This window comes from Telluria sp. ZT3P39 (genome assembly GCF_059685935.1).
In genome coordinates this window covers 1-54,123 of sequence record NZ_JCASIH010000028.1, presented here as the reverse complement: position 1 = coordinate 54,123, position 54,123 = coordinate 1, and the positions used below count along the sequence as shown (strand labels likewise).

Sequence of the window (54,123 nt, the reverse complement as noted above, 5' to 3'; positions counted from 1 at the left end):
CTCGAAGGCATCAATAACCGCATCAAAGTGATGAAGCGAATGGCCTACGGCTACCGGGATAGCGACTTCTTTTTCCTGAAGATCAAAGCCGCGTTTCCCGGAAATCCGTGATGAACCATTTTTAAGCACCCCGCATGATCGGGGAGGAACCTGCCCAAAAGGCCGGTTTTTCCCTGTGTGGACCGGTGTTTTGACTGCGGCAGTGGTGCTATAGTCGGCGCATCTTTCACCGGGAAGCCGCCATGTCATCACTCACCGTCCGCAAGCTCGACCTCGACCTGGGCAAGGGCTTCGGCCGCCGCTGGCTCGGTGGCGACGCCTACCGCAGCCAGTGGTTCAATGCGCTGTCGATGACCTTCCCGATCGGCGAGCAGATGTTCATCGACAGCCTGCGCGCCGTGCCCGAAGAGTGCATCGAGGATCCCGTGCTGCGCGCCGAGGTGAAGGACTTCGTCGGCCAGGAAGCCACCCACCGCCACGTGCACATCCAGTACAACGCCGAACTGGCGCGCCAGAACCTGGCCTTCGTCACCGAGAAGTGCATCCTGTGGCGGGTAAGGCGGGTCGCGCGCCTGGACGTGCGCAGCCAGGTCGCGGTCACCTGCGCCTTCGAGCACTACACCGCCATGCTGGCCGACGGCATCCTGCGCCACCCCGAATGGATCGCGGATGCCGAGCCGGCGCTGCGCCGCCTGTGGGAGTGGCATGCGGTCGAGGAACTCGAGCACAAGGGCGTGGCCTTCGATGTTTACCGCGCCGCGGGCGGCGGCTATTGGCGCCGGGTGCTGTGGTTCGTGCACGTGAGCCTGGTGTTCTGGTTCGATAACTTCATCCAGACCTTGCATAACCTGCACCGCGACGGTGCCCTGTGGCAACCGGGTACCTGGCTGAGCGCCGCGCGCATGTGGTTCGGGCGGCGCGGCCTGGCCTGGCACATGGCCGGGCCGGTGCTGCAGTATTTCTCGCCGACCTTCCACCCTTGGCGGCATGACAACCGGGCCCTCGTCAAAACGTGGCTCGACCGCAACAGCGACGCCTACCGCGCGATCCGCAGCAGCGCGCCGTGAGCGGTCCTGGCCCTGCCGGGTGGCAGGAGCGGGCCGGGCGATGTCATAATGGGGCCATGCAAGGAGAATTCCCGTGATCCGCTATATGGGCACCCGCACGAACGGCGAGGGGGCGGCCGTCTACGTCTTCATCGTCAATGGCATGCAGAAGAAAGTGCGCGAGCACGCGCTCAAGCAGCATCCTGGCTGCTTCGAAGCCCTGCCTGCGTCGGTCAAGGCCAGGATCGCGGCCAACCGCGCCTGGCTGTCCAGGCTCTGATTCCTTCATGGCCACCTGGCGCCGGGCGCTTGCCGGCTCAATCCTGCTCGCCTCTACCTGCGGGGCGGCGCAGGCCATGCCCTCGACCTTCGGGCCGGTCATCGGCAATGCGCTGCTGTGCCGCAGCCACCTCGACAACCGCTATTTCCACGACTATCTCACCACCGCCTTCGGCCCGGCCTACAAGCGCGAGGGCGGGGCCTGGTGGTTCAAGCTTGATGCCACGTTATGGGGCGCGGAGGTGAAGGAAGTCATGGTCAGCGACGACAGCAGCGCGCTGGTATTCATCGCGGCAATTACCGACGCCACCCCGGAAGAGCTGGAACAGGGCATCCGGGCTGCCCATGGCATCGTCCATAAGCCGCTTGACGCGACGCCGTTTCCCTTGCGCGTATCGAACCCGGGCAGCACGATCGCCTACATGAATGACAAAAGCAAAATATACTGCGCGAAGTTCAAATCGCCGCCGGTTCGCTAGCCACGCATGTACAACCACTATTTCCAGCTGAAGGGCGCGCCGTTTTCGATAGCGCCGGACCCGCGCTACCTGTTCATGAGCGAGCGCCATCGCGAGGCGCTGGCCCACCTGCTCTATGGAGTCGGCAGCGGCGGCGGCTTCGTGCTGCTGACCGGCGAAATCGGCGCCGGCAAGACCACGGTGTGCCGCTCCTTCATCGAGCAGATCCCCGAGAACTGCCATCTAGCCTATATCTTCAACCCGCGCCTGAGCGTCGAGGAATTGCTGCTGAGCGTGTGCGACGAGTTCCGCATCGAGCTGCCCCCCGCCGGCACGCCGATGGGCGTGGCGACGCCCGGCCTCAAGGGCTATGTCGATGCCATCAACCGCTACCTGCTCGACTCCCATGCCCAGGGCCTGAACAACGTGCTGGTGATCGACGAGGCCCAGAATTTGTCGGCCGAGGTGCTGGAACAACTGCGCCTGCTGACCAACCTGGAAACCAGCGAGCGCAAGCTGCTGCAGATCATCCTGATCGGCCAGCCGGAACTGCGCACCATGCTGGCCCGGCCCGAGCTCGAACAGCTGGCCCAGCGCGTGATCGCGCGCTACCACCTGGGGCCCTTGTCGATGCCGGAGACGGGCGCCTATGTCGCCCACCGGCTGGCGGTGGCGGGGGCCGTCGGCCAGCCGTTTCCGCCCGCGCTCACGCCCGCCATCCACGCGCTGACCCACGGGGTGCCGCGCCGTATCAACCTGCTGTGCGACCGCGCGCTGCTCGGCGCCTATGTCGAGAACAGCCCGCAGGTGACACGCCCCATCCTGGACAAGGCAGCGAGCGAAGTGTTTGCCGGCGAACCCGGCCCGCGCCGCCTGCGCCTGCCGCTGGTCGTGGGCGGGGTGCTGGCGGCGGTAGCGATCAGCGCCGCCGCGTGGCAGGCCATGCCGGCGCGCGAGGCGGCGCCCGTCGTCGCGGCGCAGCCGACAAGGCCGGCGGGTGCGGCCGTGCCGCCGGTGCAGGCCATCGAGGCCGACGCGCTGCGCGAGCTGGCGGCGCTGTGGGGCCAGCCGCTGGCGGCCGGCAATCCTTGCGAGGCCGCGCTGCGCCAGAACCTGCGCTGCCACGAGGGCCGCGGCGGGCTGTACGAACTGCGTCTGCTCGACCGCCCGGCGGTGGTCACCCTGCACGACGGCCCGCGTACGGGCTACGCCGTGCTGTCGGCAATGGACGCGCATGGCGTGACCCTGAGCGCCGGTGCGCGCCGCGAACGCATCGACCTGGCCACCTTCGTCGCCCGTTTCGGCGGCGAGTTCACGACCTTCTGGCGCATGCCGCGCGGTTTTCGCGAGCAGGTGTCCGAAGGAGACCATGGTCCCGACGCCGACTGGCTGGCCGCGCGCCTGGCGCAGCTGAACCGGGCCCCGGCCCCGCAGGCCGGGCGCGCGCTGGACGCCAATGCACGCGAAGGGCTGCGGCGCTTCCAGGCCGCGCAAAACCTGAAGGCGGACGGCGTGGCCGGCCCGCGCACCTACATGCGCCTGAACCAGCTCACCGGCGTGCCCGAGCCGCGCCTGCTGGCCCGCACCGGAAACTAGTCATGTCCTATATCCTCGAAGCCCTCAAGAAGGCACAGGCGGAGCGCCAGCTCGGCAACGCCCCGACCATCCACGCGCCCAGCCCTTCGTATGCGCCACCCGCATCGAACGGCAACCGCAAGCCGCTGCTGATCGGGCTGGGCGCCGGCGCGCTGGTCGTGGCGGCGGGGGCGGTTTTCCTGCTGCGCCAGCCGCCGCCGGCCGCGCCGGTGCAGGTGGCCGGCGCGCCGGCGCCCGCACTGGTCGTGCCGGCTCAGGTGCCGGCTCCGGTTCCGGCTCCCGTTCCCGTGCCGGCCGAACCGGTTGAGCAGCCCGCGCCTGCCAGACCGAAGCAAGCGCCGGCCCGCATCAAACCTGAACCAGTTGCCCCGGCCGTCGAGCCGGAGCCGCGCCGCGCGGAAACCGTCGAGCCGGTGTTTGAGGCCCCGCGCGCAGCCGTGCTGCCCGCGGCCCCGCCGAGCGCCGACGACAGCGTCGGACCGGTGCAGTCGCTGCCCGAAGCGCTGCAGCGCGAGCTGCCGAAACTGGCCTTCGGCGGCTATATCTATTCGCCCAATCCGGCCGAGCGCCTGCTCCTGGTCGACAAGATGCTGCGCCGCGAAGGCGAAGAAGTCGCGCCCGGGCTGGTGCTCGAACGCCTGCTGCCGAAGGCGGCCATCATGAATTTCCGTGGCTATCGCTACCGTGTCGCCTACTGAAGTCCGGGGCCCGGTGCTGGGCGTGGTCGGCTGGTCGGGCAGCGGCAAGACCTCGCTGCTGGAACACCTGGTGGGCCGGCTCGCGGGCCAGGGCCTGCGCGTGAACATCGTCAAGCACAGCCACCACGACATCGAGCTCGAGCCGCCGCGCAAGGACAGCGCGCGCCTGCGCATGGCCGGCGCGGCCGAGGTGATGATCGCGTCTCCCTATCGCGTGGCCATCCTGCGCGAGCTGCGCGGCGAGGCCGAGCCCACGCTGGCCGAGCACCTGGCGAGGCTGGCGCCAGGCGACCTGACCCTGGTGGAGGGCTATAAATGGGAACGCTTTCCCAAGCTCGAGGTGTACCGCCCGCTGCTGGGCAAGGCGGCGCTCTACCCGACTGATCCCGACATCGTCGCGGTGGTGTCGGACGCGGCGCGTCCCGAGGGGCTGGAAGGGCGGGCCTGGCTGGACTTGAATGATCCAGATCAAGTGCTGGAGTGGCTGGCCGGCTGGATGCGCGATTGCCCTAAAGTTCCGGTTGGGACCGCCGATAACGGTGGATACGCCTCAATGGGAGATTGATATGGATGTGTCGAGCATTGCCAAGCTGTCCACCAGCATCGCCGAAACCGGCACCCGTCAGGAAGTGAGCCTGGCCGTCTTCAAGAAGGCGCAGCAGATCGAGGCGGCGACCGCCACCCAGCTGCTCGAGGCGCTGCCCGCGGTGCAGTCGGCGAAGTTGCCGTCGCATTTGGGGAACAAGATCGATACGACGGCTTGAGCGGACGCGAGCTCACAACCTCCGCCTTGCATCTTTCCCCCACCTGATAAATACTGTCGGCTTCCAACCAGCACTGGAGCATTCGCATGACCCACCGCCACGCCCTGATCGCCGCCGCCCTTGCCAGCGTGTGCGCCACCCAAGCCGCCGCGCAGGACATGGCGCCGAAAGCTGACCAGGAAGCCTGCTACGGCGTCGCCAAGGCCGGCCAGAACGATTGCGGCACCTCCACCCACGGCTGCTCGGCTGCCGCCAGGACCGACAACGACCCGAACGAGTGGAAGTACGTTGCCAAGGGAAGCTGCACCAAGCTCGGCGGTTCGCTCGAGGCGGGCCGGGTCGCGCAAGACAAGGCCGCGCCAGCCAAAGCCGAACCGAAGAATTAATCCCATGCGCGCCCCGGACGCGGCTGTGAAGGCCGGCGTGGGGCTGCGCACGCCGCATTGCCGCGCCTTCCTCGACGGGCGCCCGGCGGTCGGCTTCATCGAAGTCCACAGCGAAAACTACCTGGCCCGCGCCGGCTGGGACTGGCACGTCCTCAAGGAACTGCGCCAGGATTACCCGATCAGCCTGCATGGCGTCGGGCTCGGCCTCGGCTCGGCGCGCGGCTTTTCCCTCGCCCACCTGGAACGCGTGCGCGCACTGGTCGAGGCCGTCGATCCTTTCCTCGTTTCCGAACACCTGAGCTGGGGCGCGCTGGCCGACCGCCAGCTCAACGACCTGCTGCCCGTCACGCTCGACCATGCCGCGCTGGCCCTGGTGAGCGAGCGCATCAATCGGGTGCAGGATGCGATCAAGCGCCGGCTGCTGGTCGAAAACGTCTCGACCTATGTGCGCTTTCGCGCCGATGCGATGAGCGAAGCGGCATTCCTGGCCGAGCTGGCGCGCCGCACCGGCTGCGCCATCCTGCTGGATGTGAACAATCTCTACGTCAACCAGCACAACCATGGCGAAGACGCGCTGGCCGCCATCGCCGCGCTCCCAAGGGGGAGTGTCGGCGAAATCCACCTGGCCGGCCACCTGGAAACGCCGCTGGCGCTGGTCGACCACCATGGCGCGGCGGTCAGCGACGCCGTCTGGGAACTGTACCGCGCCGCCTTGCAGCGCTTCGGCCGCGTGCCGACCCTGGTCGAGTGGGATGCCGATATCCCGCCGCTCGAGGTCCTCCTGGGCGAGGCTGCGCAGGCCGACCGGATTGCAGGCAACTACCCGCTGGCGGTCTTGACACCCTTCCAGCCGCGGGAGGCAGGCCAGGCCGGCACGGCGGACGAGGCGCTTGCCGGCGTCCAGCAGCAGTTCGGCAACGCGCTGTTCGACCACCGGCAGGAAGCCAGCCTTGCGCCGTTCCTGATCGAGGGTGGAGCAGGGCGCCTGGCGCTCTACCGCGGCAACCTGGGCGCCGGCTGGGAGCGCGCGCTGGCGGATGCCTACCCGGTTGTGCGCCAGCTCGTCGGCGAGGAATTTTTCGGGGGCCTCGCGCGCGCCTACGGCAAGGCCGTTCCTTCGCTCGATCCGGACCTGGCAGGCTTCGGCCACAGGTTCGCGGATTTCCTTGAAGGTTTTGCCCCGGCCGCGTCCTTGCCCTACATGCCGGACATGGCGCGCCTGGAATGGGCCGTCCACCGCGCCTACCTGGCGCCGGACGTGGAACCGCCCGGGATCGATGCGCTAGCCCGGCTCGCGCCGGAAGCGCTCGAGGCGGCCCGCTTCATCCTGCATCCGTCCGTGGCGCTGCTGCGCAGCCCCTGGGCGACCGCTGCGCTCTGGCAGGCGCACCAGCCGGATGGGCCGGCCCTGCCATCGAGCGTGCATGCGCCATCGGTGGCGCTGGTCGTGCGGCCGCGCTGGAAGGTGGACGTGGTGGAATTGTGCGTGCCGGAAGCTGCCGCCCTGGAGCGGCTGGCGGCGGGCGCCAGCTTCGGCGCGGCGATCGACGCCATGCTGGCATGCGGGGAGGGCAGCGGCGCAGCGGATATCGGCGCCATGCTGCAAGCCTGGTTCAGGCGCGGCGTGGTGGCCGCCATCGTCCTGGACTGAGGACGGCTTGCCGGAAGATAAAGCTTAGTGGAAAGCGCGCAGGATGCGCTGCTCGCCGGAATAGTCCTGGTAGCGCTCGTTGGCGGCGCGGGTGGCGGCCATCATGCGCTCGAGCTGGGCGTCTTCGAAACGCGCCAGTTCTTCGTTCGCCGCTTCCAGGGCCAGCGCCAGCTTGGCGCGCGCAGTCTGGTAGAGCACGCTCGTGTAGTGATCGGTGTTCTTGAGCAATTCTTCCGCGTTTTCGATCACCAGACGCAAGTCTCCGATGAGCTGATCCTGCGACTGCGACTGCGCGCAGCGGTTCGGGGTTTCCATCGCTTCACCTTTAGCCGTTGATATTTGTCGATACCTGATGGCTAAAATATAAACAAGGAAGCCCCGTTCTGTTTGTTAGCGCGCAAACATAAGCCCGCCATTCATGCGCAGTTATTGAACGCGGATCTGTACGTCGCCCAGGGTCACGGTCTGGCCGGCGCGGATCTTGGCGGTCTTGCGCAACTCTTTCTTGCCGTCGACCTTCACGCCGCCGCCGGCAACCAGGTGCTTGCCGGCGCCGCCGCTGTCGACCAGGCCGACCAGCTTGAGCAGTTGGTTGACCTCGACGAATTCCTCGGTCAAATCGAACACTATTTTTTGCATACTTTCCTCAGGGTGGGGGCTTATTCGACCGCATCCGGCCGGGTCATGTCGATCGGCACGATCCAATGGTCGAATTGCTGCTCGTCCACAAAACCAGACTGCAAGGCGGCCTGGCGCAGGGTCAGGCCCTCGTGGGACGCGGTCTTGGCGATTTGCGCGGCGCGATCATACCCGATGTGCGGCGCCAGTGCGGTCACCAGCATCAGCGATTTTTCCATCAGCTCGCCGATGCGCGCGTGATTCGGCTCGATGCCCTGGGCGCAATGGGTGTCGAAGGAACGCATGCCGTCGGCCAGCATGCGCGCGCTCTGCAGGAAGTTGTGCGCGATCATCGGCTTGAACACATTCAGCTCGAAATTGCCCTGCGAGCCGCCGACCGTGATCGCCACGTCGTTGCCGAATACCTGGCAGCACAGCATGGTCAGCGCCTCGCACTGGGTCGGATTGACCTTGCCCGGCATGATCGAGCTGCCCGGCTCATTCTCGGGAATCGTGATTTCACCCAGGCCCGAGCGCGGCCCCGAAGCCATCCAGCGCACGTCGTTGGCGATTTTCATCAGGGCCGTGGCCAGGGTTTTCAGGGCGCCGTGGCTCGACACCAGCGCGTCGTGCCCGGCCAGCGCCATGAACTTGTTCGGCGCGGTCTTGAACGACAGCCCCGTGAGCGAAGCCAGCTCGGCGGCGATGCGCGGGGCGAAGTCCGGATGGGCGTTCAGGCCGGTGCCCACCGCCGTGCCGCCGGCAGCCAGCGACAGCAGGCCGGGGAGGGTGGAGCGGATCGCGCTTTCGGCGAACTCGAGCTGGGCGACATAACCGGAAAATTCCTGGCCCAGCGTCAGGGGCGTGGCGTCTTGCAGGTGGGTGCGGCCGATCTTGACGATGTCCTCGAAGTCGCGCGACTTGCGCAGCAGGGTCGAGCGCAGCTGCAACAATGCCGGCAACAGGTTTTTCGCCACCGCCAGCGCCGCCGCCACGTGCATGGCGGTGGGGAAGATGTCGTTCGACGATTGCCCCATGTTGACGTGGTCGTTCGGGTGCAGCAGGCGCTTCTCGCCGCGCTCGCCGCCAATGAGCTCGGAGCCGCGGTTGGCCAGCACCTCGTTCATGTTCATGTTGCTCTGGGTGCCGGAGCCGGTCTGCCAGACGGCCAGCGGGAATTCCTCGGGGTGCCGGCCGGCCAGGACTTCGTCGGCGGCGCGAATGATGGCGTCGGCCTTGTCGGCGGGGAGCTTGCCCAGCGAGCGGTTGACGGCGGCGGCGGCGCGCTTGACCTGGGCCAGGGCGGCGACCAGTTCCGGCGCCATGCGTTCGGTCGAGATGTGGAAATGGTGCAGGGAGCGCTGGGTCTGGGCGCCCCAGAGGCGATCCGCGGGAACCTCGATCGGGCCGAAACTGTCCTTTTCAATCCTGTTGTTCATGGGCATGTCCTGTCGAATGCAAGGCTGGGATTAAAGAGTTTATCGCAATGTCCGTTAATGACGAACAGGCTTCATTCTTGCATCGACTTATGGCGCTTCGCCTTCCCTTGTTATTGTTATTCAGTTGCGCGCTGCTGGCCGGCGCCGTCCAGGCTGCCGAGCTCGGTGAGCCGCGCGTGAGCTCCTACATCAGGCAGCCGCTGGTGGCCGACATCGAGCTCACCATGCTGGAAGACGCCGCCACGCCGGTGCAGGTGCGCCTGGCCAGCCCGAACGTCTACCACGGCGCGAATATCTCGATGCCGCCGGTGCTGTCGAGCCTGACCTTCTCCGTCATGCGGCGCGACGGCCGGCAATTCCTGCACGTCACCTCCCTGAAGCCGGTCGACGAGGCCCACCTGCACCTCTACCTGGAACTCGGCGACGGCGCGCAGCGCGGCGTGCGGCTGGCTACCTTGTGGCTGACGCCGGATCCGCATCCGGCGCCGCCACCGATCCCGGTGGCGGCGGTCGTGCCTGTCGTGGTGAAGCCAGCCCCCGCCAGGATCGCGGTTGCGGAGCCGGTGCAGGTCGACAAGCCGGCTCCTGTCCCAAGGCGTCCCAAGCCGGTTCCTATTACTGCGCCGCCCAAGCCGGAGCCGGCTCCTTCGCCTGCGCCGGCCGCCTGCGCGCCGCAAGTGCAGCCCGAGCAGCACGCCTGCGTGGCCCTGGGCGCGAAGAACGCGCAACTGCACGAGCAGCTCGGCCAGCTCGAGGGCAAGGTCAAGCAGCTGCAGGTGGCGATGGGGACGGCGCCGGCTGCCAGGCCCTATAAACTGAAGAAGAAAAAGCTGGAACCGCCGCCGGAGGCCGGGTTCCCCTGGCTGCAGGTGGGCGCCGGCATTGCCGGCCTGCTGGCGCTGCTGGCGGGCGTGCTGGTGCTGATGCGCCGCAAGCGGGCGGCCAGGCGCAAGGCAGCCCCGCGCCACGTCGAGCCGACCGTCACCCTGGGGACGCGCCTGAAGGCGCGCCTGGGCACACTGGGCAAGTCCGCGAAAGCGCATGTACCAGCTGAAACAGTTGCACAAGAGTCGTCTACACAAGTTTGATTTTTGCGTTATACTAAAAATGTGGTCGTTTAGATCACAAACGGCACAGAGGCCTGGCGCAGCCACCACCGATAGCGTGGCGCGGAAACCAGGTAACGTTGAAGAAACGCCTGTGTCCGGAAGCAGTTCGTGAGCCAGCTTAGGCAGCGGACGCCGGATGCAACCGGCAAGAGGCGACGCCAGGAGATACCTGGTGTTCGCTCTCCCGAATTCCTTGCCTGGGCGCCCGCCCGGGCATGAACGAAGCGCCTGCGGGCGCTTTTCTCATTTCCGGCTTCTGAAGGCGCTACAATCTGGGCACAGGAACAGCCGCATACTATGAAAAACTGGATCAATCGTCTGATGGGCAGCGCCGACAGCCAGGTGGCCGCCGCCGCGCAGCTCGACGCCGGCGCCCCGGATGCGCCATCTGGCGCCGCCCAGGCCGACGAACTGTATTACCGCTGGCTGCTGGGCCCGGCCGGGTTCGACGCGCCCGCGGAGACCGAGCAACTGATCCTGGAGCAAGTCCGTAGTGTGGCGCAGAATCCGGCCGTGGCCGCCGAACTGGTGCCGCGCGTTCCCGAGCTGATCCCCAAGCTGCTGCGCAGCCTGCGCGACGAGAGCGTGACCACCGGCGAGCTGTCGCGCCAGGTGGCCGAAGACGTGGTGCTGGTGGCCGACGTGCTGCGCGAGGCGAACAGCGCCTATTACCGGCCGATCACTCCCATCAAGACGCTGGACGCGGCCATCATGCTGCTGGGCCAGAACGGCCTGCGCATGCTGCTGGCCCGGGTCGCTTTCCGTCCGGTGATCCGCATGCAGGAGGCCGGCTTCGCCCGGCGTGCGGCGCCGCTGGTCTGGAACCATTCCGAGAAGTGCGCGGTCGCGGCCAGCCTGATGGCGCCGGGGCTGACGGCGGACATTTTCGAATCCTGCCTGGCCGGGCTGATGCAGGACGTCGGCTTGATCGTGGCGTTCCGCCTGGCCGACCGGGTCTGCCAGAACGGCAAGGCGCCGAAATCGGCGGCCTTCGGCGCGGAACTGCTGGCGCGCAGCCGGGCCTTGTCGGCGGTGATCGCCACGCACTGGGACTTTCCGAACGACGTGGCCGACGCGATCGCGCTGGCGGGCGATCCGGGCGGATCGAGCCTGGCGCAGGCGGTGGCGCAGGGTGACCATATTGCCAAACTGCGGATCCTGATCGATGCGGGGATGCTGTCGGAGGACGATGCGCTGGTGGCGGAGGGGCTCAACAGCTTCCAGCGCAGGTGTCTGGGGAAGCTGAGTAATCTGGAAGAGTAGGGTGGGCGGGTCTTCCCGCCCGCGCGTTCAACCAGTGCGTGAGTCCCAACATCGTCCGACGAAGCGAAGGAAGTTTGAACGCGCGGGCGGCGTAGCCGCCCACCCTACGGAACCTTCAGCCAACAAAAAAGGCACCCGCAGGTGCCTTCATCCAGATCCGTACCAAATCAATGCGCGCACATCGCGCGGTCCAGCTGTCCCATCCACGGCTCGGTCACGTCGCGGATCGCGCGGTCGTTGGCCATCAGCTGCTTGATCAAATCGATCTTGCGCTGGCGCTTGGCGCCGTCCAGGGCCGGCACGCCGCAGATCGCGGCGCCTGCCGCCACGCTGGCCTGCACGTTCAGCTTGTCGAAAGCGGTCCATTCGCCTGCCTGTGCCGCGTGCTTCATCTGGCCGGTGAGGCCAGCGAGGTTTTCGTACATCGAGAGAACGTCGTTCGATTTCATGTCAGCACCGAGGCAAGGTTCGCCGGCTGGATTACCGGCTATCTAAGCCATTTACGGATGCGCTTTCGGGAACTTTAGGGTTTCGACGAAAAATAATTGAAATATTTTTCGCCAGTCATGAATGTTGTCAGTCATGCATGGTCAAGCGATCCTGCATGGGCCAGAATGCCGGTCGCCATTCCCCGTATTCAGCAGTTTGGCCGCGTTTTTTGCAGTCTGTCGCATTCCAGGCGCAGGCGGCAGCCGGCTTGCTTACCCTGCATCCTGGGTCGTTGCGCCACGGCGCGCGACCGACATCAAATAAAAACAGATTCGAGAGAGAACTCTATGAGAGACATGCTAGTGGCGCGCACCGCCGCAGCAGCCGCGTTCGCGCTGACTGCGGCCACGGCCCAGGCCGAGGCGCCGTTTTCGTTCGCGGCCACGCCCGGCAAGCTGCCGAAGGACGTGATTCCGCTGCAATATGCCGCCCATATCATGCCTGACGTCGCGGGCAACAGCTTCCGCGGGTCGCAAACGGTGGAAATCGAAGTCTTGAACGCGACCTCGACCATCATGCTCAACGCCGACCACCTGGAGATCGAGGCGGCCAGCCTGTCCGGCAAGGGCGTCGGCAAACTCGCGCTCACTCCCATCCTGGACAAGGCGCAGCAGACCCTGCGTTTCGACCTGCCCAAGCTGCTCCCGCCGGGTAGATACGAACTGGCCATGCGCTTCCGCGGCCAGATCAACCGTGAGGGACGCGGGCTGTTCTATGTCAATTACAAGGCGGGCGGGGCGGACAAGAAGCTGATCGCCACCACCATGGCCCCGAGCGACGCGCGCCGCATGCTGCCGACCTGGGACGAGCCGGCCTTCCGCGCCCGCTTCAAACTGACGGTCGACGTACCGGGCCATTTCAAGGCCTATTCCAACACCCCGATCGAGAAGCAGGAAAAGCTTCTTGGGGGCATGCAGCGCATTTCCTTCGGCAATACCCCGAAGATGCCGAGCTACCTGGTGGTGCTGGTGGCGGGCGAGCTGGAGCGTCTGGCCGGCAAGCAGGACGGCGTCGACATCGGCATCGTCACGACCGAGGGTAAGCTCGGCTCGGCCGTCTTCCCGCTGGCCGCCACGCGCGACTTGCTGCACTACTTCAATAATTACTTCGGCATCCCGTACCCGCTGCCGAAACTCGACCAGATCGCGATTCCGGGCGGTTTCAATGGCGCGATGGAAAACTGGGGTGCCGTGGTCTATAACGAGCCGACCCTGCTGTACGACCCGAAGAAGTCCCCGGAGCGGGTCAAGAAATTCACCTTCAACATCAATGCCCACGAAGTCGCCCACCAGTGGTTCGGCAACCTGGTGACCATGGCCTGGTGGGACAACCTGTGGCTCAACGAAGGCTTCGCCTCCTGGATGGCGTCCAAGGCAACCCAGCACTTCCACCCGGAATGGCGTCCCTACCTGGACGGCGTGGCCGAGCGCGAATACGTGATGAACCTGGACGCGCGCAAGACCACCCACCCGATCCAGGCCCGGATCGACAACGAGGAGCAGGCCGCGGCCGCGTTCGACGCCATCACCTACGAAAAGGGCGAGGCCTTCCTGCGCATGCTCGAGGCCTACCTGGGCGAAGAACCCTTCCGCAAGGGCATGCGCGCCTATATGGCCAGGCACCAGTATTCGAATACGACGTCCGCCGACCTGTGGGCGGCGCTGGAAAAGGCGTCCGGCAAGCCGGTGGCAAAACTGGCCTCGGACTGGACCACGCAGCCGGGCTTCCCCTTGATCAAGGTGGAGCAGGTGTGCGAGGACGGCAAGCGCAAGGTCACGCTGTCGCAGGAACAATACCGCCTGGACGAGCCGCCCGTCGAGAAACGCTTGTGGAACGTGCCGCTTCAGGTCGGCACCGTCAACGGCAAGGCCTGGTACACGCTGCTATCAGGCGCCAGCACGACGCTGGTCCAGGCCAGTTGCGAGGGCGCGCTGGTGGTGGACCCGCACAGCGTCGGTTACTTCCGCCTGCATTACGACCCGGCGAGTTTCCGTGCGCTGGCCGAGCAGGCGCCGCGCCTGCCCGACAGCACGCGCCTGCGCCTGCTGGCCGATACCTGGAGCCTGGCCTCGAACGGCCGCATGGGCCTGGACGGCTACCTGAACCTGGTGCGGCGCTATGGCGACGAGCCGCGCCTGGCCGTGTGGGAAGCCATCCTGTCGCACCTGCGCACGCTCGACTCGCTCGCACGCGGCGAGCCGGAGCGGGCGCTGATCCGGCGCTTCTTCATCGACCTGGCGCGCCCGAAGTTCGACGGGCTCGGCTGGGACGAAAAGCCGGGCGAAACCGCGGAGGACGCCCAGCTGCGCGGCATGCTCGCGACCTCGCTGGCGCGCGCCGGCGACCCGGTGGCGATCGAGCAGGGCCGCGCCCGCTTTGCGCGGCTCCTGCAAGATCCGGCCGCGGTGCCGCCCTCGATGATCGATTTCGTCACCGCCACCGCCGGCCGCTATGCCGACGCCGCCACCTACGACATCCTGGCCAGCCGCGCCGCCAACGCCGCCACCAGCGAAGAGCGCAACCGCTACGGCCGCGCACTTGCCGGCGCGCAAGATCCGGCGCTGGCCGCCCGTACCCTGCAATGGCTGCTGTCGCCGCAAACCCCGCCGGATCTGGTGCCGTATATCGTGGGCGGGATCGCCAGCGAGCATCCGGACCAGACCTGGAATTTCGCTATTGCCCATCGTGACGCGCTGCTGAACAATATGGAAGCCCTGGGCCGCAACGCCCTGTTCGCCAGCATCGTGTCCTCGTCGAGCAATCCGGCCCATGCCGAGATGATGGAAGCCTATATGCGCAAGAACTTCGGCCCCGATGCCGTGGTCGAAGCCGAGCGCGTCGGCAATGGCGTGCGCGTGCGCGCGGCCCAGAAGGCGCGCCTGCTGCCGCAGGTACGCGCCGCCTTACAATACCTGCACCACAACTAAGCCACCATTATTCATTGAAGGGAAGCTATGAAGACCAGCTGGACTCCGATCAAGACTGCAATCACCCTCGCCATGTGCGGCGCCGCCTTCGCATTTGCCCCGGCCCAGGCCGCCGGGCAGGCCGCCACGCCGGCGGCCCAGACGGCCAGGCCGGCCGCCGCCGTCATGCTGCCGGGCGACGATTTCTACGCCTGGGCCAATGGCGAGTGGATGGCCAGGACCGAGATCCCGGCCGACCGCGGCTCCTGGGGCGCGATGACCGCGCTGGCCGACGAAAGCAATGGCCGCATCGTCAAGCTGATCGAAGGAGCGGGAGCCGGCAAGTCGGCCGGCGCCGAAGCGCGCAAGGTGGCCGATTTCTACACCGCCTACATGAATGAAAGCGCGATCGAGGCCGCCGGCCTGGCTTCGCTCAAGCCGCGCCTGGCGAAGATCGACGCGATCAAGGACCGCGCCGGCCTGGCGCGGGTGCTGGGCGAATTCCTGCGTGCCGACGTCGACCCGCTCAACGCCACCAATTTCTCCACCCCGAACCTGTTCGGCGTGTGGATCAACCAGGGGCTGACCGACCCGTCGCGCAATCTGCCTTACTTCCTGCAGGGCGGCATCGGCCTGCCGGACCGCGCCTATTACCTCGACGCCAGCCCGAAGATGGCCGAGCTGCGCACCAAATACCAGCAATACATCGTGGCCATGCTCAAGCTGGCCGGCATGGACAATGCCGAGCAGCGCGCCGCCAAAATCTTCGCGCTCGAGTCCGAGCTGGCCGAAAGCCACGCCACCCGCGAAGAATCAAGCGACATCCAGAAAGCCAACAACCCCTGGACGATGAAAGACTTCGCCGCCAAGGCCCCGGGCATGGACTGGAACGCCTTCATGAAGGGTGCGCGCCTGAGCGGCCAGGACCGCTTCATCGCCTACCATCCGGGCGCGCTCAAGGGCGCGGCCGAGCAGGTGGCGGCCACCGACCTGGCCACCTGGAAGGATTACCTGGCCTTCCACAGCCTGAACCAGTACGCCGGCACGCTGCCGAAGGCCTATGCCGACCTGCGCTTCGAGTTCTACGGCAAGGGCCTGACCGGTTCGCCGCAGCAGTCGCCGCGCTGGAAGCGGGCCCTGGCGGCCACCAATGGCGCGATGGAAGAAGCCGTCGGCAAGATGTATGTCGCCAAATACTTCCCGGCCGAGAACAAGGCGCACATCCAGAAGATGGTCGCCAACATCAAGGACGCCTTTACCCGCCGCATCGACAAGCTCGACTGGATGGCGCCGTCGACCCGCGCCCAGGCCAAGGAAAAAGTGCGCACGATGTATGTCGGTGTGGGCTATCCGGATACCTGGAAATCGTATGGCGGCCTGCAGGTATCGAACAAGGATGCGCTGGGCAACGTGATGCGCGCCCAGGAATTCCATTACACCCAGCAGCTCGCGAAGCTCAGGCAAAAGCCGAGCAAGACCGAGTGGGCCATGCCGCCGCAGCTGGTCAATGCCGTCAACCTGCCGCTGCAGAACGCGCTGAACTTCCCGGCCGCGATCCTGCAGGCGCCGTTCTATGACCCGAAGGCATCCGACGCGCAGAACTACGGCGCGCTCGGTTCGGTGATCGGCCACGAGATCAGCCACAGCTTCGACGATATGGGCGCCCAGTTCGATGCCCAGGGCCGCCTGCGCGACTGGTGGACCAAGGAAGACCTGGCGCATTTCAAGACCGCATCGCAGAAGCTGGTGCAGCAGTACAACGGCTACAAGCCTTTCGACGACCTGGCCGTGAATGGCCAGCTGACGCTGAGCGAGAATTTGTCCGACCTGGCCGGCCTGGCAGCGGCCTATGACGCGTTCAAGGTCTCGCCGAGCGGCAAGGGTACCGGCGTGGAAGCCGACCGCGAATTCTTCACCGGCTTCGCGCACGCCTGGCGCAGCAAGATGCGCGAAGCATCGATGCGCCGCGTGGTGCTGACCGACGGCCACGCGCCCGGCCAGTACCGCACCTACACCGTGCGCAACCTGGATGCCTGGTACAAGGCCTTCGATGTGAAGCCGGGGCAGGCGCTGTATCTGGCGCCGGAGCAGCGGGTGCGCGTCTGGTAAAGGCGTAGCGCGGGGATGGGCGCTTGTCGTGCCGCCCATCCTTGCAGCACTTGTTGGAGATTACGCCGATAATGGCTCATTCCTTATCGGCGCCGCCATGACCCCCGACGACATCTCCCACCGCACGCTGGACCACTACAACCGCAACGCCGACGCCTTCTTCGCCGGCACGATCGACCACGACGTGCGCCAGAACATCGAGGCGTTGCTGAACGCGATCGAGGCCCCCGCGCCGTTCACGATCCTCGACCTCGGCTGCGGCCCGGGGCGCGACCTCAAGACGTTTACCGAACTCGGCCACAAGGCCATCGGCCTGGACGGCAGCGAACGTTTCGCCGCCATGGCCCGCGCCTATAGCGGCTGCGAGGTCTGGTGCCAGGACTTCCTGCACCTCGACCTGCCGCCAGCCATGTTCGACGGGGTCTATGCCAACGCTTCCCTGTTCCACGTTCCGAGCGCCGAGCTGCCCGGCGTGCTCGCGCACCTCAACACTGCGCTGAAACCTGGCGGCGTCCTGTTCAGCTCGAACCCGCGCGGCGACAACCGGGAAGGCTGGAACGGGCCGCGCTACGGCAGTTACCACGATTACGCAAGCTGGGAAGCCTACCTGGTCGCGGCAGGGTTTGTTCCCTTGCACCATTACTACCGTCCGCCAGGCTTGCCGCGCGAGCAGCAGCCCTGGCTGGCCAGCGTCTGGCGCAAACCGGTAGGTTAAATGGCGCACAGAACCCCTCGACGTTCGGGCCTAAGGTGGGGCTCCGTTTCACGAACCAGAGGTGACTGCAATGAACAAGGACCAGGTAAAAGGCAAGGCCAAGGACATCGGCGGCAAGATCCAGGAAAAGGTCGGTGAAGTCACCGGCAACCGCCAGCAGCAGCGTGAAGGCGTGTCCAACCAGGCTGAAGGCAAGGTGCAGGAAAAGGTCGGCGATGTGAAAGACATCGTCAAGGGCAACAGGTAAGTTCCTCCCTCCCCAAAAAGCCGCGCACTGCGCGGCTTTTTCATGTGCGGATGCCTGGAACGCCATCGTTATCGCGCTGCGCGAAGTAACCCGCGCCGGCAATTTGGCGTGAAATGACTATATTTTGTCATTTACGCCATATATTCCTCCACGTAAGATCCCTACCAACATAGCGCTGTCACCAAGGGGCGGCGCCACCGCCTCTCGGTACACGGGCGCAGCGCCTGTGGAAGCGACCTTGTCCTGCTCCCAGGGCAATATCCAAATGGCAATAATATAAGGATCATCGGCATGTTCACTCCACGATCCCGCCGGCTTGTTTTTCTGACCTATGACGGCATGAACTTGCTGGATCTGGCGGGGCCATTGCAAGCGTTCGCCACCGCCAATCGCATCAGTGAACGTGGTGGCGGCACGGCGCTCTATGAGACCCTCGTCGCATCCTCCTGTGGTGGAAGCGTGACGACCAGTGCCGGACTCTCCGTTGACACGCTGGCACTCGCCAGCCTGGACAGCATGGACATCGATACCCTGATCACGACAGGCGGTTGCAATGGAGAGGAATTCATCACTTGTCCGGACCTCGTTGCCTGGATCGCCAGGCGCGCCACGACCGTTAGGCGGCTGTGCTCGGTCTGCACCGGCGCTTTTCTTCTCGCAGAGGCGGGCCAACTGAACGGCCGCCGCGTGGCAACGCATTGGGCCTGGGCAGAACGGCTGCAGCGGCGTCACCCGCAGATTGAAGTCGACGCCGATGCCTTGTTTATCCAGGATGGTGCGTTATGGACCTCGGCCGGCGTTACGGCTGGTATCGATATGAGTTTGGCGCTGATCGAAGCCGACTTCGGGCACCAGATTGCGATCCAGACGGCGCGACAATTGGTCATGTTCATCAAGCGGCCAGGCGGCCAATCACAGTTCAGCGTACCGTTGACCGCACAGACCAATAGCGACGGCAATTTCGCAGGTTTGCACGCCTGGATCGCGGAACATATCGATGAGGACCTGAGCGTGGTACGGCTGGCCGCACAGGCCAAGATGTCGCTTCGTACTTTCGTGCGTGTTTACACCGCAACGGTTGGGCGAACGCCGGCGAAAACAGTCGAGGCGATCCGAATGGAAGCCGCCTGCCGGGCGCTGGAGTCCACCACGCTGCCGCTGAAGGCAATATCGATCAGGCTTGGGTACGCGGAAGAACAAAATCTGCGGCGGGTATTCCTTCGCAATTTCGGCATCAACCCATTGGCGTACCGTGCACGGTTCTCCTAGCTTCCGTAGATTTTCCCTGTAGAGAAATAACATCAATAACAAGAAAGAAGTGTATGAAGCGTTTCGCCAAAATAATGCAGTTGTCGATCATGTCAATCCTGGCCCTTATCGGACTCATGCCGCCATCGGCTCACGCAGAAATCGATAGTGCCTATGCCGCGCAAGCGGAAGTATTGATAAATGCCTACGTCAAAAATGCGCTGTTCAGCGGTACGGTGCTCGTCGCGAAAAATGGGAAGCCCATTTTCCGGAAGGGATTTGGCGCCGCCAACCGGGAGTGGGCTATACCAAATGCCACGAGCACGAGATTCCGCATCGGATCAATCGGGAAACAGTTTACTGCAACTGCGATATTGAAGCTCGTGGATGAAAAAAAACTTGAACTCGATGAGCCTGTCAAAACGTACTTGCCAGGTATAACGTCGAGCTGGGGAAAGGTCACCGTACGTGAACTTATCGCGCACACGTCGGGCATTCCCAGCTATACGGAACACAAGGATTTCGATGATAAGTTAATCCGGCTCAAACACACGCCGCAACAGTTGCTCGAACTGGTGAAGGCCGTCCCCCTCGATTTTGAGCCTGGTTCGAAATTCAAATATAACAATACGGGATATATTCTGTTAGGACTCATTATTGAAGCTGCCAGCGGGCTTAGCTACCAGGACTATCTTGAGCAAAAGCTTCTCAAACCTTTTAATCTGGTCAATTCTGGCTATGATGATGGCCGCAAGATTATCAAGCAGGCAGCGCAGGGTTATTCCGACGAGGTCGATAATGTCGTCAAGGCAGGGCCCGTCGATATGAGTTTCGCTGGCGCTGCGGGAGGAATGTACGCCACGGTCGACGATCTCCTCGCATGGCAGCAGATGTTAGCGAACGGGAAAATATTGAGCCCTGCGAGCACGGCTGCGATGTTCACAGATGGCGGACATCGCTATGGGCTGGGTTGGTTTATCGCCGAACGGTTCTCACGGAAAGTATATGAGCACGGCGGCACCTTGCCGGGGTTCAATTCCACGCTCGATTACTATCCTGACGACAAGCTTACGGTCATCGTGTTGAGTAACTTCAGCGATGTTTTTTTGGCAAGGAAAATTTCCGACGAACTGGCCCGTTTGGCGCTTGGGCTGCCGCCAGTCCATCGCCAGGTGAGGGTCGACAGCCGTCGATATGCGCTGCTTCAGGGGCGCTACCAGCTGACGCCCGATATGGTTCTCAGCATTGCCCGCAAGGGTGATCGCCTGTTTGCCCAAGCGTCGGGACAGAAACAGCTCGAGATCTATCCGGAAAGCGAATACAGCTACTTTTTCAAGGCAGTTGATGCAGTGCTGACTTTTGATAAGGAAGTGTCAGGCCGGGTTGAATTCGTCACGCTGCATCAGGGCGGAGAAAAGATCAAGGCTAAACGCATCGATTAACGCAGCCAGGCGCGCTTAAAAAAGCTGTTCCAGGCTTGAAAAGAGCGTCATCGGAAGAGTGCCAATCATCTTTGCGACTCGGGAACCGGAAATGAAAAAATTCATCACCGACGGCGGGGGCCTGCCGGCATGGTCGGCGCCGATCAGTCATGCTGTTGTCAGTGGCAACACCTGTTATCTGAGCGGGCAACTGGCTATCGGCGCCGATGGGCATTATATCCCCGGGACTGGACGAGAAGAGGCATGGCGTGCCTTTCAAAATATTGGCCGTGTTTTGGTGGCGGCCGGATTCACGCTGCAGGATCTGGTGTTCGTCGATATAGCCTTCATCGACCTGGCGGACCTCCCGGAGGCGAATACATTATTTGCCGAACTTTTCCCGGAGGCCGCGCGTCCCGCTCGCACCGTTTACCAGGCTGCCCGCTTGCCCTACGATGCTCGTATCAAAGTTTCCGGCATTGCGATACGTGCAGAGCGGCCTCCGTCTGCAACCGGCTACAGCGGCAGTTGAACCGATAGCGGGCGGCGAGCCGACCCTAGCCGGCCTTGTGTTTTTCCCGGGAGTGGTCGCCCAGCACATCCTCGATGTAGAGCATCTCGACCAGCACCGCCAGACCGGCCGCGAGCGGCGTCGCCAGGGCCACGCCGGCAAAACCGAACAGGGTGCCGAACACCAGCTGCATCACGATCACCAGCGCCGGCGGCAGGTCGACCGCCTTGGCCTCGATCATTGGTTGCAAGACATAGCCTTCCACCAGCTGGATGCCGAGGAAGAGCAGGATGGTGTACAGCGCCAGGTCCGGACTGATCGACAGCGCCAGCAACACGGCGGGGATGCCGGCCAGGACCGGGCCAAGGTAGGGAATGAAGTCGAGCAGGCCGGCGATGATGCCCAGGATCAGCGCCAGCGGCACGCCCAGCAGGCTCAGGCCGATGGTAGTGACCACGCCGACGATCAGCATCGACGCCGCCTTGCCCATCAGCCAGCTCGACAGGGTATGTCCCAGTTCCCGCTGGACCTCGCGCGCACGATGGCGCTTGCTTTGCGGAACCAGCCGGATGGCGCCGTTGGTGTACAGCTGGGGCGACGCGGCAAAGTAGATGCCGACAAACAGGATGATGATCACATTGCCCAAGGCGCCCACCACGCCGCCGAAGAACAGGCCGGCGTTCGGCACCATGCTGCCCATCTGCTTGACGATCTGCTCGGGCGGCGGCAGTTCCGCCACGATGCGCTTGAGCAAGGGGTGCTGCTTCACTTCGCTTTGCAGGCGCTCGACGGCGGCCGGGATTTCCTTGGCCAGCTTGCCGGACTGCTCGGCGATCTGGGGCGCCATTGCCCAGCCGCCAATGCCGATGATCGCGAGCAGCAGCAGCACGACCAGGGCCAGTGCGAACTTGCGCTTCATGTGCAGCTTGCGCGCGACGATCTCGCTGAGTTTATACAGCAGGATGGCGCACAGGATGCAGGCGAATACCAGCAACAGGGCGTCGGCGGCCAGCACGACCGCGGCGACGCCCGCGGCGAACAGCACGGCGATGCCGCTGATCATGGTGACGCGGCGCGCGACGCGAGCCTGGGTGTGGGGCGGATCGGCCGCGGGTTCTTTTTCGTGTTGGTCGGTCATGGTTGGGAGCTGGGTGAGCGGCGGCGCCGCGTTGACAAAAGATTAGCATTCACTGGAGCAAAATGTCGCGCGGGAGCGGATGCCGCACTATGTGTGAACGCGAACAGAAGCTCGCCGCGAGCTGCACTATTCTGGTCTCAACGCATGGCCATCCGGGCATGTTTTCTTTAGGAGAAGACCATGAACAAAGACCAAGTTGCAGGCAAACTGAAAGACATCGGCGGCAAGATTCAGGAAGAATTCGGCGATGCAATCGACAGCCCAACGCAGGAAGCCAAGGGCCTGGCAAAGCAGGTCGAAGGCAAGACCCAAGAGAAACTGGGTGACGTGCGCGACGCGCTGGACGATGCGACCGATGGCCGCACGACCACCACGACCACGACGACGACCCGCCGTCCATAACGCGGTTTCATTCGCGTGATGAGAAACAGCCGCCCTGAGGGCGGCTGTTTTGCTTGATGGCTCAGCCTGGTGCGCTCAAGCGCTTGTCCCTGAAAAATTCCCACGCGGCTTCCGCGACCTCGACATCGGCATTCTGAGCGCCGACCAGCGCCTGAATGAAGCTCGGGTAGCGCTTGCGCCGGCTCGGCTCCACGTGGCCACCGCCGTCGATTTTATAGAGTCCCACCTGCATCCTGTCCCCGGCCTCTCCCCACATGTAGCGGGTAGCCCGGGTGTTGCCGGAGTCCTTGTGCCTGACCATGGATACGACCTCCGGTACGTCCGGCAGGCCGGCCAGCTCGCGCCACAGCGTCGCGGTGTCCTCGATGCTGCCCACCGGATCGGCGAACCAGAGGGTGTAGAAATATTTGCCGCCGTAATAGGGCATCAGGGGGTCACGGGTGCCTCCCACGATCAGGGCCGGTACAGGCTGCTCTGGCATCCGGACGCGGCCTGGCGGCGGCATCGAGGCCAGGACTGCCGAGAATGCCGCCAGCTTGTGCGGCAGTTCGGTGGCCACGCGGTAGGCCATGTGGCCGCCGCGCGAGACGCCGATCACATACACGCGCCCCGGATCGACCCCGTGCTCGGCAACCGCATGGTCGATGAGGGCGGCGATGAAGGCCACATCGTCTTGTCTGGCCACGCGCGCATCGCTGGCGAAACAATCGCTCCAGCCGGCTTTGCCCGCACCGGGCGCCGCCACCACCAGGTTTTCGCGCGCTGCAATTTCCAGCCATACCGAGAGGGGCGAGGGCGGGAAGGCCATGCCCAGCACCTGTTCCGGCGAGGCGCCGGCGCCATGCAATACCACGACCAGCCCGCGCCCGGCCGTTGCCTGCGTGGCCGGCGTGGCGATCAGGTAGTCGCGGGTGCCCTCGGGGCGCTCCAGGCTTGCCGGCGCCGGCGCAAGGCAGGGTGCGCAGGTGGTGCTGGTCCCTTGGAAAGCGGTTTGAAACAGGCGTTTGAATGGCATCGGCATGCGTGAATGGAATAAAGAAAGGGCAAAAAAACAGCCGCGGTGTCGGCGCGGCTGCTTCGTCCTGTTACAAGTGTCGCCGGCTTACTTCGCCTGCACGCCACCCAGGTTCTTCTTGAAGAAGGACTCGATCATCCCGTACACGTGGCGCTGGTTGACCTTGCCCGAGATGCCGTGCTTGGCGCCCGGATAAGTCATCAGTTCGAACTGCACGTTGCGCTTGACCAGTTCGTCGATCAGGCGCGTGGTGTTGGTGAACAGGACGTTGTCGTCGGCCATGCCGTGGATCAGCAGCAGGGGCGACTTCATGCCGTCCAGGTGGGCGAACACGCCGCTGCGCTTGTAGGCTTCCGGATCCGATTTCGGCGTGCCGCCGACGAACTGCTCGGTGTAGTGGGTGTCGTACAGCGCCCAGTCGGTCACCGGCGCCACCGACACGCCCATGGCGATCTTGTTGGACGCCGCCGCCAGCAGGCGCAGGGTCATGTAGCCGCCATAGCTCCAGCCGAATACGCCGACGCGCTTCGGATCGACGAAGCTCTGCCTGGACAGCCAGTCGATGCCGGTCAGCTGGTCTTCCACCTCGACCTTGCCGAGGTTGTTGTAGAGGGCGTCGGTGAAGGCGCGCTCGCGGCGGCTCGAGCCGCGGTTATCCAGGCGGAACACCACGAAGCCCTGCTGCGCCATGTACTGGTCGAAGTGATTGCCCCAGGTGCGGGTCACGCGCTGCGAGTGCGGGCCGCCGTAGGTGAACAGGAAGACCGGGTAACGCTTGGTCGCGTCGAAATTGGCCGGCTTGATGATCGAATAATGCAAGGTCTGGCCGTCCTTGGCCTTCATCGTGCCGTATTCGGTCGGCAGGTGGTCGGCGACGAACTTGCCATAAGGGTGGTTCGCATCGAGCGCGTTTTTTTCCAGCCATTCGACCATCGAACCGTCGGCGCGGCGGATCGAGACTTGCGGCGGGGTGGTCGGGTTCGAATAGGTGTCCACGAAAATCTTGCCGTTGCCTGCAAACGAAGCGTCGTGCCAGCCGTCGCCGCTGGTGATGCGCACCGGGGCGCCGGCATTGCTGCCATCGAGCTTGAGCGCATAAGTCTGCTTGTCGATGACGGCGTCCTTGTTCGACGAGACATACACCTTGCCTGCCGTTTCATCGACCGCCAGGATATTGTCCACGCCCCATTCGCCTTTCGACAGCGGGTGCATCAGCTTGCCGTCCAGTCCCACCAGGTAGAGGTGGTTGCGGCCGCTGCGCTCCGAGGCCCAGATGAAGGCCTTCTTGCTCTTCAGGAAGCGCAGGTCGTTGTGGATGCTGACCCAGGTCTTGGAGGTTTCGCTCAGCAGCGGGCGCTGGGCCAGGGTGTCGACGTCGACGGCCACGAGATCGAGGCGCTTCTGGTCGCGGGTCTGGCGCTGATACACGAGGGTCTTGGCATCGGCGCTGAAGTCGGCGCGCACCAGGTAGATGTCTTTCTCGCTACCCAGGTCGACCTTGCGCTGCTGGCCGGTGGCCGGGTTGACGACCATCAGCTCGATCAGCACGTTCGGATCGCCCGCAGCCGGGTAGTGCTGGTCGATCACTTCGGTGCGGTCGGCAAAGATCTCGAAGCGGCGCACGACCGGCACCGGGGCTTCGTCGTAGCGGCGGTAGGCAATCGCCGAATCGTCCGGCGCCCAGTAATAGCCGGTGTGCTGGTCCATCTCTTCCTGGGCGACGAATTCGGCTTCGCCGTTGTGGATCGTGCCCTTGCCATCGGTGGTCAGCTGGCGCTCGGCGCCGGTCTGCAGGTCGATCACCACCAGGTTCTGGTTGCGCACGAACGAAACGTAGCGGCCTTTCGGCGAAATCTTCGGGTCGATCACATTGCCCGAGGCGACCTTGCGCGGCGCATCCGGCTTGGCGGCATCGACCAGGTACAAGTCGCCACCGATCGGCACCAGGAGCTGCTTGCCGTCGGGCGACCAGTTATAGGTCAGGATGCCCGACAGGCCGGCGGTACGGGCGCGCTCGCGGCGCGCTTTTTCTTCCAGCGACAACTCCTCGTTCGGCACCAGGCGCTTGGAATCGACCAGGCGCTGGGTGGTCTTGGTCTTCATGTTGTATTCCCACAGGTCCAGCTGGTACTGGTTGTCGGCACGGCCGCGCAGGAAGGTGACGCGTTCGCCGTCGGGCGACACGCGCAGGTTCTTCACGGCAGCGCCGGCCAGGGCCGGATCGCCGTAGATGCGGTCCAGCGTCAGGCGTTCGGCCGAGGCGGGAGCGGCCGCGAGAGCGGCCAGGAGGAACAGGAGAGGGCGCATGAAATGTCTCTGGTGTAAGTTAATTTGCTACAACGGCGGAACGATACCAGAGTCCCCCTCGAAAAGCTGTAATTACGTCGGGACTTTCAGCGCCGCCCCCTCGCGGATGCGCTGGCGCGCGATCTTCTCGAAGGCCCAGGTGAGCAGCACCGCCGCGATGGTCAATGCCGCGACCAGGCCGATCCAGAAACCGGTGGTCTCCATCGGCGCGGCCGGGACCCAGGGGAACCACTGCGGCGCCAGCCCCAGGATGCAGCCCAGCGGCAGCGACACGCCCCAGAAGGCGACCAATTGGATGAGCATCGGCGGGCGCGTCACCTGGTAGCCGCGGATGGCGGATGCGGTGGCCACCTGGGTGGCGTCGGACAGCTGGAACAGGGCCGCGAACAGCAGCAAATGGGCGCAGGCGGCCTGCACCGCAGGGTCGGAGGTATAGGCCGCCGCGATCTCCCAGCGGAACAGGGCGATGAACAGCGCCGACAGCGCCCCGAAAGCCACCGACATGCCCACGCCGACCCAGCCCACGAAACGGGCGCGCTGCGGATTGCCTTCGCCCATGGCCTGTCCCACGCGCGTCATCATGCCGATCGAAAAGCTCAGCGGCACCATGAACACCAGCGAGGCGAAATTCAGCGCCACCTGGTGCGAGGACACCGCCACCACCCCGAAGCGCGCCACTAGCAGGCTGATCAGGGCGAAAGCGCTGACTTCGGCAAAATAGGTGACGCCGATCGGCACGCCCAGGCGCAGCATGTGGCCGATCTCGGCCCAGTCCGGGCCTTCCCAGCCGGTGAACGGGTAGGTGAGGCGGTAGGCCGGCGCATACCGCACCCAGAACACCATGGCGCCCAGCATCAGCCACATGCCCAGGGCGGTCGAGACCGCGCAGCCGACCGCGCCCAGCGCCGGGAAGCCCCAGTTGCCGTAGACCAGCAGCCAGTTCGAGGCCACGTTGAACAGCAGGCCGAAAATGGCGATCCACATGACCGGGAGGGTCTGGTTGATGCTGGTGGTGTAGCCGTACAAGGCGCGGTAGCAGGCAAAGGCCGGCATGCCCAGGCTGATCACGTGCAGGAACAGGGCCGCGCGGTCGGCGACGTGCTGCTCCAGTCCGACGTGGTCGAACAGCAGGGTGCACAGGTTGGCGAACAGGCAGGCCAGCAAGCCGACGATCACGCCTTTCCACAGCGACTGGCGCACCGAATGCGGGATCTGGTCGTAGCGCGCCGCGCCGATCTCGTGGGCGACGACGGTGTTGATCGCCATCATCGTGCCCATCACGGTGACCAGCACGATCGACCACACCGAGGTGCCGAGCGAGACGGCGGCCAGTTCCTCGGCGCTGACGTGCCCGGTCATCGCCACGTCGGCCACCCCCATGCCCACCGTCGCGAGCTGGCCGACCAGCATCGGCCAGGACAGGCGCCACAGCGTGGCGATTTCGGTACGCACCGGAGCGGCGGTCGTGGCGGAGGAAAGAGCGGCGGTCATGGAGGCTGGGGGCGTTAGCGGGAGCCCGCCATTTTACTGACTAAGCGGCAAGTTCGGGCGGCTCCTGCGCGCAGCGGATAAATCAAGTGCTCATCTGTTCTTGAGCGTGCGCAACAACGCCTGCGCAAAACTGCACGACCTTAGGAGACTAGACAGGAGCGCACCATGGAAGAACTGTTGCCGTATTACGAGCGAGAACTGGTCTACCTGAATACAGTCGGGCGCGAGCTGGCAAGCCAGTACCCGCGCCTGGCCAACGAACTCGGCATGGGCGCCGACGGCAGCGAAGACCCGCACATCCGCCGCCTGATCCAGGCCTGCGCCCTGCTCAATGCGCGTACCGCGAAAAAGCTCGACGACGACTATCCGGAATTTACCGAGGCCCTGCTGGGCAGCCTCTACCCCTACTTCCTGCAGGGCATACCTTCGTGTTCGATCGCCCGCGTGGGCATCGAACCGGGGCCGCATGCCTCCGGCAAGGGCGAGGGTGTGCATGCCGTCCCGCGCGGCACCGAAATGAGCGCCCTGCATGGCAAGGGCACGGCCTGCCGCTTCCGTACCGCCAGTCCGGCCACCCTGGCGCGGGTAGGCGTGGCGAGAGCCCGCTACGAGCCGGTGGTGCATGCGCCCGCCAGCGTGCGCCTGCCGGCACGCGCCACCGGGCAGATCGCGCTCACCATCGAGAGCGCGGCGCCGGTGCGCCTGCTGCAGCAGCAGGGCATGCCGCGCCTGCGCCTGTATCTCGACGCCGACCCGCTGCTGGCGGCCGCGCTGCTCGATACCTTGTTCATGCGCGTCGGCGCCAGCTACCTGGAGGCTGGCGACACCGGCGCATGGCGCCCGCTGGAACGCATGCCGCTGGCGCTGGGCGGCTTCGGCGACGACGACGCCCTGGTGCCGCTGCGCCAGAGCGAGCACGGGGCCTACCGGCTGCTGAGCGAATACTTCGCCTTCCCGGAAAAATTCCACTTCATCGATATCGACCTGGGCAAGCTCGCGCCGATGCTGCCTCCCGCCGCGCACCGCTTCACGCTGCACCTGGTCGTGAACGGCCTGCACGGCGACACCGGCGCCGCGCGCCTACTCGGCACCCTGGGCGCGCCCCACCTGGTGCCCGGCTGCGCCCCGGTGGTCAACCTGTTCCACCAGGCGGCCATGCCGGTGCGGATTACCCACCGCACGGCCATGTACGACGTCGTACCGGGCCGCCACGAGGAAGACGTCGAGGTCTACAGCATCGACGCCGTCACGGTGCTGCGAACCAGCGAGGGCAGGGCGCAGTCGCTCGAATACCGTCCCTACTACGGCTTGCGGCACGGCGAAGGCGGCGAGCTGCGCGAGCGCTACTGGTTCGCACGGCGCGACGACCGCGGCCTGCACCGCCACCGCATGAAGATCGGGTTTACGGATGCCGGCTTTTCGCTGACGGCCGACGAACAATGCGTCGCCTCGATCGACCTGACCTGCACCAATGGCCTGCACGCGACCACTACCGGCGTGGGCGCGCCCGGGGGCGACCTGATGAGCGAGACGGCCACCTGCGGCCTGCCGATCCACCTGCTGCGCAAACCCACGCCGCCGCACCGCTTTCCCTCATCGGGCGGCGCGCACTGGCGCCTGGTGGCGCAATTGGCCCTGAACCACCGTTCGCTGGGCGACCTCGACGCCTTGCGCGAAGTGCTGACGCTCTACGACGTCTCGCGCTCGGCCGCGACCCAGCGCCAGATCGCCGGCATCACCGCGCTGCAGACCCTGCCGTCCACCGCCTGGATCCGCAACAAGATCGGCGCCACGCTGGTGCACGGCACTGAAGTACGCATGACGGTCGACGAGGAGGCCTTCGCCGGCGCCAGCCTGATCGTGTTTGCCGAAGTGGTGAACCGCTTCTTCGGCCTGTACGTGCACATCAACAGCTTCACCCGGCTGGTCGTGCGCTCGAGCCAGTCCGACAGGGAACTCCTGCGATGCGATCCCCGAAACGGCAGCCTGACCCTGGTGTGATCGAGCGGCTGCTCGAGGAACCCTGGCAGGTCGAGCTGTTCCAGGCGATCAAGCTGCTGGCGCGCTGGCTACGGCGCCATGGCGGGGGCGGCTCGCTGGAGTCAAGCATCCGCTTCGAGAACAGCCTGTCGCTGGCCTTTCCGTCCAGCGAAATCGAAGGGCTGGCGCTCGATGCGCTGGAAGATGGCGCCACGCGCGTGCGCCTGCGCACCGCCGTCATGGGACTGCTGGGCGTGAACGGCACGCTGCCGCTGCACTACACCGAGCGCATTGGCGAGTGGGAGCACGCGACGAACGACCAAGGCCCGCGCGCCTTCTACGACGCCTTCTCGAACCGGCAGGTGGCGCTGTTCTACCGCGCCTGGTGCAAGTACCGCGTGCGCGGCGGGCCGGACGAGCATCAGCGCGACCGCTTCCTGGCCCAGCTCGCGGCGCTCGGCGGCGTCGCCGGTCACGGGCAGCCCGAAGCGGGCCTCTCCTTTGAAAGCCTGGCCTATTTTGCCGCCCAGCTGCGCAGCCGTGTGGTGTCGGCCGGCCTGATCGCGGGCGTGCTGGGCGAATACCTGCAGGTGCCGGTGAAAGTGGAGCAGTTCACCGGCCGCTGGGACGTGCTCGGCCCGGGCGAGCGCAGCCGGCTGGGTGCGAACAACTGCGAAGTCGGCATCGGCGCCACCCTTGGCGACCGGCTGCCGCGGCCCGAGCTGGGCATCCGGATCCGGGTGGGGCCGGTGCCCAGCACCGTATTCCAGCGCTTCCTGCCGGGCGCCAGCGGGGCGCGCGGCATTGCCGCCTTGTTAGAGCGCTTCGCCATCGACATTCCCTACCGCGAACTGCAGGTGGTCCTGCGGCGCGAGGATGTCGGTGGCGCCAGCCTGGACGGCAGCATGCGCCTCGGTCTGGACGGCTTCCTGAGCACGCGCGCCAACCGGCACGACCGCGACGACGTCTGCTACCTGCTGTAGCCACGTTTCCCAAGTCTTCCGCGCGACGCCTGCGGAGCTGGCGACCTACAATCGTTTCCAACGATTGAACGAAACCGACAGGAGGATATATGGGCGAAGAAGCAGACCTAGTGAGCGAAAAAGACCTGAAGGGACGGCGCGTTGCGGTCCTGATGACCGATGGCGTCGAGCAGGTCGAATACACCGGACCGCGCAGTTTTCTCGAGCAGAAGGGCGTGCAGGTCACCCTGATTTCGCCGAAACAGGCCGGCGAGGAAGTCCAGGGCATGAACCACGACCAGCAGGGCGACCGGTTCAAGGTCGAACTGAGCCTGGCGCAGGCGAACGCCGCCGACTTCGACGCGCTGCTGCTGCCCGGCGGCGAGGAAAACCCCAAGCGGCTGCGCCAGATCCCGGAAGCGATCGCTTTTGTGAAGGCGTTCGACGATGCGGACAAGACGATCGCAGCGATCTGCCATGGCCCGTGGCTGCTGATCGACGCCGGCATCGCCGAGTCCAGGCACCTGACCAGCTATCCCGAAATCAAGGAAGACTTCGTCAACGCGGGGGCGGAGTGGACCGATGACGAGGTGGTGGTGGATGGCAAGCTGATCACGAGCCGCAAGCCGGCGGATATTCCGGCGTTTAACGATGCGCTGATGAAGGAATTGATGGTGATGCAGCAGGCGGGGGCGGATCCGGGGCCGACGTCGTAGGTTCGGGTTCGGTTAGCTGGGTGAGTGCATGGCGTTCTGGGGAACCGGGGCGCCATTATCTTGTGCTATTGGGTTACTGCTTAGTGCTATGGAAGCGCTTTTGAATGTCCGGCATAAAATGAATACTTTACGGGTATATAGGCTATCCAAAAAATCAGACTTGAGAAGGTGCGCAACGTGCGACTTCATGGGCTGAAGCTTCCAGGAAACATAAATATCGCAGACAAAATCGCGACGTGTAATGAGCAATAATAGCGGTGAATCCAGTTCATCGGCAGGGCAGTTCCGGTGTTGTAAATGGCTGCGCTGGCAATAAGATAGGGTGCTACGGACAGAGGAAGGCTCGCCATGTAGGCAAACATTGCTCCGAAATTTACTTTTCCGGTCGCAACTATATCGTACGCGACGAAATACAGCGTGCAGGTTTGAGATCCCAGACTGATGAAAAGCATCGACGCAATCAGCGCAATCATCAAAGGGCGTCTGATCGTACCGGCCTTGATCGCCAGCTTTGCTGAGCTAAATATCGTATTCCGCAAGCATCCTCCGCACGCATTTCCGAAGATTGACGAAGTCAGGCGCCATATACGAGCATTCGTAACTGCGCTCGGTTTCTATACAAAGTTTCCTGGTAATAAGAACATGACAGTCAGGATAAATAAGTGTGAGCCAAGATAACATCCATGAATCCATTTCATTCGAAGTCTGATGTTTGCGCAGTAAATAATAAGCACGGCAGCGATATAGGTTGGGACGGAAAATGCAAGACTCGCACTGTAGCCGAAAGCGGTGACAATTCCGGTATGGTGCAAGATAACTAAGTCGGAAATTAGCATGAGCAGGATATAGGCCTGAAGTCCCAAACTGATCAAAATAAGGGAGCCTGCAACTGTTTTCAGGGCGAACCTCATATTCTTTGCCGATTTTTTTAGTTATTGCGGAGCAAACGTTCCAGGAAAAGAAAACATGCAGAGCCATATAAAAACGTGTGAGCCAACATATATGGCGTGAATTTTTTTCAGGGGAATTTCATTTCGCACGCTGTATGTGATCGCCCATGCGCTTAGATAGGTGGTCAAGGAGAAGGGTAGACTGGCGCCGTAAGCGAGTCCCGAGGGAAATCCTACACTCCCAAAGGTGAACAGCTCGAATACGACTAAAACTACCACATAAAATTGCAGCGCGAAGCTCACGGATGCCAAGGCTATGCCAACGGCCTTGAGTGCAAACTTCGTATTCATCTGAGTCCGTGGCTGTAGATGAATTTTGCTAAATCGAGCCTTCTGTTTGCTCCATTTGCACTTGTGCTTGCATAATAAAAATGACCGGTTCCCTCGCCGGTGTCCTTGGTCTTCTTCAGTTGCAGGAAGAGGCAGGGTATGGAAAGCAGAAGAGGAATCTGTGGTATTCCAGCGTATATCGGGTCCCCATGCTCCATCAGGTCTTTGACGACAATTTTTCTTATATTCTTTTGCTTCTTTAAGAGTTCCAAAAACTCTTTGTCGATTGGGCTTGCGACAAGAATCAAATGGTCAACGACATGCCCATTGTGGGCATAAAATTGAGCAGTTTGCGCAGCGACCAAGCTGCCGTAAGAATAGCCTACCATATTGAATTGCGGTGATGAATTGCTTTCCATTCCGTGAATCGTCCAGTCCTCGTCGATTGGGCTGTCCCGGTATCGAACACTTAGGCCCGAACGTATAGAGTCGACCGACATGGTATAAGTTCTGGTTCCTCGAAAAACATCTTGTATGCCGACAGCTTGTAATGCAGCGAGTTGATCGGAAATATACGGGCCGTCCAGTCCAGCTCCACCCCAATAAATTGTTCCTCGAGGTTTATTGACCTTGATCGTGATGGGCGTGGTGTCGGATTTCAATGTCATCGCAGCTTTCGCTGTGGCATACGAAACCGGTCCCGACCTCATACCCTTGCTCCGCTGTAGCCTTCAGGCATGATTTCAATAGACACTTCGGATGGGTCGTCGGCGGCGACCTTGGCGGTTTTTCCATCCGCGTCAGTTTTTCCTTCAATCGTCTGACCATTGAATGTAAGCCGATAATGGCGATTGGAAAGGGGCTCATCGGATTGTTCGTCGCGTAGCAGGAAATGCTGGTCGTAGCCTTCGTTGGCCTTGCCAGCCCATTCCCCTGAATCATTCTTAACGAATCGGACGGGCGGCGCATCGCCGGAAGCTTGGCTGACGCCGTCCTGGCCGTTGAGCGTGGAGACGAGGGGGCAACCTGCGCTAGTTTTCATGCCGTGCAGCACCCGGCAGCCGGAATTGGAGAGTATCGAGCGTGCAAAGCCTTCGGTAATCACACAGCTTTTCTGGCAGGACATTTTCGCGCCCTGGAAGGTGAAGGCCCGCCCCGCATGCGTAAACGTCCGCTCCCCTTCGGCCACAGTGCCACCGCAAGCAGCCTGGTCTCCGACTCTGATCCATCCGATGATGTTCATGCGTAATCCCTCACCAGTATGCCGAGATGTCTACTGTAGAGGAGGGTGGGATGCATCCTCTTGATGCCTCGGGAAATGTCGAGTGACGCGCGTCGTTGGAGATCAATGAGGACTTGATTCAGACGTTTACGGGCGTTTTGGCGTCGCGGTGGCTCAGGGGGAACGAGTCCTGCGGCAATCCAGTGACTTTGCTTCGAACTGCTGCGGCAGCAGTGAGCCGCCGACCGTCGAGTTCGGGTCGGTCAGGTTTTTTTGAATAGCTTTGCTGGAGCCGGAAAGCAATTGCTGTGCGATTCCCTCCAGTCAGACGAATCGGAGAGCCTTGCGCTTGCAAGCGCAAGTCGGATTTCCGGCGGAGAGCGGTGCTCCCCGAATTCCCCGGAAATCCCCCGCGTCCCGCGGGTTCAATTCCCGCCGCAGTTGGCGCTGACGAAAAAAAACTAGGAAAGCAAAGTGAGCTTGTCCACCTCCTTCTCAAGAGTGGCGAGATGCTGCTCAGGATGTTTTCGGAAACGACACCGCAATCGACGCGCCTCGTGCTGCCGCTCGAGTTCTGCCCGTCGAGCAACAGTGGTGTCCGCAACAGTGGTGTCAGGTCTGACATTCCGACACGAGCTCGTCACTAACAAGGGGACGCAGCCTTGTAGATGGCTGAAGGCGAGAGATGACGCGCGAGCTGCGCCGCGCACCTGCGGGTAGTGGAGGCGGAAGGCAATCGCTGCGCGATTTCCTCCAATCAGACGAATCGGAGAGCCTTGCGCTTGCAAGCGCAAGTCGAATTTCCGGCGGGGAGCGGTGCTCCCCGAATTCCCTGGAAATCCCCGGCGTCCCGCGGGTTCAATTCCCGCCGCAGTTGGCGCTGACGAAAAAAACCGCCTTGGCGGTTTTTTGGATAGCTTGGTGGAGGCGGCGTCTACCGAACATTTCATAAGCTATAGACTAAAAAAGTCTTTTTATGTATTAGAATTTCCCATTGTTACCCCCAAAGTTACCCCAATCATTTTCGGCTGTCCTAGAAGGCTGGCGGCGAAATGACGCATTGGGCGAAGGCAACGTCACTCGTAGTTCTGCTGAGTATCTCGACAGCGGTTCGCCAATAGCTAGAGTAGCGCTATCTGCGTACAGAGCAATCAAGGCAACTTTGGCGGCTGCGGGTACACAGTCAGCACGATGTTCTTCTGCTGTCCATCATGACTGGTGACCGTAATAAGCGATGCCCCAGTCACAAAGGACGGCCCTCCCGTAGACAATGCAGTGACATTGAACGTGTAGGCTCCGTTATTCAAGTTAGCGATGGCGTCAGTGCGAGCAATTTGCTCTGGGGCATTCGCTTGATTACGTGAAGTGACAGTGTATGGTGGTTCTCCGCCGCTGACGCTGAAAGTGACCTTCTCAGTGACCTTAGCTACGGTAGATCCTGCCTGCACTTCCAATTTGGCATTAGTCGCGCAAGCGAATTGAGAGCCGACAAGAGCATCCGCAGTTGCAATTCGCGATTGGCTGTCCATTACTGTCAGAGTCACTTTATAGGGAGCTGCGCTTGTAGGGTTGGGGGAGAGAGCGCCACCGGCCATAATATGAATGTCCGCAGTGAAATACGAGTCTGGACCAAACGGCAGAGGGGCACTAACAGGAACCCGTGCGTTGTCGCCAGTGTACACCGTGAACGGGGGGGTACCACCAGTGAATACGAAAGGGATGTTTGTGGTGCAATCGCTGATAGTGATTGAGGCAGGGTAGATTGATGGCGGGACACCAGTCTGCCCTTTGCCTAGTACCGTCACTCCTGTCGTCACTCGCTCCCCTTTCGTGTCCACGATTGTGATTTGTGTGGGGGATGAGGAAGCGGACTGTTGCCACAAAGCGTCTATTTTGAGGACCGTGCCACTCACACTTGCAGCGACAACGGATGGATTTCCACTGCTTACCGTATACGGCCCTGCCCCGCCTCCAATCATGTAATTGACTGTTCCACCAGACGGTAACGTGACTTCGGTCGGGGCAGTGGTGAACAGTTCCACAGAACTGAACACTGGATTCGCAGCATTCACATCAATTGTTACTTTATGTCCTGCGGAATCAGTGACAGCGACACTGGCAGTCCCGGCTGCAAGACTCTGGATGGTCATGGATTTTCCGCTGACGCTAACTCTGAGCAGGTTCGCGTTGCTACTCGTTGCTATGTAGGGCCCAGTACCGCCACCGATTGTGTATTCAGCGCTGGTTCCGGGCGACATTGTCACTGCGCCAGGTGCGGTTGTGAACAGAGCCGCGCTCGGCTCTGACGTTGGTCCTCCGTTTGATGTCCCCAGCATGGAACATAAACCAGGGATACCACTGGTGCAATTTGTGTCGGAATTTCCGCCACCACCACCACCACATGCGCTCAAAACAAGGCTGCTTACCACCATTACGGCTTTCGATCGCGTGATAGACATTTCGCACCGTCCAGGTTCGTTTTAATTGGCTGTTCAAGAACAAGCATAGTGACGGTTGCGACCGCTCACAATCGACAAATGTCCCGAATTTCATAGGCATTTGTACTGCCGTAAATACAACCCCTCGGTTGTTATGCCATAAACCGCCTGGTAAAAGGGTTTACACGCTCAGCTTGTTTCTGGATGGTATTAGACCAAACCGAACGATCGACCTGTCAATTTAATTGCGTTTTGCTAGCCCGTGCTGACGGACTAGTCATTGTCTGATTAGTTGCGCCGAATCCAGTAGAGGCACGTAAGTCACGGGGTGATGGCAAAGACGCGGCATAGCAGCTCGGCCTGCGAGGTCTCAGCACCATTTCGCGCGCGACGCTAACCAGATTGTTTGGGTTCGACGGCGTCATCCGATGGATACGACCAGCGGTCCACGCAGCACCCTCATCCTTAGGCACGGTTGCGGTCTTGCCGGCTTCAAGTTCCGCCGCTACGGCGTCGAATAGCTTGTACAACGTTGCCGTCAATGGTGTCTTGGTAAATATGGCCGCTGCTTGCGTGGTGCGGCAACCGCCTTTGCTAACCTATCTGGGAGTATCAGCGAATGGCTCTTGACTCATTTTTCGGTACCGTCGTGCGGTTTTTGGCGCTTTATCGACGGCGCTAATCCTCGCGCCGTAAGAAAACGTTCCAGCGGCCTTTTGCGGTGCTTCCCGATATCGGACTCGGGCGATGGGATACGCAAAACTGGTGCGGTTTCTTCGCTGGGTGATCCAAGCCGAGCAGGGCAGCGCGCTGCTCCATGACGGCCAGGACTGCCGAAATCGCGCTCAGGTCGCCGCCCAAGGCGAGAGGCAGCATCGCGCGCGTCAGTTCGTTGAGTCGCTCTATATCCAGCGTAAGCGCATCTTTGGCTGGAGTGCGCGCGACGCGCTTCAGGGCGCCCTGAACGGCCAAGAACGCGCCGGAGCGATCGCGGTAGCCGAGCGCCTCGCCGATCTGCTGGTAGGTCAAACCACGCGACCGCAAAGCTAATGCGTCCAGTTGACGCTCGAAGGCGCGTAGGCGGCGCGGGCTAGTCGCGCTTTCACCGCGTGGCATGACTACAAGCAGTGGTGTCAGGTCTGACATTCCGACATGAGCTCGTCACTAACAAGGCGACGCAGCCTTGTAGATGGCTGAAGGCGAGATGACGCGCGAGCTGCGCCGCGCACCTGCGGGTAGTGGAGGCGGAAAGCAATCGCTACGCGATTCCCCCCAGTCAGACGAATCGGAGAGCCTTGCGCTTGCAAGCGCAAGTCGAATTTCCGGCGGGGAGCGGTGCTCCCCGAAATCCCCGGAAATCCCCCGCGTCCCGCGGGTTTCATTTCCCGCCGCAGTTGGCGCGGACGAAAAAAAACCGCCGAGGCGGTTTTTTTGGATAGTTTGGTGGAGGCGGCGGGACATCGCTGCGCGATTTCCTCCAGTCAGACGAATCGGAGAGCCTTGCGCTTGCAAGCGCAAGTCGGATTTCCGGCGGGGAGCAGTGCTCCCCGAATTCCCGGAAATCCCCCGCGTCCCGCGGGTTCATTTCCCGCCGCAGTTGGCGCGGACGAAAAAAAACCGCCGAGGCGGTTTTTTTGGATAGCTTGGTGGAGGCGGCGGGTCTTCGCTGCGCGATTTCATCCAGTCAGACGAATCGGAGAGCCTTGCGCTTGCAAGCGCAAGTCGGATTTCCGGCGGGGAGCGGTGCTCCCCGAATTCCCGGAAATCCCCCGCGTCCCGCGGGTTCAATTCCCGCCGCAGTTGGCGCGGACGAAAAAAAACCGCCGAGGCGGTTTTTTTGGATAGCTTGGTGGAGGCGGCGGGAATCGAACCCGCGTCCGCAAGCACTCTACAGACAGTTCTACATACTTAGCACTATCAATTAATTTAACCTGGACAACGGGGATGTGCACCCTTTGTACAAGCGAGTTACCTATTATTTAACAGTCGACTAAGTAACCCAGCCTACTGCGAGCCCCTGTAAATGACTCTACTGCCTTGCGGCCACCCCAGGGGCGAGGTGTTGTAGAGCTAGCAGCAATTAAGCTGCGAGTGCGTACGAGTTATCGTTTGCAGTTATTGATTTTCTGGATGTATTTACGAGGTAACCAGTCCTCGGTATGCCCTGCGCTGCTTCGCAACCCACGTCGAAACCAGGTCGCCCCCAACGAACTTCCATTGTACTCCAATTTGTCTGCGCGCGCAGTGTAACGGCGCAAATCGCGGCGGATGTCAAGCAGTCCGCGATTATCCACAAAGCATGTCAAAACTGCCATATCATCGAAGGGTTACTTCGTCTCACTGTGTTCTTTCGACAAGGAATGACAATGGTCTGTATCGTCTGCGGGAATCGTCAAACGGCAGGGCTCGCGGCATGGCATGCGACCTGTCCGGCCTGCCACTATGAAAGCGCGGCGCTGTCGGTGGCGATCAACCAGCATACTGGGCCGGAGGTCAACGAGGCCGAGCGCGAAGCGGGCTTGATGGCACTGCGGCTTGAGAACTTCCGCGCGATCGTCCAGTACGCCAAGCGGCATGTGCGGCCCGGGGCGCGCAGGCTGCTCGACGTGGGCAGCGCCCATGGCTGGTTCCTGGAAACGGCGCGCGACGATTTCGACGTGCTCGGCGTCGAACCCGACGCGGTAGTGGGCTCGCGCGCCGCGGCGCGTGGCCTGCCGGTGCGGGCAGGCTTCTTCCCGGACGTCCTGCGCGATGACGAGCGCTTCGACGTGATCGTCTTCAACGACGTCATCGAACACATCCCGGACATCGGCAGCGCGCTCGGGGCTTGCCGCCAGCGCCTCGATCACCAGGGCATCCTGATCCTCAACCTGCCCAGCAGCCGCGGGTTTTTTTACCGGTTGTCAAAATTAATCGCCCGCCTGGGCTGGCGCACGCCTTTCGAGCGCCTGTGGCAGAAAGACCTGCCGTCGCCGCATGTGCATTATTTCAGCCCGCACAACCTGTCGACCCTGGTCGCGGGGCGCGGCTTCGAGCTGGTCGACAGCGCCGAGCTGCCGGCTCTGCGCGCCAAGAGCCTGCGCGAACGGCTCAGCTGCGCGGGCAATGTTTCGACGCTGTCGCTCTGGGTGCAATACATCGCCATCCTGTGCGCGATTCCTGTGCTGCGCATTTTCCCGAGCGACATCATCGTCTGCATTTTCCGAAAAAAAACCGCAGGCTGATCGCGCCTGCGGTTTCTGCGGGGGAGGGCAGTGATACTTAGCGGTTGCGGTTGGCGATCTCGTTGCCGAGGTAGCCGCCGCCGATGATGCCGGCCACGGTGGCGAGCTTCTTGCCGTTGCCGCCGCCGACCTGGTTGCCGATCAGGCCGCCGATGACGGCGCCGGTGCCGATGCCGACATAGTTCGGCTGGGCCCGTGCAGGGGCAGGCTGCTGCGCATAGTAGCGCGGCTCACTGGCGCGGGTGGCCTTGGCGGTATGGTGATGGTGCACCACGCGGGTCTTCTCGACCACGCGCACCACCGGCTTTTCCCTGATCACTTCCTTCACCACCACCGGGGCTGGCTGGGCAGCCTGCTGCATGTAGGCGACCTGCTGGCCTGCCAGCGGCATTGCCATCTGCGGATACTGCTGCTGACCGGCGGCCAGCTGCATCGCCATCTGCGGCGTGACCTGGGTGGACGGCAGCGTCGTCGGTGCCTGGCCTTGCAAGGCTGCGGCCGGCACCATCACGAGCTGGCCCTGGGCGTTGGTCATCGGGACCATGCCTGGCTGCTGGAAGGCGGAGGCCTGGTTCGCTGCCAGGGCAGCCTGTGCGGCCCGGGCGTCGGGGGCGCTGTTCGAAGTCGGCAGCAGGCCGGTGATTGCGGCAGCGCCGGTCAGGCTGACGATCACGACCGATGCGGCGGCGGCGGCCATCAGGGGATGAATGCGGTTGAGGCGTGCGGTGGTTTCCATGGTCTGCTCCTAGATGACAATGTGTTGTCGTATGGGAGTAGATTACTGGCAAGCTCGGCCAAGGGATAGACCGAAGCCTGTATCAATCGTAAAGAAATGTAAGCGGGCCGAACCGCCCGCTCGGACAGAACTCAGGCCGCGCGTTCGGCCAGGCCTGCGGTTTCCACCACGCTGCGCAGGGTCTGCAGCAGGTCGGTCGGGGTGTCGAGCAGGTAGTCGGCGCCCCAGGTGGACGGTTCGATGGCGCCGCAATAACCCCAGTTGCAGGCCACCGTGACCATGCCCGCGGCCTGGCCGGCTTCGATGTCGCGCTTGTCGTCGCCCACGTACCAGCAATGCTGCGGATCGATGCCGAGGCGGCGCGCGCCTTCGAGCAGCGGATCGGGGTGCGGCTTGGCGCGCGGGGTGGTGTCGCCCGAGACCACGCAGCCGGCGTGCGACAGGCCGATCTGCGGAATCAGGGGATCGGTAAAGCGCGCCGGCTTGTTGGTGACCACGCCCCAGGCCATGCCGGCCTGTTCGATGCCCAGCAGCAGCTCGGCGACGCCGCCGAACAGGGTGCTGTGCACGGCCATGTTGTCCTGGTAGCGGTCGAACCACTGCAGGCGCAGCTCTTCATAGCCCTCGTCGCCGGGGCCCAGGCCAAAGGCGGCGCCGATCATGCCGCGCGCGCCGGCCGAGGCGGTCGGGCGCAGCACCGCATACGGGGTCGGCGGCAAGCCGCGCTCGGTGCGCAGCCAGTTGACGGCGGCCGCGAGGTCGGGCGCGGTGTCGGCCAGCGTGCCATCGAGGTCGAACAGGATGGCACGCGGTGCCGGCAGGACGGTGGGGAGAGTCATAGGAAGAGGGAAAGCCGGATCAGAAAGGTTTGCTGCACGCCACCATGTAGTTCACATCGGTGTCGTTGTTGAGCGAATAGATCTTGGTGAGCGGATTGTAGGTCAGGCCTTTGAGGCCGTCGACCTGCAGGCCGGCCAGGCGCGCATATTGCGACAGTTCGGCCGGCGTGATGAACTTGCCATAGTCGTGGGTGCCGCGCGGCAGCATGCGCAGGATGTATTCCGCGCCGATGACGGCGAACAGGTAGGATTTCGGGTTGCGGTTCAGGGTCGAGAAGAACACGTGGCCGCCTGGTTTGACCAGTTTGGCCGCAGCCTGCACGATCGAGGCCGGGTCCGGCACGTGCTCGAGCATCTCCATGCAGGTGACGACGTCGAACTGGCCGGCTTCGGCCTCGGCCATCTCTTCGGCTGCGATGTGCTTGTAGCGCACTTCGACGCCGGACTCCAGGCTGTGCAGGTCGGCCACTTTCAGGGCCTTTTTCGACAGGTCGATGCCCGTGACCTTGGCGCCCTTGCGCGCCATGGCTTCGGACAGCACGCCGCCGCCGCAGCCGATATCGATCACGTTCTTGCCCAGCAGCGGGGCGCGCGCATTGATCCACTCCAGGCGCAGCGGGTTGATTTCATGTAGCGGACGGAATTCGGACGTCGGGTCCCACCAGCGGTGGGCCAGTTCGCTGAATTTCTGGATTTCTAAGGGGTCTGCGTTCGTGGTCATAGGCGGATAATACTGGAAATGAGGGGCGTGACGAGATGGCGCACGGAAAATTTATAGCTGCTTTCCTGGCAAGATCGAGACCCACCCGCGAAAAAAAACCCCGCCGCAGCGGGGTCATTGGCAAAGCCGGAATTACTTGTTGACGGTACGGGTACCGACGACTTCGATCTCCACGCGGCGGTTCTTGGCGCGGCCTGCGGACGTCTTGTTGCTGGCTTCAGGCTGATTCTCGCCCTTGCCTTCGGTGTAGATGCGGTTTTCTTCCACGCCCTTGCCCTTCAGGTAGGTCTTGACGGCTTCAGCGCGGCGGATCGACAGCTTCTGGTTGTAGGCATCGGTGCCGATCGAGTCGGTGTGGCCGACGGCGATGATGACTTCCAGGTTCATGTCGCCCAGCTTCGAGCTCAGGTCGTCCAGCGCTGCCTTGCCGGCTGGCTTGAGCACGGCCTTGTCGAAGTCGAAGAAGGCGTCAGCCGAGTAGGACACTTTTTCCGAGGTCGGCACTGGCGCCGGTGCGGGCGCCGGGGCAGGAGCCTGCTCGACGACTGCCGGTGGCGGTGGTGGCGGCGGCGCGACGCACTTGCCGTTTTCCAGCTTCTCTGGTGGGACGCAAATTGGCGCGTCGCAGCCCGGCACGGCGTCGGCCGGGGTCCAGTAGCCGGTACGCCAGCACAGGCCGAAGGGATTACGGGCGATCACGCCGCGGCTGTCCTGGACATAGGCGCTGTGCGGGGTGCGGGCCTTGATGTCGGTGGTCAGCGGTGCGTACGGCGGCGCGCTTTGTGCAAACGCGTTGCCTGCCAGGGCCGAAGCGATCAGCAGGAGGGTTGCCAGTTTATTCATATTCTTTTTCCTTTCGGTAAATTCCGTGCGGCAATGCGTTATGCAGCGGGGCGTTGTGATCAAGATACTAACACATCGCTGCTGTGCTCAGTTTCGCATTGTGAAACAAACAATTAATTTCCTGTCCATTTTGCCACATGCACTAAAAACGTACGACTGCACCTAAATCAAACTCCATGCATATTTTTACCGTACGTTGTTTTGCCGCAACATTGAGTCAAATGCACTATGTGCGGATCGACAATGCTGGAAGGCTCGCTTGGCGCCTCCTGAGTTGTAGAGGAATTGTGCTGGCAATAAGAGGTGCATGGTAGAATCACCAGTTAGAAAAACCTCACCACCAGCCTGAAAGCAGTCGACCCGCCCCATGGATCAATTCGCAAAAGAAACAGTTCCCATTTCCCTAGAAGAAGAAATGCGCAAGAGCTACCTCGACTACGCGATGAGCGTGATCGTGGGACGTGCTCTGCCGGACGTGCGGGACGGCCTCAAGCCGGTGCACCGCCGCGTGCTGTACTCCATGCACGAGAGCAATTACAACTTCAACCGCCCGTACGTGAAATGCGCGCGCGTGGTTGGCGATACCATGGGTAAATACCACCCGCACGGCGACGCGTCGATCTACGACACGCTGGTGCGCATGGCCCAGGACTTCTCGCTGCGCTACACGCTGGTGGACGGGCAGGGCAACTTCGGCTCGATCGACGGCGACAGCGCCGCGGCGATGCGCTACACCGAGTGCCGCCTGGACAAGATCGCCAGCGAACTGCTGGCCGACATCGACAAGGATACGGTCGACTTCCAGCCGAACTATGACGGCAAGGAAAAAGAGCCGACCGTCCTGCCGACCAAGATCCCGAACCTGCTGATCAACGGCTCGTCGGGCATCGCGGTGGGCATGGCGACGAACATTCCGCCGCACAACCTGTCCGAGATCATCAACGGCGCCCAGCACCTGCTGCGCAACCCGGACTGCACGATCGACGAGCTGATCGAGATCATCCCGGCGCCGGACTTCCCGACCGCCGGCATCATCTATGGCGTCTCGGGCGTGCGCGACGGTTACCGCACCGGCCGCGGCCGCGTGGTGATGCGCGCCAAGACCCACTTCGAAGAATACGGCAAGGATGGCGGCCGCATCGCGATCATCATCGACGAGCTGCCTTACCAGGTAAACAAGAAGTCGCTGCTCGAGCGTATCGCCGAGAACGTGCGCGACAAGAAGCTGGAAGGCATCAGCGACATCCGCGACGAGTCCGACAAGTCGGGCATGCGCGTGGTCATCGAACTGAAGCGCGGCGAAGTGCCGGAAGTGGTGCTGAACAACCTGTACAAGCAGACCCAGCTGCAGGACACCTTCGGCATGAACATGGTGGCGCTGGTCAATGGCCAGCCGAAGCTGCTGAACCTCAAGCAGATGCTCGAGTGCTTCCTGTCGCACCGCCGCGAAGTGGTCACCCGCCGCACCGTGTTCGAGCTGCGCAAGGCGCGCGAGCGCGGCCACATGCTCGAAGGCCTGGCGGTCGCACTGGCGAACATCGACGACTTCATCGCGATCATCAAGGCCGCGCCGACCCCGCCGATCGCGAAAGTAGAGCTGATGCAGAAGGCCTGGGACTCGTCCCTGGTCCGCGAAATGCTGCTGCGTACCGCCGAAGGCAGCACCATCGGCGGCGTCGAGGCTTTCCGTCCCGAGCACCTGCCGAAGCACTACGGCATGCAGGCGGACGGCCTGTACAAGCTGTCCGACGAGCAGGCCCAGGAAATCCTGCAGATGCGCCTCCAGCGCCTCACCGGCCTGGAGCAGGACAAGATCGTCAACGAGTACAAAGAGGTGATGTCGCACATCGCCGACCTGCTCGACATCCTGTCGCGTCCTGAGCGCGTCACCACCATCATCAGCGACGAGATGGTGCAGATCAAGACCGACTACGCCGAGAACGGCAAGGACACCCGCCGTTCGGTCATCGAGCACAATGCCAGCGACCTCGATACCGAAGACCTGATCACGCCGCAGGACATGGTGGTCACGCTCTCGCACACCGGCTACATGAAGTCGCAGCCGATCGCCGAATACCGCGCCCAGAAGCGCGGCGGCCGCGGCAAGCAGGCGATGGCGACCAAGGACGAAGACTGGATCGACCAGCTGTTCATCGCCAACACCCACGATTACATGCTGTGCTTCTCGAACCGCGGCCGCATGTACTGGCTGAAGGTGTGGGAAGTGCCGCAGGGTTCGCGCAACTCGCGCGGTAAACCAATCGTCAACATGTTCCCGCTGCAGGACAACGAGAAGATCACGGTCATCCTGCCGTTGTCGGGCGTGAACCGGACCTTCCCGGAAGACCACTACGTGTTCATGTCCACCTCGCTCGGCACCGTGAAGAAGACCCCGCTGAAGGACTTCAGCAACCCGCGCAAGGCCGGCATCATCGCCGTGGACCTGGACGAAGGCGACTTCCTGATCGGCGCCGCCCTCACCGACGGCCAGCACGACGTGATGCTGTTCTCGGACGGCGGCAAGGCAGTGCGCTTCGACGAGAACGACGTGCGCCCGATGGGCCGTACCGCGCGCGGCGTGCGCGGCATGAACCTCGAGGAAGGCCAGCAGGTCATTGCGCTGCTGGTGGCCGAGAACGAGCAGCAGTCGGTGCTCACGGCCACCGAGAACGGCTTCGGCAAGCGTACCCCGATTCTTGAGTACACCCGCCACGGCCGCGGCACCAAGGGCATGATCGCGATCCAGACCTCGGAGCGTAACGGCAAGGTGGTCGCCGCCACGCTGGTCGACACCACCGACGAGATCATGCTGATCACGACCGGCGGCGTCTTGATTCGCACCCGCGTGTCCGAGATCCGCGAGATGGGCCGCGCGACCCAGGGCGTGACCCTGATCGCAGTGGAAGACGGCACCAAGCTGTCCGGCCTGCAACGCATCGTCGAGACCGACCTGGAAGAGGTCGAGCTCGAACAAGGTCCGCAGTAAGATCCCGAGGGGCCGCGACTGCGCGGCCCTTTTTTTATCAGTTCCGGAACAGTCGCAGCATCGCTCAGGACGAAAGGACCGCATGACCCAGGTATTCAACTTCTCGGCCGGCCCGGCCGTCCTCCCGAAGGAAGTGCTGCAGCATGCGGCCGGCGAGATGCTGGACTGGCACGGCAGCGGCATGTCGGTCATGGAGATGAGCCACCGCGGTCCGGAATTCATCTCGATCTACAAGCAGGCCGAGGCCGACCTGCGCGAGCTGTTGAATGTCCCGCCGAACTACAAGATCCTGTTCATGCAGGGCGGCGGACTGGCGCAGAACGCCATCGTCCCGCTGAACCTGGCCGGGTGCTGCGGCCAGCCCGCCACCATCGACTTCGTCCACACCGGCAGCTGGTCGGGCAAGTCGATCAAGGAAGCAAAGCGCTACGCCAGCGTGAATATCGCCGCCTCCGCCGAAGCGAGCGGCTTCACAACGGTGCCGCCGCAGGAAACCTGGCGACTCACCCCCGGCGCAGCCTACCTGCACATCTGCACCAACGAAACCATCGACGGCGTCGAGTACAACTTCGTGCCCAAGGTTGATCCGCGCCTGCCGATCGTGGCCGACATGTCCTCGCACATCCTGTCGCGTCAAATCGACGTGTCGCAGTACGGCGTGATCTTCGCCGGCGCCCAGAAGAACATCGGCCCGGCCGGCCTGACGATCGTGATCGTGCGCGATAATTTGCTCGACGACGCGCTGCCCGACTGCCCCTCGGCCTTCCACTACAAGACGGTGGCCGAGCACGAATCGATGTACAACACGCCGCCGACTTACGCGATCTATATCGCCGGCCTGGTGTTCGCCCACCTGAAAAGCCGAGGCGGGGTGGCGGCCATGGAGCAAACGAATATCGAGAAAGCGCGCCTGCTGTACGCGGCGCTGGACGCCGACGATTTCTACCAGAATCGCGTGGCGCTGGAATACCGTTCGCGCATGAACATACCGTTCTTCCTGCGCGACGAATCCCTGAACGACCAATTCCTGGCCGGCGCGAAGGCGCGCGGGCTGCTGCAACTGAAGGGCCACAAGTCCGTCGGCGGCATGCGGGCATCGATCTACAACGCGATGCCGCTCGAGGGGGTGCAGGCCCTCGTCGATTATTTGAACGAATTCGCGGGGCGGTAAAGCCGTAGGGTGGTCGGCTCCGCCGACCGCGCGTTCAACAGACGCTTGAACCACCGCGAATCACTCAACGCCCGATTTCTGGTTGAAACACATGTCCGAAAAACTCACCCCCCTGCGCGAACAGATCGATGCGATCGACGCGCAAATCCTGGATCTCCTGGGCCAGCGCGGCCGCATCGCGCAAGAGGTCGGCCACGTCAAGGCCGAAACCAATGCCCCCGTCTTCCGCCCCGAGCGCGAAGCCCAGGTGCTGCGCGGCGTGGCCGAGCGCAATCCCGGCCCGCTCAAGGATGGCGACGTCCAGACCATCTTCCGCGAGATCATGTCGGCCTGCCGCGCGCTGGAAAAGCGCGTCACGGTGGCCTATCTTGGCCCGTCCGGCACCTTCAGCGAGCAGGCCGTCTTCCAGCAGTTCGGCACCGCCATCGAGACGCTGCCCTGCGTGTCGATCGACGAGGTCTTCCGCGCCACCGAAGCCGGCACCGCAGACTTCGGCGTGGTCCCTGTCGAGAACTCGTCCGAAGGCGCGATCAACCGCACCCTCGACCTGATGCTGGCCACCACCACAGTCATCAGCGGCGAGATTTCGATTCCCGTGCACCACAGCCTGATGACGAAAACAGGTTCGATGGATGGCGTGACGGTCGTCTGCGCGCATTCGCAGGCGCTGGCCCAGTGCCAGGTCTGGCTCAACCTGCACCATCCCGGCATCGAGCGCCGCGCCGTGGCTTCGAATGCCGAAGCCGCGATCCTGGCCAGCCAGGATCCGACGGTCGCTGCGATCGCCAGCGAGATGGCGGGCGAGCAGTATCAGTTGGGCGTGGTGCAGGCCCACATCCAGGACGACCCGCACAACCGCACCCGTTTCGCCGTCATCGGCAGCCTCCAGACCGGACCGTCCGGCCGCGACCACACCTCGGTCGTGCTGGCCGTACCGAACAAGGCCGGCGCCGTCTACAACCTGCTGGCGCCGCTGGCCAAGCACGGCGTGTCGATGACGCGTTTCGAGTCGCGCCCGGCGCGCATCGGCACTTGGGAATACTATTTTTATGTCGACATCGAAGGCCACGTGCACGACGCCGCCGTCGCTGCCGCGTTGGTTGAACTGAAAGACAACGCCGCCTTCTTCAAGGTGCTGGGTTCTTACCCGCAAAGCCTCTGAATCCCATTTTTTACTATTTACTCGAGAATCCCATGTCGCAATTCGGTCCAGATTACGTTCGTGCCATCGCCCCTTACCAGGCCGGCAAACCCATCGCAGAAGTCGCCCGCGAGTTCGGCCTCGACGAAGCCAATATCGTCAAGCTGGCCTCGAACGAGAACCCGTTCGGTGTGCCGGAATCGAGCCGCGCCGCGATGGCGCAAGCAGCCGCGGACCTGGGCCGCTACCCGGACGCCAATGGCTTCGAGCTGAAGGCTGCGCTGTCCGCACGTTATGACGTCCCGGCCGAATGGATCACCCTGGGTAACGGCAGCAACGACATCCTCGAAATCGCCGCCCACGCCTTCGTGCAAAAGGGCGAGTCGGTGGTCTACGCGCAGTATTCGTTTGCCGTGTATGCGCTGGCGACGCAGGGTGTCGGTGGCCGCGCGATCGTCGTCGCGGCCAAGGACTACGGTCACGACCTGGATGCGATGGCGGCAGCTATCGAGCTTGATACCCGCCTGGTCTATGTCGCCAACCCGAACAACCCGACCGGCACCTTCATCTCCAGCGAGCAGATCGAAGCCTTCCTGCAAAAGGTCCCGGCCAACGTGGTCGTGGTGCTGGACGAAGCCTATAACGAATACCTGGCGCCCGAGCACCAGTTCGAGTCGAGCAGCTGGGTGCGCAAATACCCGAACCTGGTCGTTTCGCGCACCTTCTCGAAAGCCTATGGCCTGGCCGGCCTGCGTGTGGGCTTCGCCATCGCCCAGCCGGCGGTGACAGACCTGATGAACCGCATCCGCCAGCCTTTCAACGTCAACTCGCTAGCGCAGGCCGCCGCGATCGCCGCGCTGAACGACAAGGCATTCCTGGAGAAGGGCGCCCGCAACAATGCCGAGGGCTACGCGCAGATGATCGCCGCCTTCGATGAACTGGGCCTGGAATACGTGCCGTCCTTCGGCAATTTCGTGCTGGTGAAAGTCGGCGACGACGACGTGGCCGGCGCGCGCGTGAACCTGGCGCTGCTCAAGCAGGGCGTGATCGTGCGCCCGGTCGGCAACTACGGCCTGCCGCAATGGCTGCGCATCTCGATCGGCCTGCCGCAGGAAAACGCCACCTTCATCGACGCCTTGAAGCGAGCGCTGACAAGCGCGAGCGCCCGGCCATAATGATCGAACGGCTGGTCATCGTCGGCGCCGGCCTGATCGGCGGTTCGTTCGCGCTGGCGCTGAAAGAGGCCGGCGCGGTCCGCACGGTGGCAGGCCTCGGGCGTTCGCCGGAAGCGATGGCGCGCGCCCTGGAGCTGGGCATCGTCGACGAAATCTGCGCGACGCCTCAGGAAGCGATGCGCGGCGCCGACCTGGTGCTGCTGGCCGCCCCCGTGGGGCAGACCGGGGCCATCCTCGCTTCGCTCCTGCCTTGGCTGGAGCCCTCGACCCTCATCACCGATGCCGGCAGTACGAAGTGCGACGTGGTGGCTGCCGCGCGCCAGGCTTTGGGCGTGCGCGTGAGCCAGTTCGTGCCGGGCCACCCGATCGCCGGCAGCGAGTCGAACGGACCGGACGCCGCGATGGCGGGCCTCTATCGCGGCAAGAAGACGGTGCTCACGCCGCTGCCGGAGAACGCCGCGGCCGACGTCGAGCGTGTAGCTGGCGCCTGGCGCCTGTGCGGCGCGCTGGTCCACAGCCTGAGCCCCGCAGACCACGACCGCGTATTCGCTGCGGTGAGCCACCTGCCGCATCTGCTGGCCTATGCGCTGGTGGACGACATCGCCGCCAAGCCGCATGCGGGCATGCTGTTCCAGTATGCCGCCAGCGGCTTTCGCGACTTCACGCGCATCGCCGGCTCCTCGCCCGAGATGTGGCGCGACATCAGCCTGGCCAACCGCGACGCCTTGCTCCACGAGCTCGATGCTTATCTGGCACAATTAACGACATTGCGGGCGCTACTTTCAGCCGCCGACGGCCCCGGCCTCGAAACCGTTTACGCCAACGCGCAGCGCGCGCGGCGCGAATGGATCGAGGCGATCGAGGCCGGCTCGCCCCCGCCGCAACACCAGGATACCGAATGACGCAGTCTAAACACTACCCCGAACACATCGACCTGGAACCGGTCATCCACGTCGAAGGATCGGTGCGCCTGCCGGGTTCCAAGAGCATTTCGAACCGCACGCTGCTGCTGGCGGCGCTGAGCGAAGGCACCACCACCATCCACGACCTGCTGGCGTCCGACGACACCATGGTCATGCTGGGCGCGCTGCGCTCGCTCGGCATCAAGTGGGATGAAGTCGACGAACGCACCGTCATCGTGCATGGCAACGGCGGCGTGCTGCCGGTCCATGAGGCCGACCTCTTCATGGGCAACGCCGGCACCGCGATCCGCCCGCTCACCGCAGCCCTGGCCGTGATCGGCGGCGACTACACCCTGCACGGCGTCTCGCGCATGCACGAGCGGCCCATCGGCGACCTGGTCGAGGCGCTGAACGAAGTCGGCGCCCAGATCGAGTACACGGGGGAGCCGGGCTTCCCGCCGCTGCGCATCCGCCGCGGCCGCATTGCAGCCAACCGCATGGCGGTGCGCGGCAATGTGTCGAGCCAGTTCCTCACCGCGCTGCTGATGGCGGCGCCCCTGATGGCGCTGAGCCACCCGGTGTCGATCGACGTGGTCGGCGAGCTCATTTCCAAGCCCTATATCGAGATCACCCTGAACCTGATGCGTCGCTTCGGCGTGACGGTCGAGCAGAACGGCTGGGCCTCGTTCACCGTGCATCCGGGCCAGCGCTATCGGTCGCCGGGCAGCATCCACGTCGAGGGCGACGCCTCGTCGGCGTCCTACTTCCTGGCGGCCGGCGCGATTGGCGGCGGACCGGTGCGGGTGGAAGGCGTGGGCGAGCACAGCATCCAGGGCGACGTGCGCTTTGCCGACGCGCTCGAGCGCATGGGCGCCATCGTCACGCGCGGCGAGAACTGGATCGAGGCGCGTTCGAACGGCGTGTTGAAGGCCATCGACGCCGATTTCAACCATATTCCCGATGCCGCGATGACCATCGCCGTGGCCGCGCTGTATGCGGACGGCCCGAGCACGCTGCGCAACATCGCCAGCTGGCGCGTCAAGGAAACCGACCGCCTGGCCGCCATGGCGACCGAACTGCGTAAAGTGGGCGCCGAGGTGGAGGAGGGGCCGGACTATCTCCGCATCACCCCGCCCGAGCAGCTCAAGCCGGCCACCATCGACACATATGACGACCACCGGATGGCGATGTGCTTCTCGCTCGCTTCGCTGGACGGCAAGGCGCGGCGCGGCAACGCCATGCGCATCAACGACCCGAAATGCGTGGCCAAGACCTTCCCGGACTATTTCGAAGCCTTCGCCGGGATCGCCAAGAACGAATTGTTTTAACATCAAGAAGAGCCTATGCCGAACAATCCCATTCCCGTGATCGCCATCGACGGACCAACCGCCTCGGGCAAGGGCACGGTCGCGTCCAAAGTCGCCGAGCGACTGAGTTTTCACCTGCTCGATTCGGGCGCGCTGTACCGCCTGACCGCACTGCAGGCGCTGCGCCGCGGCCTGGAATTGCGCGACGAGCACGGCATCGCCAAGCTGGCCGAGCACCTGCCCGCGCGCTTCAACGGCGGCGACATCTTCCTGAACAACGAGAACGTGACGGCGGCGATCCGCGCGGAAGAAGTCGGCAACATGGCGTCCAGAATCGCCGCGCTGCCGGCCGTGCGCCACGCGCTGTTCGCGCTGCAGCTGGGCTTTCGCGAAGCCCCGGGACTGGTGGCCGACGGGCGCGACATGGGCACCGTAATCTTTCCCGGCGCGAAGTTAAAAGTTTTCTTGACCGCAAGCGTCAAGGCGCGTGCCGAGCGCAGGTATAAGCAATTGATTGACAAAGGAATTTCTGCTAATATGGACGATCTGCTGGCGGATTTGCAGGCGCGAGACGAGCGCGACACGAATCGCGCAATTGCCCCACTGGTCCCCGCAGCAGACGCGCATCTCCTCGATACCTCGAACATGACGGCTGCGGAAGCGGTCGAACAGGTTCTGGCGTGGTATGCGCATGCATAGTTTTTAGTTTAGAAATGGCGGTTTGAAAAGCGTCGTCAGCTTCAAAACCGTCATTCCGGCGCAGGCCGGAATCCAAGTCTGGTGCACCGCCGTCGGCTCGAGTCATCGCCATGGTGGCTGTGCTGGCAAACTTGGGTCCGGCCTTCGCCGGGACGACGTGCCGAGGGACGTGGTGATCGAAGCGGGGCAGCTGCTCAGCCTGGAAACCACAGACCAAGACACATCGTCCACGTAGGGTGCCTGCAGCGGCAATTCCGTCGCCACAGGTGTGTTTCAACCTAACCCCAGTTCAGTCCGCATTATCGCCGGCCTGCTGGGCTAACTCGAGTAATAACCTTTATGTCTACTGCAACCACCGAAGCAACCGGTATGGAAAGCTTTGCCGCCCTGTTTGAAGAATCGCTGTCGCGTCAAGACATGCGTTCGGGCGAAGTCATTTCCGCTGAAGTCGTTCGTCTGGATCACAACTTCGTGATCGTCAACGCTGGCCTGAAGTCGGAAGCCTTCATCCCAATCGAAGAATTCAAGAATGACCAGGGCGAACTGGAAGTCGCTGTCGGCGACTTCGTTTCCGTGGCCATCGAATCGCTGGAAAATGGTTTCGGCGATACCATCCTGTCGCGCGACAAGGCCAAGCGCCTGGCATCGTGGCTGGCTCTGGAAAAAGCAATGGAATCGGGCGAAATCGTCACCGGTACCGTCAACGGTAAAGTCAAGGGCGGCCTGACCGTCCTGACCAACGGCATCCGCGCATTCCTGCCGGGTTCGCTGGTCGACACCCGTCCGGTCAAGGACACCACCCCGTTCGAAGGCAAGACCCTGGAATTCAAGGTCATCAAGCTCGACCGCAAGCGTAACAACGTCGTGCTGTCGCGCCGCGCCGTCATCGAAGCTTCGATGGGCGAAGAGCGCCAGAAGCTGATGGAAACCCTGAAAGAAGGCACCGTGGTTACCGGCGTCGTCAAGAACATCACCGACTACGGCGCGTTCGTGGACCTGGGTGGCATCGACGGCCTGCTGCACATCACCGACCTGGCATGGCGTCGCGTGCGTCACCCGTCGGAAGTCCTGTCGGTTGGCCAAGAGATCACCGCCAAGGTCCTCAAGTACGATCAGGAAAAGAACCGCGTCTCGCTGGGTGTCAAGCAGCTGGGCGACGATCCTTGGACCGGCCTGTCGCGTCGTTACCCACAGAGCACCCGCCTGTTCGGTAAAGTCACGAACCTCACCGACTACGGCGCGTTCGTCGAAGTCGAGCAGGGCATCGAAGGCCTGGTGCACGTGTCGGAGATGGACTGGACCAACAAGAACGTGGCGCCAAACAAGGTTGTCCAGCTGGGCGACGAAGTGGAAGTCATGGTCCTGGAAATCGACGAAGAGCGTCGCCGTATTTCGCTGGGCATGAAGCAGTGCAAGGCGAACCCATGGGACGACTTCGGCGTCACCCACAAGAAGGGCGACAAGGTCAAGGGTTCGATCAAGTCGATCACCGACTTCGGCGTCTTCATCGGCCTGCCAGGCAACATCGATGGCCTGGTCCACCTGTCGGATCTGTCGTGGACCGAAGCCGGCGAAGAAGCCGTGCGTCGCTTCAAGAAGGGCGACGAGCTGGAAGCCGTCGTCCTGGCAATCGACGTCGAGCGCGAGCGTGTTTCGCTGGGCGTGAAGCAACTCGAAGGCGACCCGTTCAACAACTTCTCGTCGCTGAACGACAAGGGCACCCTGGTTACCGGCACCGTGAAATCGGTTGAGCCAAAAGGCGCCGTGATCGCCCTGAGCGATGAAGTCGAAGGCTACCTGCGCGCTTCGGAAATCTCGCGTGACCGCGTGGAAGATGCCGGCACCCACCTGAAAGTGGGCGACAAGGTCGAAGCACTGGTCATCAACATCGATCGCAAGGCTCGCAGCATCCAGCTGTCGATCAAGGCGAAAGACAATGTCGAGACCCAGGAAGCAATGAGCAAGCTGGCCAACGACAACAGCGCTGCCACCGGCACCACCAGCCTGGGCGCACTGCTGAAGGCCAAGTTCGACAACAAGAACTAATCGTTCCTGAGGCGACCAGATGACCAAGTCCGAGCTGATCAACCGACTGGCTGAGCGTTATTCTCAGCTGGTGGCGAAAGACGCGGAATTCGCTGTCAAGACCATCCTCGATGCGATGACCAACGCCCTGGCGACCGGGCAGCGCATCGAGATCCGCGGTTTCGGCAGCTTCGCGCTGAACAGCCGGCCCCCGCGCATCGGCCGCAACCCGAAGTCCGGCGACAAGGTGATGGTGCCCGAAAAACGGGTGCCTCACTTCAAGCCGGGCAAACAGTTGCGCGAGCGGGTGGACGCGATGGTCGGGCAACCGATCATCGAAGACTGAAGTCGTCTGCGAGTCTGCAGACAAGAACGGCGTCCCCTTGGGGATGCCTTTTTTTTGGTTCATCACGGATTAGCGTGAAGTGACGATGAAAACAAAGAAAGCGGTAAAGAGAAGTTAGACTTGTTGTGCGACCAACAAAATCAACTTTTCCCACCGCTTTCATG

General features: G+C 63.2%; 50 protein-coding genes and 1 other RNA gene. 34 read left to right on the top strand and 17 right to left on the bottom strand.

What is annotated here, in order from left to right:
• The 10 genes from AC56LR_RS19290 to bufB form a co-directional block, all read left to right on the top strand.
• A partial coding sequence (locus AC56LR_RS19290; protein ID WP_497132736.1) for a transposase occupies positions 1 to 111 on the top strand: 111 nt, incomplete at its 5' end.
• A gap of 131 nt (positions 112 to 242) precedes the next feature.
• Complete coding sequence (locus AC56LR_RS19285; RefSeq protein WP_497132734.1) at positions 243 to 1,067, top strand: metal-dependent hydrolase; 825 nt, start codon at positions 243 to 245, stop codon at positions 1,065 to 1,067.
• A 73-nt stretch (positions 1,068 to 1,140) separates the two neighbouring features.
• Complete coding sequence (locus AC56LR_RS19280; protein ID WP_497132732.1) at positions 1,141 to 1,326, top strand: hypothetical protein; 186 nt, start codon at positions 1,141 to 1,143, stop codon at positions 1,324 to 1,326.
• Between the two features lie 7 nt (positions 1,327 to 1,333).
• Positions 1,334 to 1,804, top strand: a complete 471-nt coding sequence (locus AC56LR_RS19275) for a hypothetical protein (RefSeq protein WP_497132730.1) — start codon at positions 1,334 to 1,336, stop codon at positions 1,802 to 1,804.
• 6 nt (positions 1,805 to 1,810) lie between these two features.
• Positions 1,811 to 3,379, top strand: a complete 1,569-nt coding sequence (locus AC56LR_RS19270; RefSeq protein WP_497132728.1) for an ExeA family protein — start codon at positions 1,811 to 1,813, stop codon at positions 3,377 to 3,379.
• Between the two features lie 2 nt (positions 3,380 to 3,381).
• Complete coding sequence (locus AC56LR_RS19265; protein WP_497132726.1) at positions 3,382 to 4,077, top strand: general secretion pathway protein GspB; 696 nt, start codon at positions 3,382 to 3,384, stop codon at positions 4,075 to 4,077.
• A complete protein-coding gene (gene mobB, locus AC56LR_RS19260) occupies positions 4,049 to 4,642 on the top strand; it encodes a molybdopterin-guanine dinucleotide biosynthesis protein B (RefSeq protein WP_497132725.1) in 594 nt (197 codons plus the stop codon). The genes AC56LR_RS19265 and mobB overlap by 29 nt, the downstream gene beginning before the upstream one ends.
• Position 4,643: 1 nt before the next feature.
• The gene (locus tag AC56LR_RS19255; RefSeq protein WP_497132724.1) at positions 4,644 to 4,841 is read left to right on the top strand and encodes a YjfB family protein; all 198 of its coding nucleotides are present in this window, start codon (positions 4,644 to 4,646) and stop codon (positions 4,839 to 4,841) included.
• A gap of 86 nt (positions 4,842 to 4,927) precedes the next feature.
• Positions 4,928 to 5,227, top strand: coding sequence for a BufA1 family periplasmic bufferin-type metallophore (locus AC56LR_RS19250; protein WP_497132722.1), 300 nt, complete (start codon positions 4,928 to 4,930; stop codon positions 5,225 to 5,227).
• A 4-nt stretch (positions 5,228 to 5,231) separates the two neighbouring features.
• Entirely contained in the window at positions 5,232 to 6,878 is a 1,647-nt protein-coding gene (gene bufB / locus AC56LR_RS19245) for an MNIO family bufferin maturase (protein ID WP_497132720.1), read from the top strand.
• A 24-nt stretch (positions 6,879 to 6,902) separates the two neighbouring features.
• On the opposite strand, the gene AC56LR_RS19240 is transcribed toward bufB, so the two are convergent.
• The 3 genes from AC56LR_RS19240 to fumC form a co-directional block, all read right to left on the bottom strand.
• Positions 6,903 to 7,193 (bottom strand): DUF883 family protein, encoded by a 291-nt coding sequence (locus AC56LR_RS19240; RefSeq protein WP_497132718.1) that lies wholly within the window; start codon positions 7,191 to 7,193, stop codon positions 6,903 to 6,905.
• Positions 7,194 to 7,304: 111 nt separating this feature from the next.
• Positions 7,305 to 7,517, bottom strand: coding sequence for an RNA-binding S4 domain-containing protein (locus AC56LR_RS19235; protein WP_489874004.1), 213 nt, complete (start codon positions 7,515 to 7,517; stop codon positions 7,305 to 7,307).
• A 20-nt stretch (positions 7,518 to 7,537) separates the two neighbouring features.
• Positions 7,538 to 8,935, bottom strand: a complete 1,398-nt coding sequence (gene fumC / locus AC56LR_RS19230; protein ID WP_497132717.1) for a class II fumarate hydratase — start codon at positions 8,933 to 8,935, stop codon at positions 7,538 to 7,540.
• An 89-nt stretch (positions 8,936 to 9,024) separates the two neighbouring features.
• Here fumC and AC56LR_RS19225 point away from each other — a divergent pair, with 89 nt between their 5' ends.
• A complete protein-coding gene (locus AC56LR_RS19225; RefSeq protein ID WP_497132715.1) occupies positions 9,025 to 10,023 on the top strand; it encodes a type IV pilus assembly protein FimV in 999 nt (332 codons plus the stop codon).
• Positions 10,024 to 10,341: 318 nt separating this feature from the next.
• Complete coding sequence (locus AC56LR_RS19220) at positions 10,342 to 11,307, top strand: HDOD domain-containing protein (protein ID WP_497132713.1); 966 nt, start codon at positions 10,342 to 10,344, stop codon at positions 11,305 to 11,307.
• A gap of 167 nt (positions 11,308 to 11,474) precedes the next feature.
• Here the strand turns inward: AC56LR_RS19220 and AC56LR_RS19215 are convergent, their stop codons facing one another.
• Positions 11,475 to 11,756 (bottom strand): flagellar protein FliT, encoded by a 282-nt coding sequence (locus tag AC56LR_RS19215; RefSeq protein ID WP_489874000.1) that lies wholly within the window; start codon positions 11,754 to 11,756, stop codon positions 11,475 to 11,477.
• Positions 11,757 to 12,083: 327 nt separating this feature from the next.
• Between AC56LR_RS19215 and AC56LR_RS19210 the strand changes: the two genes are divergently transcribed.
• From AC56LR_RS19210 to AC56LR_RS19180, 7 genes are all read left to right on the top strand, one after another.
• Complete coding sequence (locus AC56LR_RS19210; protein WP_497132711.1) at positions 12,084 to 14,723, top strand: M1 family metallopeptidase; 2,640 nt, start codon at positions 12,084 to 12,086, stop codon at positions 14,721 to 14,723.
• 27 nt (positions 14,724 to 14,750) lie between these two features.
• Positions 14,751 to 16,811, top strand: a complete 2,061-nt coding sequence (locus tag AC56LR_RS19205) for a M13 family metallopeptidase (RefSeq protein WP_497132709.1) — start codon at positions 14,751 to 14,753, stop codon at positions 16,809 to 16,811.
• Between the two features lie 97 nt (positions 16,812 to 16,908).
• Positions 16,909 to 17,526, top strand: coding sequence for a class I SAM-dependent methyltransferase (locus AC56LR_RS19200; RefSeq protein WP_497132707.1), 618 nt, complete (start codon positions 16,909 to 16,911; stop codon positions 17,524 to 17,526).
• A gap of 70 nt (positions 17,527 to 17,596) precedes the next feature.
• Entirely contained in the window at positions 17,597 to 17,773 is a 177-nt protein-coding gene (locus AC56LR_RS19195; RefSeq protein ID WP_497132706.1) for a CsbD family protein, read from the top strand.
• A gap of 291 nt (positions 17,774 to 18,064) precedes the next feature.
• Entirely contained in the window at positions 18,065 to 19,042 is a 978-nt protein-coding gene (locus tag AC56LR_RS19190) for a GlxA family transcriptional regulator (protein ID WP_497132705.1), read from the top strand.
• Between the two features lie 53 nt (positions 19,043 to 19,095).
• The gene (locus tag AC56LR_RS19185; RefSeq protein WP_497132703.1) at positions 19,096 to 20,463 is read left to right on the top strand and encodes a serine hydrolase; all 1,368 of its coding nucleotides are present in this window, start codon (positions 19,096 to 19,098) and stop codon (positions 20,461 to 20,463) included.
• 91 nt (positions 20,464 to 20,554) lie between these two features.
• On the top strand, positions 20,555 to 20,974 hold the full coding sequence (locus AC56LR_RS19180) for a RidA family protein (protein ID WP_497132701.1): 420 nt from the start codon (positions 20,555 to 20,557) through the stop codon (positions 20,972 to 20,974).
• Positions 20,975 to 20,999: 25 nt separating this feature from the next.
• On the opposite strand, the gene AC56LR_RS19175 is transcribed toward AC56LR_RS19180, so the two are convergent.
• Complete coding sequence (locus AC56LR_RS19175) at positions 21,000 to 22,091, bottom strand: AI-2E family transporter (RefSeq protein WP_497132699.1); 1,092 nt, start codon at positions 22,089 to 22,091, stop codon at positions 21,000 to 21,002.
• A 180-nt stretch (positions 22,092 to 22,271) separates the two neighbouring features.
• Between AC56LR_RS19175 and AC56LR_RS19170 the strand changes: the two genes are divergently transcribed.
• The gene (locus AC56LR_RS19170; RefSeq protein WP_497132697.1) at positions 22,272 to 22,493 is read left to right on the top strand and encodes a CsbD family protein; all 222 of its coding nucleotides are present in this window, start codon (positions 22,272 to 22,274) and stop codon (positions 22,491 to 22,493) included.
• 61 nt (positions 22,494 to 22,554) lie between these two features.
• On the opposite strand, the gene AC56LR_RS19165 is transcribed toward AC56LR_RS19170, so the two are convergent.
• The 3 genes from AC56LR_RS19165 to AC56LR_RS19155 all read right to left on the bottom strand — a co-directional run bounded on the left by AC56LR_RS19165 (position 22,555) and on the right by AC56LR_RS19155 (position 27,306).
• Positions 22,555 to 23,508, bottom strand: coding sequence for a CE1 family esterase (locus tag AC56LR_RS19165; protein ID WP_497132695.1), 954 nt, complete (start codon positions 23,506 to 23,508; stop codon positions 22,555 to 22,557).
• 87 nt (positions 23,509 to 23,595) lie between these two features.
• Positions 23,596 to 25,815, bottom strand: a complete 2,220-nt coding sequence (locus AC56LR_RS19160; protein WP_497132693.1) for a S9 family peptidase — start codon at positions 25,813 to 25,815, stop codon at positions 23,596 to 23,598.
• Between the two features lie 72 nt (positions 25,816 to 25,887).
• Entirely contained in the window at positions 25,888 to 27,306 is a 1,419-nt protein-coding gene (locus tag AC56LR_RS19155) for an MATE family efflux transporter (protein WP_497132691.1), read from the bottom strand.
• Positions 27,307 to 27,471: 165 nt separating this feature from the next.
• Here AC56LR_RS19155 and tssF point away from each other — a divergent pair, with 165 nt between their 5' ends.
• The 3 genes from tssF (at position 27,472) to AC56LR_RS19140 (ending at position 30,964) form a co-directional block, all read left to right on the top strand.
• Complete coding sequence (tssF, locus tag AC56LR_RS19150; RefSeq protein ID WP_497132689.1) at positions 27,472 to 29,307, top strand: type VI secretion system baseplate subunit TssF; 1,836 nt, start codon at positions 27,472 to 27,474, stop codon at positions 29,305 to 29,307.
• Positions 29,271 to 30,269 (top strand): type VI secretion system baseplate subunit TssG, encoded by a 999-nt coding sequence (tssG, locus tag AC56LR_RS19145; RefSeq protein WP_497132687.1) that lies wholly within the window; start codon positions 29,271 to 29,273, stop codon positions 30,267 to 30,269. The genes tssF and tssG overlap by 37 nt, the downstream gene beginning before the upstream one ends.
• Positions 30,270 to 30,358: 89 nt before the next feature.
• A complete protein-coding gene (locus tag AC56LR_RS19140) occupies positions 30,359 to 30,964 on the top strand; it encodes a type 1 glutamine amidotransferase domain-containing protein (RefSeq protein WP_497132685.1) in 606 nt (201 codons plus the stop codon).
• 185 nt (positions 30,965 to 31,149) lie between these two features.
• On the opposite strand, the gene AC56LR_RS19135 is transcribed toward AC56LR_RS19140, so the two are convergent.
• The 4 genes from AC56LR_RS19135 to AC56LR_RS19120 all read right to left on the bottom strand — a co-directional run bounded on the left by AC56LR_RS19135 (position 31,150) and on the right by AC56LR_RS19120 (position 35,556).
• On the bottom strand, positions 31,150 to 31,503 hold the full coding sequence (locus AC56LR_RS19135; protein ID WP_497132683.1) for a hypothetical protein: 354 nt from the start codon (positions 31,501 to 31,503) through the stop codon (positions 31,150 to 31,152).
• A gap of 698 nt (positions 31,504 to 32,201) precedes the next feature.
• Positions 32,202 to 32,852 (bottom strand): hypothetical protein, encoded by a 651-nt coding sequence (locus AC56LR_RS19130; RefSeq protein ID WP_497132681.1) that lies wholly within the window; start codon positions 32,850 to 32,852, stop codon positions 32,202 to 32,204.
• Positions 32,853 to 32,890: 38 nt separating this feature from the next.
• Positions 32,891 to 33,427 carry a PAAR domain-containing protein gene (locus tag AC56LR_RS19125; protein ID WP_497132680.1) on the bottom strand — a complete coding sequence of 179 codons (537 nt, stop codon included), beginning with the start codon at positions 33,425 to 33,427 and terminating at the stop codon, positions 32,891 to 32,893.
• A gap of 1,130 nt (positions 33,428 to 34,557) precedes the next feature.
• The gene (locus tag AC56LR_RS19120) at positions 34,558 to 35,556 is read right to left on the bottom strand and encodes a hypothetical protein (RefSeq protein ID WP_497132679.1); all 999 of its coding nucleotides are present in this window, start codon (positions 35,554 to 35,556) and stop codon (positions 34,558 to 34,560) included.
• Positions 35,557 to 36,591: 1,035 nt separating this feature from the next.
• Here AC56LR_RS19120 and AC56LR_RS19115 point away from each other — a divergent pair.
• A complete protein-coding gene (locus AC56LR_RS19115) occupies positions 36,592 to 36,894 on the top strand; it encodes a hypothetical protein (RefSeq protein WP_497132677.1) in 303 nt (100 codons plus the stop codon).
• 797 nt (positions 36,895 to 37,691) lie between these two features.
• Here AC56LR_RS19115 and ssrA read toward each other — a convergent pair.
• Positions 37,692 to 38,049: a transfer-messenger RNA gene (gene ssrA / locus AC56LR_RS19110) on the bottom strand.
• A gap of 155 nt (positions 38,050 to 38,204) precedes the next feature.
• Between ssrA and AC56LR_RS19105 the strand changes: the two genes are divergently transcribed.
• Positions 38,205 to 39,068 carry a class I SAM-dependent methyltransferase gene (locus tag AC56LR_RS19105; protein WP_497132676.1) on the top strand — a complete coding sequence of 288 codons (864 nt, stop codon included), beginning with the start codon at positions 38,205 to 38,207 and terminating at the stop codon, positions 39,066 to 39,068.
• Positions 39,069 to 39,105: 37 nt separating this feature from the next.
• Here the strand turns inward: AC56LR_RS19105 and AC56LR_RS19100 are convergent, their stop codons facing one another.
• The 4 genes from AC56LR_RS19100 to ompA form a co-directional block, all read right to left on the bottom strand.
• Entirely contained in the window at positions 39,106 to 39,804 is a 699-nt protein-coding gene (locus AC56LR_RS19100; protein ID WP_497132674.1) for a glycine zipper 2TM domain-containing protein, read from the bottom strand.
• Between the two features lie 131 nt (positions 39,805 to 39,935).
• The gene (locus tag AC56LR_RS19095; RefSeq protein ID WP_497132673.1) at positions 39,936 to 40,643 is read right to left on the bottom strand and encodes an HAD family hydrolase; all 708 of its coding nucleotides are present in this window, start codon (positions 40,641 to 40,643) and stop codon (positions 39,936 to 39,938) included.
• A gap of 19 nt (positions 40,644 to 40,662) precedes the next feature.
• A complete protein-coding gene (gene ubiG, locus AC56LR_RS19090; protein ID WP_497132671.1) occupies positions 40,663 to 41,364 on the bottom strand; it encodes a bifunctional 2-polyprenyl-6-hydroxyphenol methylase/3-demethylubiquinol 3-O-methyltransferase UbiG in 702 nt (233 codons plus the stop codon).
• 132 nt (positions 41,365 to 41,496) lie between these two features.
• Positions 41,497 to 42,207 (bottom strand): outer membrane protein OmpA, encoded by a 711-nt coding sequence (gene ompA, locus AC56LR_RS19085; protein ID WP_497132670.1) that lies wholly within the window; start codon positions 42,205 to 42,207, stop codon positions 41,497 to 41,499.
• Between the two features lie 367 nt (positions 42,208 to 42,574).
• Between ompA and gyrA the strand changes: the two genes are divergently transcribed.
• From gyrA to AC56LR_RS19040, 9 genes are all read left to right on the top strand, one after another.
• Positions 42,575 to 45,193, top strand: coding sequence for a DNA gyrase subunit A (gene gyrA, locus AC56LR_RS19080; RefSeq protein ID WP_497132669.1), 2,619 nt, complete (start codon positions 42,575 to 42,577; stop codon positions 45,191 to 45,193).
• A gap of 82 nt (positions 45,194 to 45,275) precedes the next feature.
• Entirely contained in the window at positions 45,276 to 46,364 is a 1,089-nt protein-coding gene (gene serC, locus AC56LR_RS19075; protein ID WP_497132668.1) for a 3-phosphoserine/phosphohydroxythreonine transaminase, read from the top strand.
• Positions 46,365 to 46,455: 91 nt separating this feature from the next.
• On the top strand, positions 46,456 to 47,526 hold the full coding sequence (gene pheA / locus AC56LR_RS19070) for a prephenate dehydratase (RefSeq protein WP_497132666.1): 1,071 nt from the start codon (positions 46,456 to 46,458) through the stop codon (positions 47,524 to 47,526).
• A gap of 32 nt (positions 47,527 to 47,558) precedes the next feature.
• On the top strand, positions 47,559 to 48,680 hold the full coding sequence (hisC, locus tag AC56LR_RS19065) for a histidinol-phosphate transaminase (RefSeq protein WP_497132664.1): 1,122 nt from the start codon (positions 47,559 to 47,561) through the stop codon (positions 48,678 to 48,680).
• Positions 48,680 to 49,582 carry a prephenate dehydrogenase gene (locus AC56LR_RS19060; RefSeq protein ID WP_497132662.1) on the top strand — a complete coding sequence of 301 codons (903 nt, stop codon included), beginning with the start codon at positions 48,680 to 48,682 and terminating at the stop codon, positions 49,580 to 49,582. The genes hisC and AC56LR_RS19060 overlap by 1 nt, the downstream gene beginning before the upstream one ends.
• On the top strand, positions 49,579 to 50,910 hold the full coding sequence (gene aroA / locus AC56LR_RS19055) for a 3-phosphoshikimate 1-carboxyvinyltransferase (protein WP_497132660.1): 1,332 nt from the start codon (positions 49,579 to 49,581) through the stop codon (positions 50,908 to 50,910). The genes AC56LR_RS19060 and aroA overlap by 4 nt, the downstream gene beginning before the upstream one ends.
• 15 nt (positions 50,911 to 50,925) lie before the next feature.
• Positions 50,926 to 51,588, top strand: a complete 663-nt coding sequence (gene cmk, locus AC56LR_RS19050) for a (d)CMP kinase (RefSeq protein ID WP_497132658.1) — start codon at positions 50,926 to 50,928, stop codon at positions 51,586 to 51,588.
• A gap of 369 nt (positions 51,589 to 51,957) precedes the next feature.
• Positions 51,958 to 53,634, top strand: a complete 1,677-nt coding sequence (rpsA, locus tag AC56LR_RS19045) for a 30S ribosomal protein S1 (protein WP_489874181.1) — start codon at positions 51,958 to 51,960, stop codon at positions 53,632 to 53,634.
• Between the two features lie 19 nt (positions 53,635 to 53,653).
• Entirely contained in the window at positions 53,654 to 53,959 is a 306-nt protein-coding gene (locus tag AC56LR_RS19040) for an integration host factor subunit beta (protein WP_027864826.1), read from the top strand.
• Positions 53,960 to 54,123 lie beyond the last annotated feature (164 nt).

What these genes read in the sequence shown, in the direction of transcription:
- AC56LR_RS19180 (WP_497132701.1), top strand. Translation starts at nt 20,555, where the DNA reads ATGAAAAAATTCATCACCGACGGCGGGGGCCTGCCGGCATGGTCGGCG.
- AC56LR_RS19125 (WP_497132680.1), bottom strand. Translation starts at nt 33,427, where the DNA reads ATGAACATCATCGGATGGATCAGAGTCGGAGACCAGGCTGCTTGCGGT.
- AC56LR_RS19220 (WP_497132713.1), top strand. Translation starts at nt 10,342, where the DNA reads ATGAAAAACTGGATCAATCGTCTGATGGGCAGCGCCGACAGCCAGGTG.
- AC56LR_RS19155 (WP_497132691.1), bottom strand. Translation starts at nt 27,306, where the DNA reads ATGACCGCCGCTCTTTCCTCCGCCACGACCGCCGCTCCGGTGCGTACC.
- AC56LR_RS19165 (WP_497132695.1), bottom strand. Translation starts at nt 23,508, where the DNA reads ATGCCATTCAAACGCCTGTTTCAAACCGCTTTCCAAGGGACCAGCACC.
- AC56LR_RS19285 (WP_497132734.1), top strand. Translation starts at nt 243, where the DNA reads ATGTCATCACTCACCGTCCGCAAGCTCGACCTCGACCTGGGCAAGGGC.
- fumC (WP_497132717.1), bottom strand. Translation starts at nt 8,935, where the DNA reads ATGAACAACAGGATTGAAAAGGACAGTTTCGGCCCGATCGAGGTTCCC.
- tssF (WP_497132689.1), top strand. Translation starts at nt 27,472, where the DNA reads ATGGAAGAACTGTTGCCGTATTACGAGCGAGAACTGGTCTACCTGAAT.
- AC56LR_RS19270 (WP_497132728.1), top strand. Translation starts at nt 1,811, where the DNA reads ATGTACAACCACTATTTCCAGCTGAAGGGCGCGCCGTTTTCGATAGCG.
- AC56LR_RS19040 (WP_027864826.1), top strand. Translation starts at nt 53,654, where the DNA reads ATGACCAAGTCCGAGCTGATCAACCGACTGGCTGAGCGTTATTCTCAG.
- AC56LR_RS19265 (WP_497132726.1), top strand. Translation starts at nt 3,382, where the DNA reads ATGTCCTATATCCTCGAAGCCCTCAAGAAGGCACAGGCGGAGCGCCAG.
- AC56LR_RS19275 (WP_497132730.1), top strand. Translation starts at nt 1,334, where the DNA reads ATGGCCACCTGGCGCCGGGCGCTTGCCGGCTCAATCCTGCTCGCCTCT.
- AC56LR_RS19195 (WP_497132706.1), top strand. Translation starts at nt 17,597, where the DNA reads ATGAACAAGGACCAGGTAAAAGGCAAGGCCAAGGACATCGGCGGCAAG.
- AC56LR_RS19105 (WP_497132676.1), top strand. Translation starts at nt 38,205, where the DNA reads ATGACAATGGTCTGTATCGTCTGCGGGAATCGTCAAACGGCAGGGCTC.
- rpsA (WP_489874181.1), top strand. Translation starts at nt 51,958, where the DNA reads ATGGAAAGCTTTGCCGCCCTGTTTGAAGAATCGCTGTCGCGTCAAGAC.
- AC56LR_RS19225 (WP_497132715.1), top strand. Translation starts at nt 9,025, where the DNA reads ATGGCGCTTCGCCTTCCCTTGTTATTGTTATTCAGTTGCGCGCTGCTG.
- ompA (WP_497132670.1), bottom strand. Translation starts at nt 42,207, where the DNA reads ATGAATAAACTGGCAACCCTCCTGCTGATCGCTTCGGCCCTGGCAGGC.
- AC56LR_RS19255 (WP_497132724.1), top strand. Translation starts at nt 4,644, where the DNA reads ATGGATGTGTCGAGCATTGCCAAGCTGTCCACCAGCATCGCCGAAACC.
- bufB (WP_497132720.1), top strand. Translation starts at nt 5,232, where the DNA reads ATGCGCGCCCCGGACGCGGCTGTGAAGGCCGGCGTGGGGCTGCGCACG.
- AC56LR_RS19170 (WP_497132697.1), top strand. Translation starts at nt 22,272, where the DNA reads ATGAACAAAGACCAAGTTGCAGGCAAACTGAAAGACATCGGCGGCAAG.
- AC56LR_RS19115 (WP_497132677.1), top strand. Translation starts at nt 36,592, where the DNA reads ATGGGATACGCAAAACTGGTGCGGTTTCTTCGCTGGGTGATCCAAGCC.
- ubiG (WP_497132671.1), bottom strand. Translation starts at nt 41,364, where the DNA reads ATGACCACGAACGCAGACCCCTTAGAAATCCAGAAATTCAGCGAACTG.
- AC56LR_RS19175 (WP_497132699.1), bottom strand. Translation starts at nt 22,091, where the DNA reads ATGACCGACCAACACGAAAAAGAACCCGCGGCCGATCCGCCCCACACC.
- AC56LR_RS19130 (WP_497132681.1), bottom strand. Translation starts at nt 32,852, where the DNA reads ATGACATTGAAATCCGACACCACGCCCATCACGATCAAGGTCAATAAA.
- AC56LR_RS19240 (WP_497132718.1), bottom strand. Translation starts at nt 7,193, where the DNA reads ATGGAAACCCCGAACCGCTGCGCGCAGTCGCAGTCGCAGGATCAGCTC.
- AC56LR_RS19235 (WP_489874004.1), bottom strand. Translation starts at nt 7,517, where the DNA reads ATGCAAAAAATAGTGTTCGATTTGACCGAGGAATTCGTCGAGGTCAAC.
- AC56LR_RS19185 (WP_497132703.1), top strand. Translation starts at nt 19,096, where the DNA reads ATGAAGCGTTTCGCCAAAATAATGCAGTTGTCGATCATGTCAATCCTG.
- AC56LR_RS19160 (WP_497132693.1), bottom strand. Translation starts at nt 25,815, where the DNA reads ATGCGCCCTCTCCTGTTCCTCCTGGCCGCTCTCGCGGCCGCTCCCGCC.
- tssG (WP_497132687.1), top strand. Translation starts at nt 29,271, where the DNA reads ATGCGATCCCCGAAACGGCAGCCTGACCCTGGTGTGATCGAGCGGCTG.
- AC56LR_RS19190 (WP_497132705.1), top strand. Translation starts at nt 18,065, where the DNA reads ATGTTCACTCCACGATCCCGCCGGCTTGTTTTTCTGACCTATGACGGC.
- cmk (WP_497132658.1), top strand. Translation starts at nt 50,926, where the DNA reads ATGCCGAACAATCCCATTCCCGTGATCGCCATCGACGGACCAACCGCC.
- AC56LR_RS19095 (WP_497132673.1), bottom strand. Translation starts at nt 40,643, where the DNA reads ATGACTCTCCCCACCGTCCTGCCGGCACCGCGTGCCATCCTGTTCGAC.
- AC56LR_RS19060 (WP_497132662.1), top strand. Translation starts at nt 48,680, where the DNA reads ATGATCGAACGGCTGGTCATCGTCGGCGCCGGCCTGATCGGCGGTTCG.
- aroA (WP_497132660.1), top strand. Translation starts at nt 49,579, where the DNA reads ATGACGCAGTCTAAACACTACCCCGAACACATCGACCTGGAACCGGTC.
- AC56LR_RS19100 (WP_497132674.1), bottom strand. Translation starts at nt 39,804, where the DNA reads ATGGAAACCACCGCACGCCTCAACCGCATTCATCCCCTGATGGCCGCC.
- AC56LR_RS19250 (WP_497132722.1), top strand. Translation starts at nt 4,928, where the DNA reads ATGACCCACCGCCACGCCCTGATCGCCGCCGCCCTTGCCAGCGTGTGC.
- AC56LR_RS19120 (WP_497132679.1), bottom strand. Translation starts at nt 35,556, where the DNA reads ATGACCATCCAGAGTCTTGCAGCCGGGACTGCCAGTGTCGCTGTCACT.
- AC56LR_RS19210 (WP_497132711.1), top strand. Translation starts at nt 12,084, where the DNA reads ATGAGAGACATGCTAGTGGCGCGCACCGCCGCAGCAGCCGCGTTCGCG.
- AC56LR_RS19215 (WP_489874000.1), bottom strand. Translation starts at nt 11,756, where the DNA reads ATGAAATCGAACGACGTTCTCTCGATGTACGAAAACCTCGCTGGCCTC.
- hisC (WP_497132664.1), top strand. Translation starts at nt 47,559, where the DNA reads ATGTCGCAATTCGGTCCAGATTACGTTCGTGCCATCGCCCCTTACCAG.
- pheA (WP_497132666.1), top strand. Translation starts at nt 46,456, where the DNA reads ATGTCCGAAAAACTCACCCCCCTGCGCGAACAGATCGATGCGATCGAC.
- AC56LR_RS19200 (WP_497132707.1), top strand. Translation starts at nt 16,909, where the DNA reads ATGACCCCCGACGACATCTCCCACCGCACGCTGGACCACTACAACCGC.
- serC (WP_497132668.1), top strand. Translation starts at nt 45,276, where the DNA reads ATGACCCAGGTATTCAACTTCTCGGCCGGCCCGGCCGTCCTCCCGAAG.
- AC56LR_RS19205 (WP_497132709.1), top strand. Translation starts at nt 14,751, where the DNA reads ATGAAGACCAGCTGGACTCCGATCAAGACTGCAATCACCCTCGCCATG.
- gyrA (WP_497132669.1), top strand. Translation starts at nt 42,575, where the DNA reads ATGGATCAATTCGCAAAAGAAACAGTTCCCATTTCCCTAGAAGAAGAA.
- AC56LR_RS19140 (WP_497132685.1), top strand. Translation starts at nt 30,359, where the DNA reads ATGGGCGAAGAAGCAGACCTAGTGAGCGAAAAAGACCTGAAGGGACGG.